Origin of the sequence: Acholeplasma granularum ATCC 19168, from assembly GCF_000526235.1 — a bacterium.
Lineage (GTDB): Bacteria > Bacillota_I > Bacilli_A > Acholeplasmatales > Acholeplasmataceae > Acholeplasma > Acholeplasma granularum.
In genome coordinates this window covers 57,672-115,342 of sequence record NZ_JAFR01000010.1, presented here as the reverse complement: position 1 = coordinate 115,342, position 57,671 = coordinate 57,672, and the positions used below count along the sequence as shown (strand labels likewise).

At 28.6% G+C, this 57,671-nt stretch carries 53 protein-coding genes and 2 tRNA genes (2 of these 55 cut by a window edge); 5 read left to right on the top strand and 50 right to left on the bottom strand.

The window, feature by feature from the left end; genetic code table 11:
• The 3 genes in view from mgs to argS are tightly spaced (at most 1 nt apart) and all read right to left on the bottom strand, a layout consistent with a single transcriptional unit that may run on beyond the window.
• Positions 1–812, bottom strand: the 5' portion of a protein-coding gene (mgs, locus tag G324_RS0104990) for an alpha-monoglucosyldiacylglycerol synthase (RefSeq protein ID WP_025725294.1). It extends 394 nt beyond the left edge of the window; the window shows 812 of its 1,206 coding nt (coding positions 1–812); it begins with the start codon at positions 810–812; its stop codon lies beyond the left edge, outside the window.
• Positions 809–1,852 (bottom strand): lysylphosphatidylglycerol synthase transmembrane domain-containing protein, encoded by a 1,044-nt coding sequence (locus tag G324_RS0104985; RefSeq protein WP_162146920.1) that lies wholly within the window; start codon positions 1,850–1,852, stop codon positions 809–811. Before G324_RS0104985 ends, mgs begins: the two co-directional genes overlap by 4 nt.
• A gap of 1 nt (position 1,853) precedes the next feature.
• Complete coding sequence (gene argS, locus G324_RS0104980) at positions 1,854–3,524, bottom strand: arginine--tRNA ligase (protein WP_025725292.1); 1,671 nt, start codon at positions 3,522–3,524, stop codon at positions 1,854–1,856.
• 142 nt (positions 3,525–3,666) lie between these two features.
• On the opposite strand from argS, the gene G324_RS0104975 reads away from it, so the two are divergent.
• Positions 3,667–3,924 (top strand): metal-sensing transcriptional repressor, encoded by a 258-nt coding sequence (locus G324_RS0104975; protein ID WP_025725291.1) that lies wholly within the window; start codon positions 3,667–3,669, stop codon positions 3,922–3,924.
• A gap of 137 nt (positions 3,925–4,061) precedes the next feature.
• Here the strand turns inward: G324_RS0104975 and G324_RS0104970 are convergent, their stop codons facing one another.
• From G324_RS0104970 to dinB, 7 genes are all read right to left on the bottom strand, one after another.
• Positions 4,062–4,979, bottom strand: coding sequence for an anti-sigma-I factor RsgI family protein (locus tag G324_RS0104970; RefSeq protein ID WP_025725290.1), 918 nt, complete (start codon positions 4,977–4,979; stop codon positions 4,062–4,064).
• A gap of 65 nt (positions 4,980–5,044) precedes the next feature.
• Positions 5,045–6,121: a hypothetical protein gene (locus tag G324_RS0104965; RefSeq protein ID WP_025725289.1), complete on the bottom strand. Its 1,077-nt coding sequence runs from the start codon at positions 6,119–6,121 to the stop codon at positions 5,045–5,047.
• A complete protein-coding gene (locus tag G324_RS0104960) occupies positions 6,118–6,633 on the bottom strand; it encodes an RNA polymerase sigma factor (RefSeq protein ID WP_162146919.1) in 516 nt (171 codons plus the stop codon). Before G324_RS0104960 ends, G324_RS0104965 begins: the two co-directional genes overlap by 4 nt.
• A gap of 115 nt (positions 6,634–6,748) precedes the next feature.
• Positions 6,749–7,399: a hypothetical protein gene (locus tag G324_RS0104955; protein ID WP_025725287.1), complete on the bottom strand. Its 651-nt coding sequence runs from the start codon at positions 7,397–7,399 to the stop codon at positions 6,749–6,751.
• A gap of 65 nt (positions 7,400–7,464) precedes the next feature.
• Positions 7,465–8,349, bottom strand: coding sequence for a deoxyribonuclease IV (locus G324_RS0104950; protein ID WP_025725286.1), 885 nt, complete (start codon positions 8,347–8,349; stop codon positions 7,465–7,467).
• Positions 8,309–9,577: a DEAD/DEAH box helicase gene (locus G324_RS0104945; RefSeq protein WP_162146918.1), complete on the bottom strand. Its 1,269-nt coding sequence runs from the start codon at positions 9,575–9,577 to the stop codon at positions 8,309–8,311. The genes G324_RS0104950 and G324_RS0104945 overlap by 41 nt, the downstream gene beginning before the upstream one ends.
• 23 nt (positions 9,578–9,600) lie before the next feature.
• Positions 9,601–10,710 carry a DNA polymerase IV gene (gene dinB / locus G324_RS0104940; RefSeq protein WP_162146917.1) on the bottom strand — a complete coding sequence of 370 codons (1,110 nt, stop codon included), beginning with the start codon at positions 10,708–10,710 and terminating at the stop codon, positions 9,601–9,603.
• 68 nt (positions 10,711–10,778) lie between these two features.
• On the opposite strand from dinB, the gene G324_RS0104935 reads away from it, so the two are divergent.
• The gene (locus G324_RS0104935; RefSeq protein WP_025725283.1) at positions 10,779–10,961 is read left to right on the top strand and encodes a hypothetical protein; all 183 of its coding nucleotides are present in this window, start codon (positions 10,779–10,781) and stop codon (positions 10,959–10,961) included.
• Positions 10,962–11,020: 59 nt separating this feature from the next.
• On the opposite strand, the gene recN is transcribed toward G324_RS0104935, so the two are convergent.
• The 25 genes from recN to G324_RS0104815 all read right to left on the bottom strand — a co-directional run bounded on the left by recN (position 11,021) and on the right by G324_RS0104815 (position 35,606).
• Positions 11,021–12,667, bottom strand: a complete 1,647-nt coding sequence (gene recN, locus G324_RS0104930) for a DNA repair protein RecN (RefSeq protein ID WP_025725282.1) — start codon at positions 12,665–12,667, stop codon at positions 11,021–11,023.
• 6 nt (positions 12,668–12,673) lie between these two features.
• Positions 12,674–13,372, bottom strand: a complete 699-nt coding sequence (locus G324_RS0104925; protein ID WP_025725281.1) for a TlyA family RNA methyltransferase — start codon at positions 13,370–13,372, stop codon at positions 12,674–12,676.
• Positions 13,369–13,554, bottom strand: a complete 186-nt coding sequence (xseB, locus tag G324_RS0104920) for an exodeoxyribonuclease VII small subunit (protein ID WP_162146916.1) — start codon at positions 13,552–13,554, stop codon at positions 13,369–13,371. Before xseB ends, G324_RS0104925 begins: the two co-directional genes overlap by 4 nt.
• A complete protein-coding gene (xseA, locus tag G324_RS0104915) occupies positions 13,547–14,890 on the bottom strand; it encodes an exodeoxyribonuclease VII large subunit (RefSeq protein ID WP_162146915.1) in 1,344 nt (447 codons plus the stop codon). Before xseA ends, xseB begins: the two co-directional genes overlap by 8 nt.
• 5 nt (positions 14,891–14,895) lie before the next feature.
• Positions 14,896–15,276, bottom strand: coding sequence for a transcription antitermination protein NusB (locus G324_RS0104910; protein WP_025725278.1), 381 nt, complete (start codon positions 15,274–15,276; stop codon positions 14,896–14,898).
• A gap of 96 nt (positions 15,277–15,372) precedes the next feature.
• The gene (locus G324_RS07330; RefSeq protein WP_035357417.1) at positions 15,373–16,440 is read right to left on the bottom strand and encodes an ABC transporter substrate-binding protein; all 1,068 of its coding nucleotides are present in this window, start codon (positions 16,438–16,440) and stop codon (positions 15,373–15,375) included.
• Positions 16,441–16,443: 3 nt separating this feature from the next.
• The gene (locus G324_RS07325; RefSeq protein ID WP_035357415.1) at positions 16,444–17,226 is read right to left on the bottom strand and encodes an ABC transporter permease; all 783 of its coding nucleotides are present in this window, start codon (positions 17,224–17,226) and stop codon (positions 16,444–16,446) included.
• Positions 17,216–18,082 carry an ABC transporter permease gene (locus G324_RS0104900; protein ID WP_025725277.1) on the bottom strand — a complete coding sequence of 289 codons (867 nt, stop codon included), beginning with the start codon at positions 18,080–18,082 and terminating at the stop codon, positions 17,216–17,218. The genes G324_RS07325 and G324_RS0104900 overlap by 11 nt, the downstream gene beginning before the upstream one ends.
• A complete protein-coding gene (locus tag G324_RS0104895) occupies positions 18,083–19,315 on the bottom strand; it encodes an ABC transporter ATP-binding protein (protein ID WP_025725276.1) in 1,233 nt (410 codons plus the stop codon). It abuts the gene before it with no gap.
• Between the two features lie 260 nt (positions 19,316–19,575).
• The gene (locus G324_RS0104890) at positions 19,576–19,764 is read right to left on the bottom strand and encodes a hypothetical protein (protein ID WP_025725275.1); all 189 of its coding nucleotides are present in this window, start codon (positions 19,762–19,764) and stop codon (positions 19,576–19,578) included.
• Positions 19,765–19,886: 122 nt separating this feature from the next.
• Entirely contained in the window at positions 19,887–20,855 is a 969-nt protein-coding gene (locus G324_RS0104885; RefSeq protein WP_025725274.1) for an NAD(P)/FAD-dependent oxidoreductase, read from the bottom strand.
• A gap of 146 nt (positions 20,856–21,001) precedes the next feature.
• Entirely contained in the window at positions 21,002–21,532 is a 531-nt protein-coding gene (locus G324_RS0104880; RefSeq protein ID WP_025725273.1) for a biotin transporter BioY, read from the bottom strand.
• A 4-nt stretch (positions 21,533–21,536) separates the two neighbouring features.
• A complete protein-coding gene (locus G324_RS0104875; RefSeq protein ID WP_025725272.1) occupies positions 21,537–22,052 on the bottom strand; it encodes a biotin--[acetyl-CoA-carboxylase] ligase in 516 nt (171 codons plus the stop codon).
• Between the two features lie 3 nt (positions 22,053–22,055).
• A complete protein-coding gene (gene fabZ / locus G324_RS0104870; protein WP_035357414.1) occupies positions 22,056–22,484 on the bottom strand; it encodes a 3-hydroxyacyl-ACP dehydratase FabZ in 429 nt (142 codons plus the stop codon).
• A gap of 2 nt (positions 22,485–22,486) precedes the next feature.
• Positions 22,487–23,725, bottom strand: a complete 1,239-nt coding sequence (fabF, locus tag G324_RS0104865) for a beta-ketoacyl-ACP synthase II (protein ID WP_025725270.1) — start codon at positions 23,723–23,725, stop codon at positions 22,487–22,489.
• 13 nt (positions 23,726–23,738) lie between these two features.
• Positions 23,739–24,485 carry a 3-oxoacyl-[acyl-carrier-protein] reductase gene (gene fabG / locus G324_RS0104860; protein ID WP_025725269.1) on the bottom strand — a complete coding sequence of 249 codons (747 nt, stop codon included), beginning with the start codon at positions 24,483–24,485 and terminating at the stop codon, positions 23,739–23,741.
• Entirely contained in the window at positions 24,482–25,405 is a 924-nt protein-coding gene (fabD, locus tag G324_RS0104855; RefSeq protein ID WP_162146914.1) for an ACP S-malonyltransferase, read from the bottom strand. The genes fabG and fabD overlap by 4 nt, the downstream gene beginning before the upstream one ends.
• 9 nt (positions 25,406–25,414) lie before the next feature.
• Positions 25,415–26,347, bottom strand: a complete 933-nt coding sequence (locus G324_RS0104850; RefSeq protein WP_051457534.1) for a beta-ketoacyl-ACP synthase III — start codon at positions 26,345–26,347, stop codon at positions 25,415–25,417.
• Positions 26,328–27,161, bottom strand: coding sequence for an acetyl-CoA carboxylase carboxyltransferase subunit alpha (locus G324_RS0104845; protein ID WP_025725266.1), 834 nt, complete (start codon positions 27,159–27,161; stop codon positions 26,328–26,330). The genes G324_RS0104850 and G324_RS0104845 overlap by 20 nt, the downstream gene beginning before the upstream one ends.
• Complete coding sequence (gene accD / locus G324_RS0104840) at positions 27,158–28,036, bottom strand: acetyl-CoA carboxylase, carboxyltransferase subunit beta (RefSeq protein ID WP_162146913.1); 879 nt, start codon at positions 28,034–28,036, stop codon at positions 27,158–27,160. Before accD ends, G324_RS0104845 begins: the two co-directional genes overlap by 4 nt.
• Entirely contained in the window at positions 28,017–29,396 is a 1,380-nt protein-coding gene (gene accC, locus G324_RS0104835; protein ID WP_162146912.1) for an acetyl-CoA carboxylase biotin carboxylase subunit, read from the bottom strand. Before accC ends, accD begins: the two co-directional genes overlap by 20 nt.
• Positions 29,396–29,845, bottom strand: coding sequence for an acetyl-CoA carboxylase biotin carboxyl carrier protein (gene accB, locus G324_RS0104830; protein WP_025725263.1), 450 nt, complete (start codon positions 29,843–29,845; stop codon positions 29,396–29,398). Before accB ends, accC begins: the two co-directional genes overlap by 1 nt.
• Before the next feature lie 274 nt (positions 29,846–30,119).
• A complete protein-coding gene (locus tag G324_RS0104825; protein WP_025725262.1) occupies positions 30,120–30,785 on the bottom strand; it encodes a hypothetical protein in 666 nt (221 codons plus the stop codon).
• A 123-nt stretch (positions 30,786–30,908) separates the two neighbouring features.
• On the bottom strand, positions 30,909–35,435 hold the full coding sequence (locus G324_RS0104820; RefSeq protein WP_025725261.1) for a hypothetical protein: 4,527 nt from the start codon (positions 35,433–35,435) through the stop codon (positions 30,909–30,911).
• A gap of 96 nt (positions 35,436–35,531) precedes the next feature.
• Positions 35,532–35,606, bottom strand: a tRNA-Val gene (locus tag G324_RS0104815).
• Positions 35,607–35,848: 242 nt separating this feature from the next.
• Here G324_RS0104815 and G324_RS0104810 point away from each other — a divergent pair.
• Positions 35,849–37,726: a heavy metal translocating P-type ATPase gene (locus tag G324_RS0104810; RefSeq protein WP_051457533.1), complete on the top strand. Its 1,878-nt coding sequence runs from the start codon at positions 35,849–35,851 to the stop codon at positions 37,724–37,726.
• 53 nt (positions 37,727–37,779) lie between these two features.
• On the opposite strand, the gene G324_RS0104805 is transcribed toward G324_RS0104810, so the two are convergent.
• Both G324_RS0104805 and G324_RS07720 read right to left on the bottom strand, forming a co-directional pair.
• A complete protein-coding gene (locus tag G324_RS0104805; protein WP_025725259.1) occupies positions 37,780–38,904 on the bottom strand; it encodes a GNAT family N-acetyltransferase in 1,125 nt (374 codons plus the stop codon).
• Between the two features lie 60 nt (positions 38,905–38,964).
• A complete protein-coding gene (locus G324_RS07720) occupies positions 38,965–39,501 on the bottom strand; it encodes a DUF4234 domain-containing protein (protein ID WP_025725258.1) in 537 nt (178 codons plus the stop codon).
• A gap of 172 nt (positions 39,502–39,673) precedes the next feature.
• Between G324_RS07720 and G324_RS0104795 the strand changes: the two genes are divergently transcribed.
• Both G324_RS0104795 and G324_RS0104790 read left to right on the top strand, forming a co-directional pair.
• Positions 39,674–41,161, top strand: a complete 1,488-nt coding sequence (locus tag G324_RS0104795; protein WP_025725257.1) for a glycoside hydrolase family 13 protein — start codon at positions 39,674–39,676, stop codon at positions 41,159–41,161.
• Between the two features lie 109 nt (positions 41,162–41,270).
• Entirely contained in the window at positions 41,271–42,440 is a 1,170-nt protein-coding gene (locus tag G324_RS0104790) for a BaiN/RdsA family NAD(P)/FAD-dependent oxidoreductase (RefSeq protein ID WP_025725256.1), read from the top strand.
• 635 nt (positions 42,441–43,075) lie between these two features.
• On the opposite strand, the gene G324_RS0104785 is transcribed toward G324_RS0104790, so the two are convergent.
• The 13 genes from G324_RS0104785 to G324_RS0104725 all read right to left on the bottom strand — a co-directional run.
• On the bottom strand, positions 43,076–43,528 hold the full coding sequence (locus G324_RS0104785) for a hypothetical protein (protein ID WP_025725255.1): 453 nt from the start codon (positions 43,526–43,528) through the stop codon (positions 43,076–43,078).
• A 133-nt stretch (positions 43,529–43,661) separates the two neighbouring features.
• The gene (locus G324_RS0104780) at positions 43,662–44,492 is read right to left on the bottom strand and encodes a ribonuclease III domain-containing protein (protein WP_025725254.1); all 831 of its coding nucleotides are present in this window, start codon (positions 44,490–44,492) and stop codon (positions 43,662–43,664) included.
• A gap of 829 nt (positions 44,493–45,321) precedes the next feature.
• Positions 45,322–45,410: transfer RNA gene (locus G324_RS0104775), tRNA-Ser, on the bottom strand.
• Positions 45,411–45,421: 11 nt separating this feature from the next.
• Positions 45,422–47,134, bottom strand: coding sequence for a phosphoenolpyruvate--protein phosphotransferase (gene ptsP, locus G324_RS0104770; protein ID WP_025725253.1), 1,713 nt, complete (start codon positions 47,132–47,134; stop codon positions 45,422–45,424).
• 6 nt (positions 47,135–47,140) lie between these two features.
• Entirely contained in the window at positions 47,141–50,407 is a 3,267-nt protein-coding gene (locus G324_RS0104765; protein ID WP_025725252.1) for an ATP-binding protein, read from the bottom strand.
• Positions 50,385–51,020: a DUF4194 domain-containing protein gene (locus G324_RS0104760; protein ID WP_025725251.1), complete on the bottom strand. Its 636-nt coding sequence runs from the start codon at positions 51,018–51,020 to the stop codon at positions 50,385–50,387. Before G324_RS0104760 ends, G324_RS0104765 begins: the two co-directional genes overlap by 23 nt.
• Positions 51,020–52,393 carry a Wadjet anti-phage system protein JetA family protein gene (locus G324_RS0104755; RefSeq protein WP_025725250.1) on the bottom strand — a complete coding sequence of 458 codons (1,374 nt, stop codon included), beginning with the start codon at positions 52,391–52,393 and terminating at the stop codon, positions 51,020–51,022. Before G324_RS0104755 ends, G324_RS0104760 begins: the two co-directional genes overlap by 1 nt.
• Before the next feature lie 147 nt (positions 52,394–52,540).
• Entirely contained in the window at positions 52,541–54,154 is a 1,614-nt protein-coding gene (locus G324_RS0104750; RefSeq protein ID WP_025725249.1) for a DEAD/DEAH box helicase, read from the bottom strand.
• Between the two features lie 100 nt (positions 54,155–54,254).
• Positions 54,255–54,764, bottom strand: a complete 510-nt coding sequence (locus G324_RS0104745) for a hypothetical protein (RefSeq protein ID WP_162146911.1) — start codon at positions 54,762–54,764, stop codon at positions 54,255–54,257.
• A gap of 84 nt (positions 54,765–54,848) precedes the next feature.
• Positions 54,849–55,295, bottom strand: a complete 447-nt coding sequence (locus G324_RS0104740; protein WP_025725247.1) for a PTS sugar transporter subunit IIA — start codon at positions 55,293–55,295, stop codon at positions 54,849–54,851.
• A gap of 93 nt (positions 55,296–55,388) precedes the next feature.
• A complete protein-coding gene (locus tag G324_RS0104735) occupies positions 55,389–55,622 on the bottom strand; it encodes a heavy-metal-associated domain-containing protein (RefSeq protein ID WP_025725246.1) in 234 nt (77 codons plus the stop codon).
• Positions 55,623–55,691: 69 nt separating this feature from the next.
• The gene (locus G324_RS0104730) at positions 55,692–57,542 is read right to left on the bottom strand and encodes a heavy metal translocating P-type ATPase (protein WP_162146910.1); all 1,851 of its coding nucleotides are present in this window, start codon (positions 57,540–57,542) and stop codon (positions 55,692–55,694) included.
• Positions 57,543–57,550: 8 nt separating this feature from the next.
• Positions 57,551–57,671: the 3' end of a hypothetical protein gene (locus tag G324_RS0104725; protein ID WP_025725244.1), read on the bottom strand. Its footprint extends 182 nt past the window's final position; 121 of the gene's 303 nt are visible here — the last part of the coding sequence; its start codon lies off the right edge, out of view — the gene reads right to left on this strand; the stop codon is at positions 57,551–57,553.

Sequence of the window (57,671 nt, the reverse complement as noted above, 5' to 3'; positions counted from 1 at the left end):
TAATCCTTAGCATGATTATTTTCAATAATTTTGTCTAAAGCTGCTTTATCAGGTCCATCACCAATTATAATAAATTTAGATTTTTGATATGCTTTGTGAAATTCAATAAATGCATCAACTAAATCCTTTATTGACTTTTCTTTTGCAATTCTTGCTACAATGATTGCAATAAATTCATCTTCTTTGATACCTAATTTATCCTTAAGGTTTTTAACCATCTCTGATGTATAAGTTTCTTTATAGAAAGGCTTTAAATCAATTCCTGACGGTATAATAGTGAATCTCCCATCATGTTTAAGCCTTATCATTTTATCATAAATTTTTTTAGTTGGAACAACTGTCATGTCACATTTTTTAGTATAATGATTATTTATTAATCCAGCTAAGACCTTTGTTGTATTTGGTACAAAATATGTAAGAGTTTTAGATACATAATGCGTGTAATCTTGATAACTTGTATGTAGCGTATATACACTTGGTATCTTATATTTTTTAACAGCAGCAAGCCCTAATATTCCCATAGAAAACTCCGTATGAATATGAATCATATCCAAATTTAGAGTTTTAATCTTTTTTAGATGTCTACGTACCCAAGGTACTAATCTAAATCCCTTAAGAGATTTTCTTGGAATAATAATTCCAGGCAGACGAATCACATATGGATCATTTTCAATTTTCTGTTTAGGAGCTTTAGGCGTAATAATGTATACTTCATGCCCAAGTGCTTCTAAACCCTCTTTTAAGTTCACAACAGAAGTTACAACACCGCTAATTAGTGGTAAATACGCTTCTGTAAAAATTCCTATCTTCAATCGGTATTCACTCTCCTAGTTTTTAAAATTATAAATGATATCAATCCAAGTAGCATTCCAAAATAATATGTAACAAAACGCCACATTAACATAACTGAAACAATTTCAATACTACTTAATAGTCCTGCCATAAGTAAGCTAAAAGCAATTTCAGTACCACCACTTGCTCCTGGTAATGGAATAAACATCATCGTAGTAACAGCCAGGTTACTTATGAAGAAAATATAAAAATATTGGTAAATTTCTAATTCTTTTCCAAGTGCCAATACAATAAAAATAGTTGTTGAATATAGTAAAGTAAGGCTTACTAATTTAGTTAAAGAACTTAAAACAAATACACGTTTTTTAGTGAATAAAAATTTTACACCATTTTGAAACTCACCGACAAACTTTTCAGTTTTTATTCTAAGTTTGTATGATGTCTTTTTAAATATTTTAAACTTTTCAAAGAATATGAAAATCATCTCAAATAATTTATATGCACTCTTAACATAAGCTAATAAGAATAGTCCTACTAGTATAATTGAATTTATTGAATAACCAATGATGATATATATAATATTATTTTGCATTGCATTAAAAATATCATTGAAAAATACAATAATTCCAACAGTTGATATAAGAACCGATGTTAATTGAAATAATATAAAATTGACAATTAAAACAGAGGTTGCCTCATTTGATGGTACACCATGTTTTCTATAATAATAGATTTGAAATGGTTGTGCACCACTTGAAAATGGGGTAATACCATTAAAGAACGGCTCAACACCATTTATAAAAAACCCAGTTAATTTACTTATGTTTTTGTTTAGTGCGCGCAATACGATATAATTTGATAAAGTTAGTGTTAGAAAACTTAAAATGCTTAATAAAATTGCAATCAACACATAATTAAGCGATAAGGTTTTTATGGTCGTAAAAATCTGCTCTATATCATTTAAACTTCCAACAATTGTAAGTAATATAAGTAATATTACAAATACTACAATAGCATTTAACCAAAGATTTTTGGTTTTATTTTGTTTGTTATTTTCCATATTACATAGCTTCTAAATGTTTCATACCTAACAGTCTTAATCCTTCTATTAAAACATTTAAGATGGATTCAATTAATAGTAAATTCGTATTTCTTAAAACATCATTTGAGTCATTAATTTTTACTTTAGCATAAAAACCATTGAATTCCTGGCTTAATCCTAATAAATATTTAGCTATCACTGAAGGTGAAGATTCATTTGCTGCTTTTTGTACAATATTCGGAAATTGATCTAATGTTTTTATGATTCCAAAATAATTTGAATCATTATATATTTTATAGTCTACTTCGTTAAAATCTAATTCACCTTGTTTTAGAATTGAAAAAATTCTAACAATTGAATATAGTAAGTATGGTCCTGTTTGACCTTCAAACTTTAACATATTATCTAAATTAAATTCTATATCTAATGTTCGATCGTTTTTTAAATCATTAAAGATTATTGCACCTATACCAATTACTTTAGCAACATTATCTTTATCATCTAATGATGGATTTTTTTCTTCTATCGCAGATTTGGCTTTTAAAACAGCTTCATTAAGAACATAATTTAATTTTGTAGTTTTTCCTTTTCTAGTAGACATTTTCTTTCCATCTTGTAAGACTAAACCAAAATTAACATGTTCTATATCAAAATCATAACCCATTAATTGAGTTACTTTCTTAAGGTTATCAAAGTGAAGTTTTTGTTCATTACCTACAACATAGATGACTTTTTTAAAATCATAGGTTTTTAATCTATAAAATAAAGCTGCTAAATCTCTAGTTGTGTATAATGTAGCACCATCACTTCTTTTAATTAAGACAGGTGGCTGATCTTCACTAATTCGTACAACCATTGCACCTTGATCTTCAACTAACAAGTTTTTTTCTTCTAATTCCTTGACAACATCATCCATCTTATCATTATAGAAAGCTTCTCCATTATAACTATCGAATGTTACATCAAGTAAATCATACATTTCTTTAAACTCTTTTAGTGACTCATTTTTAAAGTAAGTCCATAGTTCAATATATTCAGGATCATTTTGTTCTAATTTTAAAAATGCATCTCTAGCTTCTTGACTTAAAGATGGATCTTTTTCAGCTTCTTCGTGAAATCTAACATAAAGTCTTTGTAACTCATCAATAGGATTTGATTGAATAAGTTCTTTATTACCCCATTTTTTATAAGCAACAATCATACTACCAAATTGTGTGCCCCAATCACCTAAATGGTTTACACCAACAACATTGTATCCTAATTTTTTATAAATTAGTTTAAGCGAGTTACCAATGACTGTGGAACGTAAATGCCCAACAGAAAAACTTTTAGCAATATTAGGTGAAGAATAATCTATTACAATGGTTTCATTGTTATCATTTCTTGAACCAAAATTAGATTTTTCTTTATGTATTTTATCAAGTACACGCTTAGAAAAGGGTGCACGTTTAATATATATGTTTAAAAACCCTGCAATAAATTCTACCCTATCAATATAATCACTTTTTATTAATACATTTGAAAATAGTTCATATATTTCATTTAGTTTTTTACCTAAGGTTTTTTGATATCCAAATAAAGGAATTGCTAAATCAGAGTCACCTCTTTTAGGCATTTCTAATACAACGTTTTCTATATTTAAATCATTTTTTAATAAGTGTCTTAAATCCGTTTTAATTGTCTCAATCATATTATCAACTCCATCTATCATATTATACCAAAAATAATATATTTTCACACAATATGATAATAACTAATATTTGATTATTATAACACCTTATGATAAAATAAAGTAACCCCCACCATGGGGATAAATTGTGAGGTAAAGACATATGCATGATCATAATAATATTTTAAGAATTTTAAAAACTGCTCAAGGACAGGTTGAATCTGTTATTAAAATGACAGAAGCTGACCGTTACTGTTTAGATATATCTACCCAAATTTCTGCATCTATTGCACTTTTAAAGAAAGCTCAAAAAGAATTGTTATCCAATCATTTAAACACTTGTGTATTAGAATCTATTCAAACCGGAAATCCTAAGGAAAAAATTGAAGAAATTAATCTTTTATTAAAAAAATTACTTTAATCATTATGTATAAATATAAAAACCAAATCAAACTTATGGGGATTTAAGTTGATTTGGTTTTTTTGCACTACATCAAATGTAGTGTGATGTTTAATTAGCGTATCAAAGGGGAGAGTCAACGCTAGGTTTATATATTATTATTTTCTGCCTCTATATTGATTTCTCAAGGATTCATTTAAATCCTTTATAGCATCTTTAATTGATCTTGAAGATTCAATAAATTGATCTTTTATCGATGTCATTTCTATTTTGAATTCAGATTCAAGAGCTTCTAGCATTTCAACTTTACCTGATAAAGTCACTTCTAATTCGCCAATTACTGCTTCATCAGTCTCGTTTTCAATTTGGTTTTCCAAATCTAATATTTCAGCTTTAAGTACTTCAATTTGAGGTAAATACTCTGATTTAAGAGTTTCTTTTTGTGTTAGGAATTCATCACGCACTTCTAAAACAATTTGTTTTTGCTCTTCAAACGCATTTTTAATAACACTTTGTAGCTCATTTACATTCATTTCAATGGCTTGTTCAAGAGTAAGTGTATCATCTGCAATAACCGCTTTATTAGCTAAGTTTAAGAATCCTGGACTAACTCCATAATTTCTTGCTTCTACTAAAAATTCAGGAACATAATTGTTTTCAGATTTATCCACAGCTAATCCCTTTACATTATGTTTGTTAAGTGATCCATTAACGTGTTCTTTGATGCGATTACGCATGATTTCACCCATATTATTATCTTCTGAGATCGCACTAACAGTTACAATTGTTTCTTCATTTTCCGGATTAATATATCCTAGTTCAATAGATGTATTAATGATTATTTCAATTGCATCCTCCAAATTTTTACTAACCAAATTAATATCAACTAGTAATACTTCAGCATCTTCGTTTAGTGGATTTGCATAGACCACTTTATTTTTTGGCGTGATAATTAATTCAATACTTGGATTAATATCCAGTGTAATATAACTATCAAGAGCTCTTGTTGTGTTTTGACATGCAATAACACCTAATAAAATTGTAGTTAGAAATATAAAACTAAATATTTTTTTCATAAGTAATTCCTCCTTACACCTAATATACAATTCAGGTGCTCGTTTTATTGGTAATTATTTATATTTTATATTTTGTTGTTTTGTCTTTTATGATTATTTCTATTTTGATTGATCATAAATGGTTTACCATTATCAGGTTTTACTAAAATAGCATATCCATTTTCTCCGAACTGATTTGTAATTCGAATAATTAAACTACCTGATTCTTCTAAAGTATTTTCATTAATTGCATATTTTACTTTTAATATAGGTGACTTTGATTCTTGAGATTTTGTGAATGTATATGTGGTCACTGATAAATCTTTTTCTAATACTATAGTAACTTCTTTTTCACGACTAATATCCTTAATAATAAAATCTATCTTTTCAGTTAATATGTCATTAACAAATATTTCATAGTTAAATTTAGTGTTATCTTTTGTAGTCATATGTGTTAATTTAATATAGTTTTGATTGTTTTTATTAATTTGCATATTTAAAGTATTTTTCTCATTTTTTTCACTACGACCATTAAATAGATATTCATTATCATCTACTTTGATAGTACCTTCTAAATTTAAAGTATTGTTTCCATTAGTATAGATATTTTGATAATTCAATTCATAAACTGTTTCTTCATTAAGAAAATCAATGGATTTAAATTTTATTTTTTGATTATTTTTTTGATTATCCTTAAACTGTTTTTCTTTATTAAAATTGGTATCACTTACATACAGTTTTTCAATCATTGTTAAGTATTTATTCATATTATCTAGTCTGTCATTAATAATAGGCAAACTATTTAACTCATTTGTTTTTTTAATTGAAGAAAGATTTTGGCTCATATCATACAGATCTATATTTTCTAATAATGATGTACTTGATATTGAACTAAACATTAATGCATTATCAATATTTTCAAATTGAGGTTCTGAATCTATTTCATTTTGCGGTACTAATAAAAACATCAGTAAAACTAATATAAGTGAAAAACCAACAACTGCTGATAACATAAGTTTTGGTCTTATTGATTTTCTAGGTAAAGTATAGCTTTCTTTTTCAGGTATATTTTTAATGTTTGAAATAATGTTTGCACCTAAATCTTTTATCTCTACTTCAAGTGATTTAGTTTTAATCAGTTCTATTAATTCTTTTTTCTTCATAGAACATCACCTACTTTGTTTTTTAACTTTTTAATTGCTTTATTATAAATCCATATAACAGTCCCAAGGGGCTTTTTAAGTATTGCAGCAATTTCTCTGAATTTTAAATCATTGATAATTTTTAATGTTACAACTTCTTTTTCTGTATCATCCAGTAAATTAAGTATCTTAAATATATCTTCATCATCTGGTTGTTGTTCTTCAATATATGGTATAGTATTTAAAAATTCATCATCCTTAGTTATCTTTTTTTCTCTATTATAATAATTTATTGCTAGATTTCTAGCAATTTTTGATAAGTATGCATAAGGATTAGCACCTGTTTTATATTGATCAATTTTTTCAAGAAACTTTATATATGTTTCTTGCATTAAATCTTCTGCTTGATCTTTATTATGGACTATATTTATGATTGCGTAAAATACTTGGTTTTTTGTCAAGTTGTAAAATGTATCAAATTCATCATATTTTTTTTGTCTAAGCGCCTCAATAATGTCATGTATTGGATCCATAACTTCCCCTCATCTAATATACAAATGGTTTGTAGTATTTATTGGTCTATTCATATTATATATTAAAAAACACTCCAAAATTACTGAAGTGTCTTTCATTTTATGTTGTTACATATTATTGAATTAAGTTTGAAACTTTTTCGTTTTCAAAAACTCTTTGATAAAAATTCATTAATTGAAGCGGAATGTTAGCTTCAGTTAATACAGCATAATCAACAACCTCACCATTTAATACAACAAGTACAAATGGTAGTGTGTTTGCAACAATATTTGTATCTGTATAATGTTCATTGAGTTTTTCTAATGTTTTAGTAAACTCTGTTACATTATTTTCAAAATAGTATAAGGTAACTTGATTTTCTAATTCGTTAATTAAATTTGATGCAGGAATTTGAGGTTCAACTTTAGTAGAACCGTATAATCTTGCATAAACGTTTGCAATATGTGAACTGCCATTTTCTAATTCAGGTGAACCAAAATAAATGATTGATAATTGGTCTTCTTTATTAGTTTTAGAATATAAACCTTTACTTATTCCTAAAAATCCATCTTCTAATCTATTAACTAAAACAAAGTTATTTGATTTAGGTAGTTTATTTTGAAAATCTTGTTCAGTAGCTTTTACAAAATATGAATCATAGAATACATCTTTACTTGATGGTTGTAGTGCGATTAGTAATACAGAGATTGATAATACGATTGCAGCCATTACAACCCATGTTAACCAATGTATTTTCGTCTCAAATGCACGATATTTTTTTGCCATATATAAATACTCCTTTAGTTTTCGCAAATATAATTATAACATGAATAAGTACATTATTCAATAAACTATTTAATTAGGTTATCTTTTAGTTTAGGATCAAAGTTTTTATCTTTAATCATTTGTATTTCTAATTTATATGGTGGATTATCCTCAACATATGGTGTTTCTAATATTTTGGGGATATTTTTAAAAGCCTCATGATAAATTATATGCATCAGTGCATCGTAACCAATATAGCCAAAACCAATATTTTCGTGACGGTCTTTTCTAGCACCTTGTTCATTTTTTGAATCATTAACGTGGACAACAGATATGTAGTTAATTCCTATAATTTCATCAAACTTTTTAAGTGTGTTTTCAAAATCATTAATAATATCATATCCCGAGTCATGAACGTGGCATGTATCAAAACATACACTTACTCGAGATTTATCTATAACCTTTGAAATAATATCTCTAATTTCTTCAAACGTTCTACCAACTTCATTGCCTTTTCCAGCCATCGTCTCAAGAGCTATTTTAACCTTAAGTTCTTTGGTGTTTTCAATGATTTCGTTTAACCCTTCTGCAATCCAATTAACCGCTTCAACACGGTCTAATCCAACTGCAGAACCTGGATGTAAAACCATTTGATTGATACCCATTTGGCTTGTACGTATAACTTCTTTTGTTAAAAATTCAACAGCAAACGCACGTTTTACAGGATCTGGATTAGCAAGATTAATAATATAGGGTGCATGTACAACAACATGATTAATGTCAATATTACTTTCTTTCATTAGTGCATGCGCTTCTTTTATTAACATGGTATCAATTGGTTTTCTTATTGTATTTTGTGGGGCACCAGTATATACCATCATTGTATTTGCTTTATAAGAAAGTGCTTCTTTTACACTTCCTAAAAACATATCATTCCCCTTTAGACTGACGTGACTTCCTAAGATCAGCATCACGATACCTACCCTTCTTAATTTTTTTGATAGCTGCTTTTACTTTCGCTGCATGTTTTTTCTTATAACCAGGTGTTACCTTTTTAGGTCTACCAATTTTTTTAATTGCATTTGCAATTTTTTTATCATATGTTTTAGATTTCTTCTTAGGTTTTTTAAATCCATCAGGTGTTAATGTAACAGTAACAAATTCAACACCTTTATTTTTAAGTTTATCTACTTTATTTTGATCAAATTCATCATATAATGTATAAACTTCTCCAGAATCTCCCATCCGTCCAGTACGACCAGATCGGTGTAGGAAAAACTCTAATTTATAAGGAAGATCATAGTGTATTATGTGACTTGCTTTAAAGTCTATTCCTCTAGCAAGTAAATCACTTGAGACAACATATTGGTATTTTAAATTATGAATATCTTCTAAAATACGTTTACGTTGTTTAACGCCTAATGCTGATTGGAAGGATATGACATTATATCCTTTATCATGAAGATATTCATAAACAGTTTTTATGTCCTCATTTTTACTTACAAAGATTAATCCTAGATACGGATTAATTCTTTTCATGACATCATTTAAACTTTCTAGTCTATTATCTCTTACTTTTAATAAGTATTGATCAATGTTTAATACTGTATCTTTTGTCGTATCTATAAACGTGTAATTACCAAAGTATTTAGATATAAATGGTTCCATTTGTTTAGTCATACTTGCAGAAAACAGTAAAAATTTATCTATTTTTTGGTTTGTTAATACAGGGTCTATTAAATTCATAAAATCTTCATCAAACATCATGTCTGCTTCATCTAAAATAAAATATTTTGTATGTTTAATATTTAAAGCATTTTTATGAATCACTAAGTCTATTAATTTTGAAGGTGTTGTAATTACAATATTAGGATGACTATTACCAAGTCTTTTAGCTTCTCTATCCATATCCATTGAACCGTAATAAGCTTTATATGATACTTCACCATCTGTATTTACTAACATTTGTTCAACTTGTAAAACAAGTTCATTAGTAGGAAGTAAAATAATTGCTTCTACTTCATTTGGATTTCTTTTTATATTTTCTAATATCGGAAAAAGATAAGCATGTGTTTTACCTGTACCTGTAGGTGCAAGCCCTACAAAATGCTTTGGTTCATAAAACTTATCGATTACTGCTTCTTGAATTGGGGAGAGCGATTCATAATTTAATTTTTCAAGCATTTGTTTAATATTCATATTTTTTCACCTATATGATTATATCATGATTTACCTATAAACTTTTCATAAGTGAATAGATTAAATGGTATTTTTTCATTTTCTTTGTCAATTAAGTTATTTAAGTGTGCCCCAGCTAAGCGATATGTTCCCTCTTCAAATTCACTTTCAAATAAACTCTGTAAATGATCTTTAATAATTACTGGGTCATTTGTATAATCATTTATTGTAACCGATCTGGTTATTGTTTGAAAATTAGATGTTTTTAATTTAAATCCGATGGTTTTAGTTAACATTTGATGTTTATTAAGACGCACTAGACACTCATCTAATTGTTTATTGATTTCTTCTAATAAGAAGGTTGGTTCTTCTATATTTGTATGAAATGTTGTTTCTGCAGAAATAGATTTTGGAACTTTATATTTATCAGGCTCTATGATATTTGTACTATTTCCTAAGATATACTCTCTATATGTGTAATAACTATTTTCTTTCATTACTTTAAGTATTTTATCTAGATTAGATAAGTCCATAAAATCCTTTATAGTATGTATACCTAACATTTTAAGTTTAGGATATGTTTGACGTCCAATGCCATGAATGTTTGAGATATCCATTGGATAAAGTATTTTTTCAACATCACGTTTACGTAAAATTGTTATACCCATAGGTTTTTTAATATCACTTGCCATTTTGGCTAAATATAATGTTGGCGCAATACCAATACTTGTTGGTAGAAGATATTGGTCTACAAGTTTTTTTTGTAGTTCTTTGGCAATCTTTAAAGGGTGTGTGTTTTGGGCAAGATGGGTCACATCTAAATATGCTTCATCAATAGATGCTTGTAAAACCAAAGGACTATATTCATCTAAAACATTCATAAATTTATGTGACATCTCTTTATATAATTTAAAATCTACAGGAACAATGATTAGTCTAGGATATAAATTAAGTGCTTCAATTACGCTCATTCCAGCATGTATTCCATATTTTCTAGCTTTATAACTTGCTGTTGATATTACACCTTTAGCACCTGATGATTGCCCACCAACAACAAAGACCCTTTTTTTCAAATGGGGTTCTTTTATCATTGCACACGTGGCATAAAATGCATTTAGATCGATATGAAATATCACTTTATAAGTTTTTTTCAAGTTACTTCTTCCTTTAATTACTATTATATAGTATAATATTTAAAGATAAAAAGATTTGGAGTGGTAATATGGCAAAAAAGAAAAACATATCTAAAAAAACAAGCGCTGTAGTCGAAAAAAAGGAATCTGCAATCTTTAAAGATCCAAGTGAGTCTCTTTGGGGTAAGATTATTATAGGTATCATTATTTTTGGAACAATTTTTGTCATCTTAATTGGTGCAATCATTGCAGTAGTAAACTTTTTTAGTTAATTGAAACGCTTTAAAACAAAATGAACTTAAAATATTTTTAAGTTCATTTTTTTATTATACTACATATTTAATAAGGTTTTTGCCTGCTCAATTGCAAAGTGACTCATCTCAGCATCACTTAACATCGATGCAATTGATAATATTCTTGCATCTTTATCTAAAACTTCAATTAATGTTTGCATACGATCATTTACTTTAGTTTTATATATTCTGTAATGATGATCTGCCTTTGCTGCTACCTGAGGAAGATGCGTTATTACAAGCATTTGTATATCTTTAGCATGGGATTTCATTTTGTTTGCTACCTTTGTGGCAGTTTTTCCTGAAATACCGATATCAATTTCATCAAATACCAGCAAACTTAATAAGTTATTTTTTGCATAAATTGATTTTAAAGAAAACATAAATCTAGCTTTTTCACCACCACTTGCTACTTTAGCAAGTGCTTTTAATGGTTCACCTTCATTTAATGAAATTAGAAATTCCACACTATCTAAACCATTTTCTTTAAGTTGCATACCCTCAGTTATTTGATCAAATTCAATTTTAAACTGTGCTTTTTCTAAATCGAGTTCATGTAATGATTCTGTAATTAATTTTTCTAATTTTTTGGATAATTTAACACGTTCTTGATGTAGTTTTGTACCTATTTTAAATACTTCTTTATAAAGTAGTAGATTTTTTTCATGTGCTTTTTTTAAATATCCATCATAATCACTGCTTAATTCAAGTTCATCTTTTAATGATTCCAAATATGTAACTAAATCATCATTTGATTTTCCATATTTGGTTTCAATTTTGGATAATTCATATAATCTTTCTTGATAGTTATTAAATAAATCACTATCAAAATCAAGTAATTCTAAAAAGTTAGTAATAAGTTTTCTTGATTCTTCTAAGTTATAATAACTTTCTTCTAATATTTTAGCTACATCTTCATATGATTTATCAAATGATTTGATTGATTGAATGGCTTTATATGCATCATATAAAGCATCTGTTTGAAACGCTTGACCTTCAAATGTTTGATAAGCTATATTTAAAGATTGCATGATTTTATCATAATTTTTTAACTTAGAGACATTTTCTTCTAATAAGTCTTTTTCACCTTTTTTTAAGTTAAATGACTCTAATTCATTAATTTGAAATTTTAAAAAATCTAGTCTTTCTTGTGTTTCTTTCTTTTTATTTTTTAATGATTCAAAATGTTTAATACCATCTAAGTATAGACTTCTTTTTAACATATATTCATTAATTAGATTTTGGGTTAGTTCATTATCCATTTGATCAATAAAGTTTACATAAGTTTCTTTATCTAGTAATTGGAATGTATCGTTTTGTCCATGAATAAGGCCAATATGTGAAGTAATTTCTTTTAGTTTAGAAACTGTAATAATTTCATCATTAAGTTTTACAACATGTTTACCAGATAAATCAATTTCGCGAAGTAAGGTAATTGTATTTGGCAATTCAAGTAAATTCATTTGATGTGTATTTAGTTTGAATGTGCCTTTAACAATCGCTTTTTTGGCTCCTGTTCTAATAAACTCACTGTCTGATCTTTTTCCAAACAATAAAGAAAGGGATTCTAAAAGTATAGATTTACCACTACCGGTTTCTCCTGTAAGCGCAGTTAGGCCATGTTCAAAAATGATATCTAAATCGTCTATTAATGCAAAATTTTTAACCTCTAAATGTTGTAACATTAATAACTACCCCTTTGTAATATAAAATATATATTCTTGGTTACCTTCTTTACCTTTAATAATACTTTTTGTAAATCCTTTTATTTTATAATTTAGATAATTGATATGTTTTGTTGTGTTTTCTATGATTTGATTGATAATTTTTTCAGATTTTAATATACCTTTTTTTAAATGTTTGATTTCACCTTCAAATTGAGGCTTTAAAAGAAATATGATTTGACTTGTTTGAGTGCTAAGGTGTGTTAATATTGGTAATACTGATGTAAATGAAACATCAATAACTATTAAATCATTTGAAGGCACATTTACATCCAGAATATTGGTTTCTTCAAAAGATGTAACTCTTTTGTCTTCTTTAAGTTTTTCATCTAACTGATTTTTACCTACATCATAAGCATAGACGTGATTTGCTCCTCTACTAAGTACACTTTGAGTAAATCCACCTGTTGATGCACCTACGTCAATGACTGTAAAATTAGTAACGGATAAATTAAATAAATCAAGAGCATCATCTAATTTTTCACCAGCTCTTGATACAAAAATATCTTTTTTTGTTAATTTTATATCCATTGATGAATCTACAATAAAACCAGGTTTAATAATTTGATTTCCGTTAACTGTTACAAATCCACGTTTAATTAGATCACTTAATTTTGACCTTGTATATTCTGGATATTTAGTTGTTAAATAAACATCTAATCTCACTCTTTTACTTCTACAATCAAACTTTCTGCAGTTTTTATCATATCATATAGATTTTTTGAAAGTTCTAGTCCTTCTTTATATTTTGAGATGGATTGTTCTAATGAGATGTCTTTACTTTCTAGTTCTTTTACGACAGTTTCTAACTTTTTGATTGTTTCTTCAAATGATAATTTTTCACTCATCTTTCTTACCTTCCTTGCTTATTACTTTGACATTAGTCATACCATCTTTAAATTGAATGGATAGATGGTCATCAATACTTATTTGATTGATACTTGTGATAACTTTATTATCTTTAGTTGTTAGTGCATAGCCACGTTCCATTACTCTTAATGGATTTAACGAGTCTAATTTATCGTTTAGTGACTGCGTTTTTAAAATTTTATAAGTTACATTTACCTTATAATTTTTAAGCAGTTGATTATAATATAAGTTTATTTTGTCTTTATAATTATCTATTTTTGTTTGTGGGTGTTGTAATTTATTTGTTAATATATTTAACTGATATGTTTTATCACTAATGTTTTTATGATATTGATTTTCGATTCGTAATTTTAAGTTATCAACACTTCTTTTTTCTTGCTCCAGTTTAGACTTAGGACTAGATACATGTAATCTTTCTTCTAAATTCATTAATGTTTGATGAATGTTTTTAATACGTTCATTCATATAGTATTCCATTAAACTAGTTTTGTCTTTTATTTCTTTTATTAGATCACTTGTGTTTGGTGTTGCTAACTCAGCTGCAGCTGTTGGTGTTGGTGCACGCAAGTCTGATACGTAGTCTGCTAATGTCGTATCCGTTTCATGTCCTATTGCTGTAATAATAGGAATTTTAGATTGATGTATAGCAACTACAACTTCAGGCTCATTAAAACTCCATAAGTCTTCAATAGATCCACCACCACGTCCTAAAATAATTACATCCACTTCATTATCATTATTTACTTTTTGAATTGTTTTAACAATGTCATTTTTTGAGTCTTCACCTTGTACAAGTATTGGGTATAAAATAATTTTAGTTAATAAATATCGACGTTCTACGGTTGTTTTTATATCTTGAATAACTGCGCCAGTTTTGGAAGTTAAAACCGCAATTTTTGTAGGATATTTAGGAATTGGTTTTTTTAATGATTCGTCAAAATAACCTAGTTCTGCAAACATTTTCTTATTTTGTTCAAATTTTAAGAATAAATCACCAATACCATCTAAAGTCATAGAAAAAAGAGAAATACTATATGTACCTCTTGCTTTATATAGTGACATATAACCTTCAACTAATACTTTATCACCAGATTTTGGTTTAAAGTTGATTGTTTGGGCATATGTTTTAAACATCATAGCTGAGATGGTTGCATTTTCATCTTTTAAAGAAAAATATAAATGACCGGATGTATGATGTGTAAAATTTGAAATTTCCCCTTTTAAAAATATTTTTTTTAAATGGGGATCATTTTCTAATTTGACTTTTAAGTATTCAGTTAGTGCAGATACGGTTAAATATTTAACTTCTTGCATATATCCTACTTTATCTTTTTATAGATGGAATCAATTAATTTGTTTGTGAATTTATGTTGTTTTTCATCATCTAAATCACTATATTCTTTGGTCAATTCGATTGCAGTATTCATAATGATTTCTGGTGCAGTCTCTTTTTTTAGTAATTCATATACTGTCAAACGAATAATTGATAAATCAACAAAATTTAAGCGGTCAATTGTATAATTTTGGATAGTAGATGATATTAAGTTATCTATTGTAGCAAGTTCGCTTATAACAGATGTAATATAAACCTGCTCTGATTCTGGTAACATTAAATAATCTAAAAAATTTAGATGTTCGTTTAGTGCATATTGATACATAATCTCCATGCGCTTTTGAATGAGTTGTGTTTGCTTTTCCATGTATATTTTTACCTCATATGTATTTTATCATAAAATGATGTTAAAAAAATAGGGGATTGAAGTTTGAAGCTTCATAACCCCTATTTTTATTATCTTTTAATTACTTAATATAACTAATTCCCATGCATCATCAATTAAACGTTTTAATTCTGAATTATGACGATAAATTTCAAAATTTGTATATGGTACTGAAAATGCATATCCAATTCTATCATTATCCCAGTTAAACTCTGTATCTTCTATTAGTGCATCATGTACAGCTTGACTAATTGGTGAATAACCCATTTCTGTAGCATTATCTAGTAAAGATTCGTATGTTGTCATAAAGTTTATAAAATCATATGCCCAGTCTTCATGTTTAGTGTTTTCCGGTATAACAAAACCATCTATCCAAACATTTGTCCATTCAGGAACATAAAATGAATAATTATCTGTTTCTTGTAGGATATATACTGCATCCCCTGAGTAGACCATTGCTACATCATATGGTGTTTGATTATTTATCGCTTCACTTAATATTTCATCAGATTTAATAACTGCATTTGATTTTGAATAAGCATTAATTAACCAATCTTTAGCAACATTTACTTCTGCTGATGTAGCATCATTTACATTATGATCATGCGCATATAATGCAGCCATAAATGCATCTCTTGATGAGTCATAAATCATTTTAGAATATGATTCATTATTTAATATCCCCCAACCTTCTGTTTCAAGATCTGTTAATAATTGAGGTTTCGTATTATTATAAATTAATCCAATTGTTCCCCAGAAATATGGCATAGCATATTCTAAAATATCAAATCCATCTGTTTTAAGTTGTGTCATTGCTATATCTAAGCTATTTGAAAAATCTGCTTGATCAAAATCAATTCTATCCCAGTCAAGTTTTTTTAAATATCCTTCTACTGCAAGTTCTTCAACTGCATAATCTGATGGGATGATTAAATCATATGAGTTAACTTTAGCATTTGTTAGTAGTACCTCGTTTGAATCAAAATAACGTAGTGCTACTTTAACACCATATTCTTTTTCAAAAGCATCAACTAAATCTTCAGAGATATACTCTTTAGGCATGTAGATGACTAATGCATTACCTGTACATGCGCTTAGCATGAAAAGTGCTACTAAAATAAACATAAAACTAAATATTTTTTTCATTCATTATTCCTCTTGTTTTCTATTTTTTAATTTAACATAATCTAAAACTACTTTAATTCCTATAATAAATATAATAATTGTAGATAATGCGTTAATATTTGGTCTAATACCATGAGACTGTGAATACATATAAGTAGATATATTATTTACAAGTTCACCACTTGCAAATTTAGAGATGATATAATCATCAAATGACATTGTAAAGGCTATTGCAGCACCTGCAATAATTGAGCCTCTAAGCTGTGGAAATACAACTTTCCATAAAGCTTTTCCTGGTGTAGCACCCAGATCATAAGCTGCATCAACTAAGTTTGTATCTAGACTACGTACTTTAGGATATATTGCCAGTAATGCATATGGCGTTGAAAATGATATATGTGCTAATATCATTGTAAATAATCCACGCTCAATACTAAATGCTAATAAAAATACAAAGAATGCTACAGCTGTTAAAATATCTGGAGATAAAATTGGAATGTTGTTGGCAGATAGTGCTATTTCTCTAAATAAACGATTTTGCTTAGAAAGTGCAATTGCCCCTAATGTTCCAAGTATAACAGCAACAAAAGTTGTTATACCAGCAACCAATAATGTGTTCATAATTGGTTCTCTTAAATCTCTTGCAGTAAATAGATCAACATACCAATTAAATGTGAAACCTGAAAATACAATAAGTGATCTGGATTCATTAAATGAGAATATAACCATTGAAACTAAAGGTATCATCACAACAATAAGTATCAATGCTACATAAAGATCTGCAAAAATCTTTCCCTTAGTCTTCATTTGCTAATACCCCCTCATATTTATCTAGCTTTTTAATGAGATATACAAAGATAAGTAAAATAACAGCTAAAACTAAAGCAATTGCTGCTCCATATCCAAATTTACCACTCTTAAATGCTAAATCAATTAAGTCTCCAATCATTTTACGTTTGCCATCACCTAAGTATCTAGTTATTACAAGTGTTGTTGATGCTGGTAAGAAAACCATCATAAATCCTGTCAGTACACTAGATAGTGACATAGGAATGACAACTCTTGTAATCGTTTGATATTTATTAGCACCTAAATCTTCTGCTGATTCAAATAAATTTTTATCTAGTTTTGCCATATGTGTGTAAATTGGTAATAACATGAAGGGTAAATAAAGATAAACCATACCAGTTATAATTGCTAAATCTGTACCTAGTAAGTATCGTGAATCATTAAAAAATGTATTACCAATCATTTCAAATATTGAACGTACTGCATATGCCAGTAAAAGAGAATTGATAAACATGTTTGATGTGATAAGTGATACTAATATTTTTTGAGTTACAAGTTTTCTTCTACTTAATATAAATGCTAAAGGATAAGCAATTAATAAACATATTAATGCTGAAATAAGCGATAAGTACACACTTTCTAACATAGATGATAAAAATGTAGGTTGCACAAAAAATTCGATAAAATTATCAAAGGTGAATCTAATGGATACTAAGTTATTCGCATCTGTAGTAAAAGCATATAGAAGCATTAAACCTATCGGTATGAGTACTAATATGACAATCATTAGATAAAATGGAATACCCAAGTAAAACTCATAATTCAATTTTTTATTTGATTTAGTAGGAAGTTGTTTTTTTGGAAAATTAATCATTTACCATACCTCCATGACATGAATATCTTCTGGAAACCAATCTAAATCTACTTCCATACCTTCTGGTTTAAAATCAGTTGTATGTACAGTGTATACTCTGTTTTTAGTCTTAACATCTATTTCAAAATGTACACCTTTAAAGACTACACTATCAACAATACCACTAATTTTACCTTGTCCATGTTCAACAATATCTAAATCCTCTGGACGAAGTACAATATCAACTTCTTGATCTGTATCAAAACCTTTATCTACACATTCAAATTCATAACCATCAAAACTAACTAAATAGTCTTTTTTCATAATGCCAGTAACTATATTAGACTCACCTATAAAGTTAGCTACAAAACGGTTAACAGGTTCATTATAAATATCAATTGGACTACCTACTTGTTGTATTTCACCTTTATTCATAACCACTATCTTATCACTCATTGTAAGTGCTTCTTCTTGGTCATGGGTTACAAATATGAATGTAATTCCTGCACTTTTTTGAATTTCTTTAAGTTCATATTGCATTTCTTGACGTAGTTTTAAGTCAAGTGCTGCAAGTGGTTCATCTAGTAACAATACTTTAGGTTCATTAATAAGTGCTCGTGCAATTGCCACTCTTTGCATTTGCCCACCACTTAATTTAGATATAGAACGATCTTCATAACCATCTAGACCAACCATTTTTAAGTATTTTTCAACTTTTTCTTCAATAATAAATTCATACTTCTTTTTAGAAATGAACTGTGCTTGAATTTCTTTTACTTTTTCATCTAACTCACTTTTTAGATCTTTTTTATCTAATTTAAATTGGACTTTAAGTTTTGGATCATTGGAACGATTATGATTTAAATCATATTCTAATTTTTCTACATCTTTTTTAAAGGTTTGTTTTAATGCATCTATTTGGGCTTTTAAATTTGCATTTTGATCTTTAACACGTAATCCAAAAGCTACGTTTTCAAATACGTTTAAATGAGGAAATAATGCATATCTTTGAAATACAGTGTTTGTAGGTCTTTTATATGCAGGAAGTTTTAGGATATCTTCACCATCAAATAATACCTCGCCCCCTGTTGGCTCAATAAATCCACCAATAATTCTTAGTGTTGTAGTTTTACCACATCCACTAGGACCCAGTAAGGTAACAAATTCATTACTTTTAATTTCTAAATCAATTCCTCTTAATACAACTTGGTTATTAAACTCTTTTGTTACATCTTTTAATTGTATAAACGCCATATTCATTACCTTTCTTTCTAAGTTTACTCATTGTAAAAATCTAAGTTTTGAAACCTCATAAAGTTTACTTATTATAAACAAGGAGTTAAACTACAATAAACTAATCGCATATATTATATATATTTTTTTAAGGATGTCAACAAATAAAACTTATTTGTTAAAAAAAGGTTTATTCCATAAAATATAAAAAACCCAGCATAATTAAAATGCCAGGTTTTTATGTGTTATTTTAGAACTTTAATATTGAGTCACAAAATTTATTAGCATGCATCTGGTGCATAATCTGAATGTATTCTTACTGTACCGTCTGCTAATACATCAGTAGTTCTTATTTGAATGTCGTCTAAGTCCAACCATTTGAGTTGTTCTTCTTTTAATGGTGTACGAACCCTATCTGTAATAATATATTTTTTAGGTTTATGAAGTTCTAAGTATGCTTTAATAGTCATAAGTTATTCCTCCCTTTTATTTTATTATACCTCTGGTATCTAGCTTATAATTTTATTATGCTCATTTGTGGTAATATTTACTTTTTTATAATATTAATAAAAAATACAGCCGTTTGACTGTATTATTCTTTTATTAATGTAGATGAATGTTCAAATTTTCTTGTTTTTTCTGGATATAGTAAGGTTGTAATTGATTGTATAGCAGTTGCAGCTTCACCTTGTCCTGTAGAAATTAGTTTTACTTTACCAGGATAGTTTATGCCATTTCCAGCTGCATATATACCCTTTTGATTTGTTTCCATGGTGTAATCAACATTAATCAGTCCTTTTTCACCTTCAATTTCCCATTCTGTTAGTCTTGACTTAGTTAAAACAAATCCATAATTAACAATTATATAGTCAGCCTCAATAATTAATTTTTCATGAGTTTTTGCATGTTTTAGTACTAATTTAGATGCTAAATTAGATTCTCCAATAAGATCTTCTACAATATAAGGAGTCAATATTTTACCTTTTGTTTTGAATTCATCTACTGTAGATTGTAGTGCTCTAAATTCATCTCGACGATGAATTAATGTCACATTATTTGTATATTCACTAATATCAGTTGCCCAATCAAGTGCAGAATCGCCTCCACCTAATACAACGATGTTTTTGTTTTTAAATTTACTTAAATCATTTATAAAATATAAAACATTATCATAATGATTTTCAACTTTTAATTTTTGTGGAACAAATCCACCACCACCATGAGCGATTAAAATAAATTTTGTCTCAATTTTTTTGGTTGATGTTGTCACAATAAAATGATCATCATTTCTTTTAATATCAATTGCTTCTTCATTGTAATAAATAGGTATTTCATTTTTAAATCGTTCATACTGCAATACTAATCCATCAATGTAGTCTTTAGCTTTAACTTTTGGAAAACCAGGTATATCATAAATAAACTTATCTTTATATACGGCTGTTAATTGTCCACCTACTTCACCACTTGATTCAATGATTGCAGATTTTAAATTTCTTAGTCCTGCCAAAAACGCAGCATACAAACCAGTTGGTCCTGCCCCAATTATTAATACTTCTAGCATATAATTCTTCACTCCTTATTATCTTTATAGATTATAGCAAACTTTTATACATATTCAGTATTGAATGCTTTATTTAGTTTATTATGTGTAATATGTGTATTATCTATTGAAAATTCACATATAAAAAAATAAAAATAGGAACTAAATTAGTTCCCATTTAAATGTTTTTGGATAATTTCTAATGGCATAAAATAATATATGATATATGCGATTATTAATTTTATGATATCCCAAATATAATATGGTACAAAAAATATTATCGCAGGTATTAGGTCCATTTTTAATACAAACATAAACATTAAAATACCTATTATATATACGACTATAAAACCAAATATCAACAAAATGATACCATCTTTGAATGCGTTTTTTGATTTTGATTTGAATATTGATACAGCAGGTGCTGTAATTAAAAATGAAATTAAAAATCCTCCAGTAGGTGCTAGAAAACTTTGTGGTCCACCACCTGATGTGAAAACTGGTACACCAATAAATCCAACAGCTAAATATACAAATACAGCTAAAAATGCATCAAGTGGATTTAGTAATAAACCAACTAATACTATCATCAGTGTTTGAAGTGTGAAGTTTACTGGAGGTACGGGTATATTTATAAATGTTGTAACAACAATAAGTGCTGAAAACATAGAAATGATTATGAGGCGCTTAACTGTCATAATATTAAAAGTAACTTTCTAACAGATTTGTAATTAGTTTTGACATAATACCACTCACATTTTGAACTTTTTTTGTTTCTAGAAAGATTGAAGTTGCTTTAAAGTTTTGGAATATAATTTGGTTTACATTCAAACCAATACCAATAATCACATAATCAAATTTATTTCCAGATCCTTTTGTTTCCATTAATATACCACATAACTTTTTATCGTTCACATAAACATCATTTGGTTCTTTAAAATAAACATCCATACCTAATGATCCAAGTGTTGAAAAAATTGCACTTTTAACCCACTCTTTAATTATAATTATTTGATCCATTTGTATATCTTTTAACATAAAAGATAGTAGTAGGTTTTTAGCATTAGCACTTAGCCATTTACGTTCAAACTGTCCTCTACCTTTAGTTTGATAATCTGTTCTAATAAATGTAAAAGAAGGTAGTTTTTCATAATTTTCTTTTAAATAATCATTTGTTGAAGGAATTTTTTTAAATTCTATTAATTTAATTTTTGCCATAAATTAGCCAATCGCGAAACTTATATCAGCTTCACATACCAATTCATCATTAACCCAAGCTTTTGCACTTCCAACACCAAATGCACCACGTATTCTAGTTAGAACTGTTTCAACTTTTAATGTATCTCCCGGAAGTACTTGTTTTCTCCATTTAACATTATTTGCACCAGTAAAAAAACCTATTTTGCCTTTAAATTCTGGAATACTTAATAATGCAATAGCACCCACTTGAGCCATTGTTTCTAAAATTAACACACCTGGCATTACAGGATACTTAGGAAAATGCCCTTTGAAGTAATATTCATCTTCTTTTACATATTTAATACCTACACATTTTTCCTTTTCTACAAGTTCTAGTACTTCATCTACCATTAAAAAAGGATCTCTATGAGGTAATATTTCTTTGATTTGTTCTTGATTTAATAAAGCCATTTTTATACTCCATATTTTTTATATAAAACAACTGCATTTTGACCACCAAAACCAACGTTGATATTCATTGCATATTCTATATTTCTATTAACCGATTTGTTTATTGTATAGTTTAAATCACATTCAGGATCTATATTTTGATAGTTTATTGTTGGTGGTATTTGTCCAGTTTGAAGTGCTTTAATACAAAAGATACTTTCAACAGCTCCAGTAGCTCCTAGCATATGTCCAGTAGCGCCTTTAGTTGAACTCACATTTAAATTGTATGCATGTTCTTTAAAAGCTTTTTTAATACCTAATGTTTCTATTTTATCATTTAGTAATGTTGATGTTCCATGTGCATTGATATAATCTACCACATCAGGTTTTACTTTAGCATCTTCTAATGTTAACTCAATAGCTTTAGTAAGTCCTTCAGCATCATTATCAGGGGCCGTCATATGAAATGCATCGGATGTAGAACCATATCCTACAACTTCAGCATATATATTGGCACCACGTTTTATGGCACTTTCTAAAGTCTCTAAAACTAAAACACCAGAACCTTCACCCATTACAAAACCATTTCTTTCTTTATCAAATGGTCTGGATGCTAATTTAGGGTCAGTTTCTGTAGATAAAGCTTTTAATGCAGCAAATCCACCAATACCTGTTTCATTAATACTAGCTTCCGCACCACCTGCAAAAGCAAAATCCAAGTATCCATCACGAATATTTTTAAAGGCTTCACCAATAGCATTTGTTGCAGCACTACAAGCTGTAACAATTGGTATATTAGGGCCCTTAACTTTAAATTTAATTGAAATCATACCGCCAACCATGTTTACAATTGAATTAGGTATAAAAAATGGAGATATTCTATCAACACCACGAAGTGCTTTTGTTGAAATATCTTCTTCCATAGTATTTAATCCACCAATACCGGATGTTACATATATACCAAAACGGTATGGATCATAATTCTCTGGTGTTAATCCACTGTCTTTATAAGCTTGAATTGCAGCAATTGTTCCTAATACCATGACACGGTCACTACGTTTAATTTCTTTTTTGTCTAAATAATCTTCAAAGTTAATATTCTTTAATTCACCTGCTATTTTAACTTTACTATTGTTTGTATCAAAAAGAGTGATATTATCAATACCATTTTCACCCTTAATAATTGCATCAAACGATTCATCAACAGTATTTCCTACAGGATTTATAGTTCCCATTCCCGTAACGACGACTCTTCTTTTCATAATTTCACCTTCTTTAAATTGTTAATCCACCATCAACATCAATTACAACTCCAGTAATATAGCTAGCTTCTTCAGAAGCTAAAAACGCAACAACATTTGCGATATCTTCAGGTTGACCATAACTGCCTAAAGCTATATATTTTAGCATTTCAGCACGTACTTGTTCAGGTAGATTTTTAGTCATTTGAGTCTCAATAAAACCTGGTGCTATTGCATTTACTGTGACTTTTCTGGATGCTAATTCTTTAGCTAAAGTTTTAGTTATACCAATGACACCTGCTTTAGCTGCAGCATAGTTAACTTGACCTACATTACCATATTCACCAATAACTGATGCAATGTTTATAATTCTACCATATCCTGACTTTAAAAGTGGTCTGGCACTATGTTTAGATATATTAAATACACCTTTTAGGTTTGTATTAATTACTCTATCAAATTGGTTTTCATTCATTCTTAAAATAAGTGCATCATCTGTAATACCAGCATTGTTAACAACTATATTTAAAGTTCCAAATTCTTTTAATACTTCATCAATTAAATTGCTTGATGATTCAAAGTTTGATACATCAGCATGTAATGCTTTAGTTTTTACATTATATTTTTGAGCTAATTCTAAAGCAACCTGATTAGCTTCTTCAGGACCAACAAAATAGTTAATAACAATATCAACCCCCATTGATGCTAATTTTGTAGCAATTGCTTTTCCAATTCCTGTAGACCCACCTGTTATAAGTGCAACTTTATTTTTTAGACTCATTTTATTATCTCCTTTAAATTAGCTAAATCTGTAAATTTTGAAACATTATATACTTGGCTTTCTGGTGTAATTTTTTTTAATAATCCAGTTAAAACCTGTCCTGGACCAACTTCTATAAATCTTGTAAAACCATCTTTAAGCATATTTTCAATAGTTTGTTTAAAATAAACGGGACTAGAAATTTGATTTTCAATTTCTTCTAAAACTTCATTTTTATTCAATACTTTTGCATCTGTATTTTTATATGTTATGCTTTTGGGTTCATCTATTTCAAATTCTTTTGCATAAGCTTTTAATTTTATTCCAGCTTCTTTCATGTAGGGTGAATGAAATGCACCAGATACATTTAACATCATTGCACGTCTAGCACCTTTTTCTTTTGCAAGTGTAACTGCTTTTTCAACTGCAAGTCTAGATCCTGAAATAACTAATTGACCATCTGAATTATAGTTTGCTGCAACTACAATGTCAGTATTTGTAGATACCTCTTTACATATTTTTTCTACATCAGAATCGCTTAGTGAAAGTATTGCAGCCATACTTCCTGGATTATTTATAGATGCTTCTTGCATAAGTTCTGCTCTTTTTTTAATTAACTTTAATATGGCATCTTCATCATAAAAATTAGATGCATAAAGTGCTGAGAATTCACCTAAGGAAAAACCTGTATACCCATCAACTTTGAGACCTAACTCTTTTAAATAATCATGAATAAGTATTTCAACTGCAACCATTAAAGGTTGAGTGTATAACGTATCATTAATTTTTTTATCATCTTTAAGTAATGCTTCTAGATCCATTTGTAATATTTTTGACATTTTTTTTAGTCGTGTTCTTAGGTTCGGTACACTTTCTATAAAATCAATGCCCATATTGACATATTGTGCACCTTGACCTGAAAATAAAATTGCCGTCTTCATATTTTCACCTTATATATTGATGATTGCTGCGCCCCATGTAAAGCCACCACCAAAACCAATTAGCAGTGCTTTTTGAGACTTTTTATTATGAGTCTTATGCTCATCTAATAAGAATGGAATACTTGCTGCAGATGTATTACCATACTCTTCTAAGTTCATTAAAAATCTTTCAATAGGTAATTCCATGTCTTTAGCAACACTTTGAATGATTCTATAGTTTGCTTGATGAGGAATTATTACATCAATATCATTAATAGTTAAGTTAGCTTTTTCTAAAACTTTAGAAATTGCTTTAGGCATAATATCTACTGCAAATTTATAAACTTCACGACCAGCCATTTTAACCTTTGGATCAATCCATAGTATGCCTGTATCATCACCACGTGAACCATTATAGAAAAAGACTTCATCTTTTTCATTATCGCTAGCTTCAATGATTGCTGCACCGGCAGCATCGCCAAATAATATGGCTGTTTGTCTATCTTCCCAATCTATAATAGAAGACATATGCTCAGATCCAATAACAAGTGCTGATTTATAGTTATTTGTTGCGATCATACTAGAAGCAATTTCAAGTGCATAAACAAAACCACTACATGCTGCATTAATATCAAATGCAACTATATTTTTATCATTTAATCCAAGTTTTGCTTGAATTAAATTTGCAATTGAAGGTGTTTTTACATGTGAAGTAATACTTGCAACAACAATTAAATCTATTTTGTTTTTATCATATCCACTTTTTGTAATAGCATCTAATGCTGCATGATAAGCCATATCAAATGATGTTTCATTTTCAGCGATATGTCGCCTTTTGATACCAGTTCTTGTTCTAATCCATTCATCGTTTGTATCCATAATCTTACTAAAATCATCATTAGTCATGATTTTACTTGGTGCATATCCACCAGTTGCTTTAATTTTAATTGCCATTTTTTTCATTATTATTTACACTTTCCTCATAGATACCCATCTTCATAAACTTTTCATATCTTTTTTCTAGTAAGATGTCTAATGGGGTTTTAATTAATTTTTTTAAGTTTTTTTGTAACGATGTTTTTAAATTTGTAAATCCGATTTCAGATTCATAGTTTAAACCTTTACCTTCTAAAATAATCTCATCTATAATCTCTAATTTTTTTAGATCATCAGCTGTTAATTTCATCATAGAAGCTGCTTCTTTAGCGCGTGAACTATCCTTAAATAAAATTGATGCAAAACCTTCAGGTGATAGAATTGAATAAATTGAGTTTTCAAACATAAGTATTTGATCACCAACACCAATAGCAAGTGCACCACCTGAACCTCCTTCACCTAAGACAACTACAATAATAGGTGTTTTTAATATCATCAGTTCTTTTAAGTTTAGTGCAATTGCACCAGCTTGACCACGTTCTTCTGCTCCAAGTCCAGGGTATGCGCCAGGTGTATCAATAATAGTTATGATTGGACGCTTAAATTTCTCTGCTTGTTTCATCAATCTGAGTGCTTTTCTATATCCCTCAGGGTGTGGCATTCCAAAATTATGTTTTAATTTAGAGTTTGTATCCGTACCCTTTTCTTCAGCAATAATTGTTACTGGAATACCATTAAATGTTGCAATACCACCAATCATAGCTGCATCATCACCATATAGCCTATCACCGTGTAATTCAATAAAGTCAGGAAACATACTTTTAATTAATAAACTTGCTGTTGGTCTATCATTACTTCTAGCAAGTTTTACCTTTTCCCATAGTTTTTCAATATCTATCATAATGAAGTCCTCACCTGGTGTATTTTTAGTAGATATGACAATGTTTTTCTCATATTTGATCGATCAATAACTAAATCAACTTGACCTTTACTTAATTGAAAGACATCTGTTTGAAAACCTAAAGGTAGGTCTTGACCGATTGTTTGTTTAATTACTCTTGCACCAGCAAAACCAATTAAACTTGAACGTTCAGCAATATTTATATCACCCAAGCTTGCAAATGATGCAGCTACACCACCAGTTGTTGGATTGGTCATAACAGAAATATATACTAAAGATTTTTCATCAAGTTTATTTAATGCGGCTGATGTTTTTGCCATTTGCATCAATGATAAAATACCTTCTTGCATACGCGCACCACCCGATGCACTAAAAATAACTAAAGGTAGATTATTTTTTGCAGCATAGGTTATTAATCGAGTAATTTTTTCACCTGCAGCTGATCCCATTGAACCCATCATAAAAAATGAGTCAAGAACGCCAATTGCCAATTTTATGCCGTCTATTTTAGCAGTTCCTGCTAAAAAAGCTTCACTTAGTTTTGACATTTTTTGACCCTTAATAAGCTTATCTTCATACTCCGGTATACCTAATGGGTTTATAGATTTAACATTTTCAAACAGTTCATCAAATGAATTTTCATCGACTGTATATTCTAACCTTTTAATAGCAGAAATTCTAAAATGATAGTTACAATATGGACATACCTGAAAATTAGATTCTAAATCTTTATTATATATTGCCGAATTACACTGTTCACATTGAGTAAATACTCCATCTGGAATATCTACAGGTTTTGTTTCAATAGGTCTTTTTTTAATAATTTCATGAAATTTACTTAATCTTTTTTTTCTTTCATCCAATAAATGATTCATTATATTCACCTTGAATTAATCCATTGAATTTTGCAACAAATCCCGTATCATAATTTCCTTTAATAAAGTCTGTTGCATGCATGATTGCGTAATGATACTCAATATTTGTTTTGATACCATCAATAACTAATTGTTCAAGTGCAATACGCATTTTACGCATTGCTTCTTTTCTATTTGGTGCAAAAACTATTAATTTACCTAGCATTGAATCATAAAAAGGTGATACGACATATTCCGGATATATATGAGAATCAAATCGAACATTAAACCCACCCGGAAGTAATATATTTTTAATTCTACCTGGTGTAGGCATAAAGTTATTAAGTGGATCTTCCGCATTGATTCTACATTCAATTGCATGACCTAATATTTTTATATCTTTTTGTTTAAAACTTAATTCTTTACCATAAGCTATTTTAATTTGCTCTTTTACAAGATCAATTCCTGTAATCATTTCTGTTACGGGATGTTCAACTTGAATTCTAGTATTCATTTCAATAAAGTAAAAGTTTTTTCTAGCATCCACTAAAAATTCAATTGTTCCTGCATTTTCATAGTTCACATGTTTTGCTAACTTAACTGCAGCCTGACCCATTTTTTTTCTTAATTCATCATTTAAAATGGATGAAGGTGCTTCTTCAATTAACTTTTGATTACGTCTTTGCATTGAGCAATCACGTTCAAATAAATGAACAACATTACCTTTAGAATCAGCTATAATTTGAATTTCAATATGACGTGGATTTTCAATGAACTTTTCAACATAAACTGATTTATCACCAAATGATGATTCTGCCTCCATAGATGTCATATCAAATGCTTTTTTAAATTCACTATCATTGTGACAAACGCTTATACCACGCCCACCACCACCAGAACTTGCTTTAATCATGACAGGATATCCAATTTGTTTTGCTATTTTTAATCCAACATCTTTATTTTCAACAACGCCATCAGATCCTTCAACAACGGGTACTCCTACTGATTTAGCAATAGCTCTTGCTGTTGCTTTATCACCAAGTTTACTAACAACCTTAGATGATGGTCCAATAAATTTAATACCTGTTGACTCAACCATCTCAATAAATTTAGCATTTTCTGATAAAAAACCATAACCCGGATGAATCGCATTACATCCTGTTGCGATAGCTGCACTTAATACTGATTGCATGTTTAAATAACTATCTTTACTACGTGCGGGACCAATACAGACTGCTTCATCAGCTAACTTAGTATGTAAACTATCACTATCTGCTGTAGAATATATTGCAACCACAGGAATTCCTAATTCCTTACATGCGCGAATAATTCTTACTGCAATCTCACCACGATTTGCTACTAATACCTTATTTTGTGCCATTATTCCACCACACTGAATAAGACATCATCAAAACCAACAACATCGCCATTTTTAAAATTCACTTTAGTAATTTTACCATCAACTAAAGATGTAATTTCATTCATTATTTTCATCGCCTCAACTATACAGACAACTTGTCCTTTTTTAACAGTATCACCAACCTTAACAAATGGTTCACTATCTGGTGATGCAGCACTATAAAAAGTACCCACAAGTGGTGATTTAATTAATAAATCATTTGAGGTTATATGTGTTTCAATACTTGGTTTAGTATCTTTAATTTCTATATTTTCTTTGTTTTGATTGTGTACGGTTTGGTTTATTACTTCAACTTTTTCATCTTTATTCTTAGAAAGTCTTAATTTAACATGTTCAGTTTCCAGGTCTAATACAGTTAAAGTTGATGATTCAAAATCTTTAATTATACTTTTTATTTCGTTTAGTTTCATATTATCTTTCTCTATTTTCCTTATTTACTTACATTTTTTTATTAATTTTAAATGCTTACATAATAAAGTTAAATGTATGATTATACATTGAAATATTTAATATAATGTAAGTTATTTTTTAACGTTTGATTTATCTTGAACTTCAAACTTATTAACATTCTATCACTTTTATGACTTTTGTCAATTGATTTGAAGTTCAAAACATCACCGATTAAAAAATAAAAGCACATTGCAATTTAACAATGTGCTTAGACTTTTAATTTAGTTGATAAAATTAATTTATATATGGTCTGTCTTTATCAACTTCAGGTTTGACTTTATCCGTTGTTGGTAATTCTTTTTCAATTTTTTTATCTTTTACTTTAACTTTTGGATTATTTAATTCACTGGAATACTGACGATATTTACCATACCCTTTTGATCCATCATATATTAAGTATGCGCCACCTGTTACAGAAATTATTAAAAGTAAAATGGCAATTGATTCTTCATTAAAATCTTTAAGCCCTACAATAAATGCGCCTAATGCTAAGATTAAAACGTGCATCCAAAACTTAATTTGTTCTGTCTTTTCATCTAAGAATACTGTTGAGTAAAAGAATACAACTCCACGAGTAATAAAGATAAATGCTAATGTATATTTATAAACCGTACTCCAAAATGAATCTATATTATTTCCAGATTTAATCGCCTCATATCCTACATAAATCATTAAAATACCTAACAAGAAGTCAAATATAATCTCAATGATATTCATTGTTCTTAATACTTCTTTTTTAAGTGACTTAACTAGTGGAACGACTCTAAATAGTGAAAATACAACAATTATGATACCTGTTACTAAAAATACAAGTGGTTTTTGAAAATACATAGTGAGTCCGACTGTAATTAATATAGCGGCTAATATCCATTTAAATAACCATCCATAGGAAGCTTTCATAAATCAATCCCCTACCTTTCATATATTATTATACATCAAAGTATTACTTTTTCTATTATATAAACAAAGAATCCTAAAATTAAATATCTTAGGATTCTTTGATTTTTTAGGTGTATTAACTTATTATGGGAAGAATAATTGATTAACTTCTTGTCTATTATTAACCTCTACAAATGGAACACCTTGTGACTTACTGATTATAAAATCTTTAAATATTGTTAAGCCAATATTTTCAGTTAATGGATCATATGGTTCAGTATAATCTATATAGCCATTAAACTCTGTTTCTGTAACACCTGATGTTGAGACTAAAGTCATAAATGTTGCGAAATCAAGTGTTAATGCATCATCTACACTATTAATATTAAATGCAATGAAACCATCAACTAGGTTAACTAATTCATCTTTTTGAATATCAATTGATGGATCTTCAGTACCTTCATGTGATTCTACTGTATCAATATTTGCTTGATTTATTGCATCAGAAATAATTCTATCTACAATCAGTGAGTTAGCAGTTAATGCATCTTTTACCTTAACAAGGTCAGTTGCATTAGAGTCAATTAACCCAACGTTCATATCTGTAAATCCTAATGCATTTAATGCTGCGATTAAGTTTTGTAATTCAGTTTGAGTAATATCATCACCAGTATATGCATGAACTTGTAGTGCAGCATTTGGAATGGTAACCGGACTAGGTAAGGATGATGCTAATACATTTGTAAGTTTTCTATAGACAATTATAGAATTTATTGTAGCTATATCGTCTAATACATCCAATTCAATTGAACTACCAATACCTGAAATAATTGCACTTAATGATTCATCATCTGCATCTTCTTGAATATCCGAGTTATTCTTAAGTGCAATAACATTTAAAGTATCTAGTAAATTAGTTATTTCTAGTTTTTTTATAACCTCTTTTGGTATATCTACAAATGCATCTTGTCTGACTTCTAATAAGCCTACAGCATCAACAATTCCTTCAGACATGAACTTTTGCATAATTAATGAATCTTTGCTATGCATCGATTTCATTTGTCCTATAGTTAGAGTTGATTGCGTAGTACTTAAGGTAGATACTAAATTCATAACTGGTGCATCGTTTGCATCATTACCATCATTATATGTTGTATCTAGTACTGCGATTGCATTTAGGAAGTTTTCTAGTTCTAATTGTGTTAAATCATTTGGAGCTAAACTATCATATGCATCATCTAATATTCTAGCTGGTGTGACGTATGTAATTAAGCTATCACTCATTAGTGTACGTACAATTGATGAATCTGCACTTACCATATCAATCATATTTTGAATAGTTAGTGTATCGGTATTAATTAAGGACATACTATCTAAAATAATGTCTTCCGGATCACTTAAATTACTTAATGATAATACAAGTTTTTGCATTTCTTGGTAACTAATTAAGTCTGTTTGTTTAACACCTAAGTGATAGTGATAAGCAACATCTTGTAAGTTTAAATTATTTGAAACAATCATATCGTTTTGAAGTAAATTTTCACTAAATAAAGCTCTTATAACAATAGAGTCACCATTTTGTACAACAGTATTAGTTTGAGCATAAGTAAGTGTTGTAGGATTTAATGTATCCATTAAGTCTTGTACAGACATAGAAGGTATCGTATCTAATGCATTTAAAATTTTAAATATTTCTGTTATTTCTGTTATTGATAATATTTCTGGGTATGTTGCGTTCATTGCAAGCGGATGAGGATTACCAATACCTGTTTTAATACCATAAGTTATAAATCCTTGCATGAGATAAGAGTTTTGATAACTTAAAGCAGTTAAATTTGAAACCGTGTAGCTACTTAATAAATTAGAGGTATCTCCACCAATTAAATCACCTAAACTAAGATTTAGATCTACTAATAATTCACCTAATGCTTGTAGTTCTTCTTGTTTTAAATCTTGATTTGTATGATCAGTATATGCAACATCTGGTATATCAAAAATATTAGCATCTTTAATGTATGTTGTAAGGAGTCTAGTCATAACCTTAGATTCGACTAATATAACTGAATGAATTTGTTCACCTGTTATACTGTTTAAATCCATCGATTCTCCTGGTTGTGGCATATCAATATCCATTATAACAAGAGATTCTAATATTTTGTTTAATTCCAATCTTTGAGTCCATTCATAATATGGTGAGTGAGTGTCATTGTCAACCGCTGATTCTGGAATCTCAATTAAATCAATACCTTTAATTAAATCATCGATTGTTTTATATATAATGTCTGATGATAAAAGGGTCGTTCTGTTTTCACTTGAATTTGCATATGCTTTAATAACTGGGAAAAAATCATTCATATTTTCAAAACCTTCAAGCAAATCAGTCAATTCCATGTTTTGAGCTTCCATTTCTATTAGTAATCCATCAAGTACACTAAATAGAGCTGATAGTTCTGTTTTTTTAATCCAACCATTATATGGTCCGGATGTTTCGTATGAAACATCTGGTATTTCAAACATTGGAATGGATTTGAAATTGTAATCTAAGAAAGAATACATGATTTTAGATGATAGGAGTAAATCTTTTTGAGATTCTACTCTTACATAACTAATTAAGGATGGTAATAATTCATTTAACATATTTTCATTACCAGCAATCATATTATTTAATGAAAATCCTTCGTCATATAAAGCAAATAAAACATCTAAAACAACATCAATTTCAGTTTTTAAACTAAAATCATCTAGTACGGTTGCACGGTTTAGTGGTTCTGCAAGAGCTGCTGGTTCAGTTAAATATTTAGATATTAAAACATCGCTCATGCTTTCAGTTAAAGCACTTATTGTAGTTCCTTCTAAGAACTTATCAATTGTATCTTTAAATAAGAGTTGACCATTTGTATCAGATAATAATCTATCTATAATTTCTACAGGTTTAGCACTCGCATCTAATTCTGCGCCTATATGTAGATTACCAATTGCCTCATAAACTTCAGCAATCCAAATTAGCTCACGTCTTAAATCATCTTGAGTAGCGAAGTTTTGTTCGATAATTAACTTAATTTCATTAAATTCTGTTTCACTAAATAAACTATCATTACCTGTTATCTGATTAACAGCCAATCCCATAATAGGTTCCATAAATACATCAATAACTGATAGATCAGCAATTCCTTCAACAACTTCTTTAAACCACACATGATATTCAGGATCATTATTTAATACATTAGTAAGTTTACCTAAATCACTTAATAACTCAGTTAATGTTAAATCTTTTGTACCATTTCCATCTAGATCAATACCAGGAAATTGGTAGAAAACATCATCAAAAAGTGTCACTAGTTGTTCTAGTGTTGTTGTAACAAATTCACCTTCATAAGTCTTAATTTTATTCCTAACATTGTTTAATAGTTGAACTTTATCAGCAGGAGATTCTAACCAATTAATTTGATTCACAACATTCTCATCATACATACCAATACTTATAATTGGATCTGCTAATTTTAATATATCTAATGATACAATTTTTTGAAGTGCGCCAATAAATAAATTTTGTTCTTCTTCATTAAAATCAGCAATTAAACTATAATCATTAATTGTTTCTTGCCATTTTGAATAGTCTTGAATTGTGAGTAAATCTTTTATAACAGTATAAAGACTGTTTATATCATTTGCTAAATCAATTTCAGAATTATCAATAATTGCAATCAACTCATCCACTTCTTCATTTGTTAAAAAGTCAAAAGATTCATCCTCAGATATAACCAATAATGAAAACTTCATTAATGGTTTTACTGAAGAATTAATTAATTGAGATTCTGCAAATAAACTAAATGCTCCTTCATACTTAGTGATTTCAGCTAAAGTTATCTCAGGTTGACTATTTTCACCTAATACAAAAGGAAGAGCCATTTTACCTGCTTCTGCAATCCAAGATAGTTCGGTACGCCATATAATAACTTCTTCATCATTAACTTTAGATCTAAATGCCAAGTCAAAGACAAAATCAGCTAACCCAACATTGTTTATCATAGATGCTTGGTTAACATATTTTACAAAATTATAATCGTTTGCTTTAGATATTGTAATGGCTAATTCTTGATACTCAGGATCTTCTATTTCTACACCTTGTCCTACAACTGTATTAATTAATATTAATACTGGAAATATTAATACAAAACCAGAAAAAACACCTCTAAATACGCCAACAAGTCCACCCAATAATTTATTCTTAGGTTTATCTTTTACGATAGGTTTAATAAATATTGCCCAAGGAATCCCAAAAATTATCCATTTAAATAAAAATCTTAAAATTGTAAATGCTAAAACAAATATACTTATTTTAATGCTTAAATCCATAATAGCAAGTAAAAGCGGTAGTGCTCCTGCATCTACGATTTGGTCCATATACTGGTTTAAATCACCACTAATCATTGGAATCATTGAAGCATATTGTCTAACCATTGCCTCAGTTATCCAGTCATTTGTTTGAATTAATCCTATACCCCAAAATAATAATAATACCATAATAACTTCACCAATAAAAAACCAAGATGTTTTAACTAAACCCCTTCTTCTACCAGAAAAAAGATGTACTAAAACAAAAAGTCCAATAACAGTTATTTGAAATATTAAAAATATCATAGGTATTAAATTTAAATCAAAACCACTCATTTAAAGATCCCCCTTTACATTGTTATCTTAATTCACCTTAATTATATATTAAAATAAAAAAACAAGTCATTAACTAGCATATTAAAATAAAAAAAATGGTGCACAGTACAAGGATTGAACTTGTGACCCCCTGCACGTCAAGCAGGTGCTCTCCCGCTGAGCTAACTGTGCATCCATAAATTGACGCAAAACTATTTTAACATATATAAATATGATTATCAATTGTAAGTGGTAGTTTATTTAACAACATGTTTAAAATATATATATTATATAACTTGATATTTATAATTATTTTAAATAGCACTTTTTAATATATAATTATTATAAATAAGACCTTTTTTTATATAAATAACTTGCTAATAAATTTGAATGGTGGTAGATTATTACTATCAAATTACAGAAAGAGGCATCTTATGAAAAAGTTATTTAACAAATTAAATATTGAGTTTACTGTAGTAACTATCTCAGTGATATTAATTATCACATCCCTCATACTACATCAAACGATATTACCAGATGTAGATGGTAAGACACCTACTATCCTTGTTATCATGTATGGTATTTCATTTTTACTTGGAGGTTTTTTTAAAGCAAAAGAAGGTGTTGAAGAAACAATTGCAAATAAAGCATTAAATGTTGAAATACTAATGATAATTGCAGCTTTAGCAGCATTTATTATAGGTAATCCAGCTGAAGCAGCACTTCTAATTATGATTTTTGCGGTATCTGGTTTATTAGAAACATTTGCACATAACAAATCCCAAAAAGAATTAACATCATTACTAAACATTTCTCCAGATTTAGCAACACTTTATAACGATGGCATAGAAACTCAAGTTTCCGTTAAAGACCTTAAAAAAGGTGATGTAGTTATTGTTAAAGTTGGTGATGCAGTACCAGTTGATGGTGTTATTACTCGCGGACAAACTGCAATCAATCAAGCGGCTATTACAGGTGAATCAATGCCAGTTAATAAAGATTTAGGTGATCAAGTTTTTGCAGGTACTTATAATCTTAATTCACCTATTTTAATAAAAATTACTGTATCACCTGAAGAGTTCGTTGTTAACAAAATAATTGATTTAGTTACAGCAGCTCAAGAAAATCAAGGTAAACAACAAACTAGAATTGAAAAAATAGAAAAATGGTATGTGTATTTTGTACTACTTCTAGCATTAGGATTTATGATTATTCCACCTTTACTTAATATTTGGAATTTTAATGATGCGTTCTATAGAGGTACTGTTGTTTTAGTTGTTGGTTCTCCTTGTGCTTTAGTTGCTAGTGTTGCGCCAACAATGTTATCTACCTTATCTAATGCTGCAAGACATAGAATACTCATTAAAGGTGGACAACATTTAGAGGCTTTAAGTAAAATTAATGTCGTTGTATTTGATAAGACTGGAACTATTACTGAAGGAAAACCTGTTGTTGAAAGTGTTTATATTGATGCTTCCTTAAATAAAAAAGAAATTTTAGATATCGTCTATTCTATGGAGAAACTATCAAATCATCCATTAGCAAATGCAATAACTACACACCTTCAGAATGAATCAACATATCAAGCAATAAAGGTAGATGAAATTCCAGGAATGGGAATGTCTTATACTGTTGATAGTACGTATACATATCAAGTAGGTAAATTCAGTTATAAAGATACTTATCTTGTTGAATCAAAAATGTTAGAACATCAAAATCTTGGACATTCAATTGTTCAAATTATTCTTAATAATGATTTAATTGGTTTTATTTCTCTAATGGATAAACTTCGCCCAGATGTAAGAAAAATGATTGATAATTTAATTGATCAAAATATTATGCCCGTTTTACTTACAGGTGATAATGAGCAAACAGCTAAGGCAATAGCAAAAGCTGTTGGTATTGAACATGTCATTGCTGGTGCTTTACCTAATGAAAAAAGTGAACATGTCAAAAAACTACAAACTAAGTATGGTAAAGTAATGATGGTTGGTGATGGGATTAACGATGCTCCAGCATTAGCTATTGCAGATATTGGTGCAGCTATGGGTACTGGCACAGATGTTTCACTTGAGACAGCAGATGTAATTTTTATGAATAACAACTTAAATAATATTGATCGATTATTTAGAATATCTAAAGCTAATCAGGTTATTGTCTACCAAAATATGACCTTTTCAATTGCCATTATCCTAACATTATTATCCTTTAATATCTTTGGATTAGTTAATTTACCATTTGGAGTCGTTGCTCACGAAGGGTCTACAATTCTTGTAATTCTAAATGGATTAAGAATGTTATTAAAAAAATAATAATTTTTGATTAATAAAAAACCTACAAATTTATAATCTGTAGGTTTTTTTACTTAATTAATATCTTTAATCAAACATCTTCTTCGTTTGTATAATGTTGGGTTATAATCTTTCCATTGTGATTGAATTTTGACATTATTTTCAAGTTCTGGTCCTGTTAATGCTTGAACAACACCATATTTAATACCATTTTTAATACCGTCTTCCATTATCAAGGTGATAACTCCTTTTCCTTGATGTTCAGGATCAACAGCAATAAAATAAAAATCAATGGTATTAAATTTCTTCAAACTTCTTAAAAGTCGTATAAATCCAAATGGGAAAAGTTTACCATTATTCTTCTTATTTGCAAGTGCAAGACTAGGCATCATAAGACCTAGTGCGATTACTTTTTTTTCTTTATCTAAAACAAACCAAAGAAAATCTAGTTTCACAAGCGATTTTACTTGTTTAATATAATATTCCATTACAGACTTTGAGAGTGGATAAAATCCGTATAGTTCACTAAATGCTTCATTATATACATCAAATGCATCATATACATATTTATCAAGTTCTTTTATTTTTTTAATTTTTACTAATTCATAGCCAAAGCGGCGCCTTACAATTTCAGCACCCCTTTGAACTTTTTCTGGTAACTCTTTTGGCCAAGGAATTATGGATTCTATCCAATCGACATCTTTAATAAAACCTATTTTTTCTAAATGTTCAAGGTAATAAGGTGGATTCCATATAGTAATGAACATATTTAAATATTCGAAGCCCTCAACTAATAACCCCATACGATCCATATCAGTAAATCCAATTGGACCAATAATTTGATTCATGCCTTTAGAGTGACCCCATGTTTCAATAGTTTTAATTAGTTTTTCGGTAACTTTTATATCATCTATCATATCTATTCTAGAAAATCTAACAATTTTCGTTTCAAACTCTTTATTATATTTATGATTGATAATTCCTGCAATTCGACCAACTATTTTTTTATTACGATAAGCTAAAAATCTAATACTTTCACAGTATTCATGTGCTGGATTTTTAACTTTATCAAATACATTTAATTCATCAAATGATAGTGCTGGAACAAACGCTTCAACATCTTTGAAAAGTTTATTTGGAAATTCCGTAAATGCTTTAGCCTCTTTTTTAGATTCAACTACTTTAATAACTATATCCATGTGTACCTCTTATAAATCTTTATTTATTCAAATCACAATATCTTATATATTAATTTTATACTAGATTGTATTTATCACTTTACTTCTTAATTCTTTGTATTCATCATTATTAATCTTACCAGATGTTAGTAATTTATCAATTTCTTGTAAACGTTGCTCTAAACTTTTATTTACACCATTTCTAGGTGTTTCATATATTCCTGACTTATTACCGTTATATATCGCATTAACTATATTTTGTTGGTTAATATATTTTGAATATGCAATTAATGTTAAGATACCAAAAGTCAACCATCCAAAAAGCAATGATAATACAAAAAATAAAGTGGTAATGTTATTAATTTTACCATTTGTTTCAATGTATGATTTTCTTCTTTCAATCAACATGACCTGCCATATGATGCTATATATACCAAACGTAATGATAGAAAATAGTATATATTTTAGTAATCCACTTGTACGTTTTCCATCATTATTACATGCTATATTTGTTTCTTTTGCAAAAGCATGAATTATATACAATGGATATATTCCAAGCGTAATTACAGAAAAAAAGATATAAACCAATAGTCCCCTATTTGTAGATAAATTATTCATTTTAATTCCCCTTCTTTTTTCGCTTTAATGCGTTAATTCAATTATAACATTAATTTTTTTTATTTTGTCCACTCTAATTCAATAAAATGAAACCGCTTACCTAATCATGCTGCACATATAATTGGTTGTTTATTATAAATCGAATATATAATAAATATATGAGGTGATCTACATGGATAAAAATAAGTTTATTAAACGTTTAAAAGATTGGCGTAATGGTGCAATCGTTTATCAAGTATTGGTTGACAGATTTAGTCCTTCTAATAATTTAGAAGGTAAAAAAGATCTATATAAATATCCAAAAAAACTACATACATGGGATACATTACCTAAACCAGGTAATTTCATCGAAGAACATAGATATTGGAGTCATGAACTTGATTTTTGGGGTGGTGATTTAAATAGTCTAAATGGAAAACTAAATTATATAAAAAATTTAGGTGTTAACGTACTGTATTTAAATCCAATTTGTGAATCTTTATCTAACCATAAGTATGATGCTACAAACTACTTAGAAATCTCTAAAGAATTTGGCACGAATCAAGATCTAGTTGAGTTAATTAAACATGTTCATGATTTAGATATGAAAATCATGTTAGATGGTGTTTTTAATCATGTCGGTATAAATAATCCTATGTTTCAAAAAGCATTAACAAATTCTGGTTTTAGACACTTCTTTGATTTTAATGATAGCTATCCTAGAGGTGTTAGACTTTGGGCTGATGCTCCAAGCCTACCAGAACTTAATTTAGAACATCCTGAGGTAAAAGATTATATTTATCGAAATAAAGATTCCGTCATTCGTTCTTATATTAGACAAGGTATTGATGGTTGGCGATTAGATGTTGCATTTGATATTGGTTTTGAAATATTAAATGATTTGAGAAACCATGCACGATTAGAAAAAAATGATGTAATGATAGTAGGCGAGATTTGGAACTATCCAGAAAAATGGTTAAACTCTATTGATGGTGTGATGAATTTTACTTTCAGAGAAATCATTTTAAGACTTTTACGTGGTGAGATTACTTCAAATACTGCACTTAAAATGATTTCAACTACAATAACTGATGCTAGAATTGAACCGATTTTAAAATCTTGGAATGTGATTGATAATCATGATGTTCCAAGATTAAAAAACCTTTTAGAGTCTTATAAACTACAACAACTTGCTCAATTATTACAATTTACTTTACCTGGTTCACCTAATTTATATTATGGAACTGAACTAGGTATGGATGGTGGTCAAGATCCTTTAAATAGAGCGCCGATGAACTGGGAACTTTTAAATGAAGAAAATAAAACATTAATTTGGACGAAGACATTAATAGATTTACATAACAAACATATTGCATTAAAAATAGGAGACTTCATACCTATTGAGGCTAATCAATTGTTTGCTTTTATGAGAGTAACTGATGACATTAAGGATTCTTGTATTATTGTAATAAACCCTACAAATAATTTTGTAAAGGAAACCGTAATGTTAAGGGATTCAAGATTAATGAATTACAGTGGTTTTGATATTATTCTTGGTAATATAGAACCTTTTACTTTACTTGCTGGATTAATTGAGTTCAGTCTTGAACCTTATGGATTTGTTGTCTTTAAACCAAGAACTAAAGTAGATAAAAGTTATACACCATATAAACGAGTATAGTTAACTTAAGTTAGTTATTTGAAGGTTTTTTTGATAATAAAATTACATTGTTTTGTAGTTCTTCTTTCACATGGTAAAATGGTTTTATATATTTATTAAGGAAAACTATATGAATCCAATTATTATTATAGGTGGTGGACCAGCTGGTATGATGGCTGCTATATCTGCAAAACTACACCACAAAAATTATGATGTTATACTCATTGAGCGTAATAAAGACTTAGGAACAAAAATGAAACTAACTGGTGGTGGTAGATGTAATGTAACTGCTAATATGCCAGTTGATGAAGTTATAGAATATATACCAAAAAATGGTAGATTTTTATATTCCACATTAAATACTTTTGGTCCTACTGATATTATTGATTTTTTTGAGCAAATGAACTGCAAGCTTAAAGAGGAAGATCATTTTAGGATGTTTCCACAATCAAACAAAGCTCAAGATATCGTTGATACTTTAAAAAACAAAATAAGATCATTAAATATTCAAGTGCGGTTAAACAGTTTTGTTACCGATGTTGATGTTGAACACAAAAAAATCGTAATAAATGATGAGTCTTTTAAGTACCAGCATTTAATTATTGCTACTGGCGGTATTACATTACCACAAACAGGTAGTGATGGTACAGGACATCGCTTAGCCAAAAAGTTTGGACATTCCATAACTAAACTACTTCCAGCTGAGGTACCTTTGGTATCTAATGATACATTTATTCATGATAAAACCTTACAAGGATTATCATTTAAGGATGTAAGTCTATCCGTATATGATGGCAAAAAAATTAAAAAAACTATTACTCATGATTTATTAATTACTCATTTTGGATTATCAGGTCCAGCAGCACTTCGTGGATCATTTTATGTTTTAAATTTGTTAGAAAAATCCGATGAACCTATTAATTTATCAATCGATTTTATACCTAAACTACGTTTAGAAGAATTGGAAAAAGCTAATCAAATTGATGAAGTTTTTAAAGACCATAATGTTCCTAAAAGATTAGTTGATTATTGTAAAGATAAAGCTGGCATAAATTATTTAAAGATGTTAAAAGATTTTTCAATGACATGTTATACAACAAGAGGTTTCCCAGCTGCCTTTGTTACAAATGGTGGTGTAGCAGTCAAAGAGGTAGATCCTAAAACTATGGTCTCAAAAATAAATCCATATATATCTTTTTGTGGAGAAGTTTTAGACATAAATGCTTTTACAGGTGGGTTTAATATCACTTCTGCATTTTCTACAGGATTTACTGCTGGTAAAAATGTAAATTTATTTTAATATTTGATATATTTTTTTAATATAACAATTACAATTGACAACATATAGGAATAAAAAAAGAATGATTGTATGTGTAAGATGTTAGTAGATAAAAAACTACTAACATCTTTTTTACAATACAATACATCCTATTTTTATATCTATTATTAGAATAATTGTCAATGTAATTATTATTATATCATTTTTCTATATATCATTTAACACTTCTTAGGACTTAATGAAGTCCAATATATTCTTCTTAATTCATAACAGATTAAACTCTTACGAAAGAAAAAAATAACTAACTTTCTTATCAAGATTAATTATGATTAAAGTTAATTTGATAATTATGTAAACATCTATCAAATTGTTAAATAGTATCAATTTAATTACTTATATTTAAACAAGACTAACACCAAAAAATGGCTTGATAAAAGTAAAATGTTTACAAATCACATTCATAAAGTGACTCATAAACTTAAACCTTCTAGAAATAGGGATTTTAATAAAGAAAAAAGGGATTACTCCCTATTTTTCTATTATATTAAGTCGATACTATTGTATCAACAATATTGTTCTAGTATGCGTTAGGGCGACTATTTTGATACAATTTCGTACCCCTGTAAAAATTTTTAACCTAATTTTCAATAGTAAAGTTAATAGGTTTCTTTAATAATACCAGTAACTCTCACATTCTTTTTTACTTCCATCCAAAACTTTGAATTCTGATTCCCTACATATTTATAAACATATTTTTTTGATTTCGTTTCGATCAAGACCTTATTAAATTTTAAACCAATTGCAGTATAAATACCACCTCTATGTGGGTACTCTGTTTTAAGTTCAATAATTTTTATATCTTCAAAATCCAAAATAGTAGTTTTAAATATCTTATTAACTATTATTTTATCAGTGATCTTAATGAACATTGACAAATTAATTATAGCAATAATTAACAATAAAAAACTAATTAATGAAAATATACTTAATAAAATAATCTTATCCTCATATTTTCCTGAATACAAAAAGAAAATAAATAAAGCAAAGAATAAAAAAATGACAAAAAAAATAAAATAAAATTTACTAGCATATTTATTAGTTAATTTCATTCTTGTCCCCCCCTCTAGTTTTTCAATTTAAATATTAACTGATACCATTTTTTTGTTTATATGTTCTTTGTATTAATTATATCATATCAACAATTAACTAGTGTTTATATATTCAATCTAAAACTTAGCTCAACTATAGAACAAATTCATCTGGTAAACCAAAGTAATCACAAAGAACAAGATAAGCAGCATATCTCTTTGCTACTTTTTTTGATGTTGCATAAGCAGTTTGTTTAACAGCCCAGCTTCTAATATAACAAGTACACTCCCACATCATTCTTCCATCATCCACCAAGACCTGTTCTTCTGATTGATAGTATTCAGGAATAGAGCATCTACCTTTTTCTGCCAGTTCTTTTAGGGTAGTTACTGCATTCTCTAATTGAAATTTTGATGGTCTTGGCTCCTCAGTATCAACATCTGCTAGAAAGTTATCTATCTGAAGCATAAACTCAACCACATTTTGAAGTTCATCTTGATTCCAATCACTGTCTATTGCAACCGCACCAAGTATTGCTTCAAAAAGGTCTGCCTTAACCTTGATTAGATTTTCTTTGAACTTAGGATTTTCTAGATCTGTATCCCCTAAATACATATACTTAAAAAAACCTAGTTTATCAATTGATTTTGCGAGTGTTTCGTTAGATACAATTTGTTTCTTTATTTCTGTAAAATCTGCTTCATTCTTATGAGCAATAATACAGTACTCATTAAGATCATTCTCTTTATCATAGAAGTTAGATTGAGATTTTAAAAAACCAAATCTATCTGAGATAACTTTTACTACACAATAATCTAGAACTTTATCACCTAAAAATTCTAGTACTTCATTATTTTCACCACCATATTGTGATGAGTAAGAACTACGGGTAAAAGCTTGTAAAAGCAAGTCAGTATTATCAAACCAGTAGTCAATCTTTTTTTGAACATCATCTAAGTGTTCACGTAAATCTTGCATTTTCATTTTGATTTCCTCCAATTATTTTATTTGTCCGAGAGGAAACAAAAAAGACCAATGCCGATAAGAGTTACCCACTTCTAGCAGTAAGTATATTAACCTCAATAGCTTTAGTCTTAATTTGATCAAAATAATATTTGTAAGTTTATCTATCTAAACTCTACCACTCGCATAGAGGAGTCAAGATAAATACAGTTACTAAAATACTTTGAGTAAACTAATACTTCCATCGGACAATTATATTTTATCACTTGTTTAAATTTTTGTCTATAAATGAGAAAAGAGAAGTTTTTACAAGATTGCTTTTAAACTATTCATTTAATATGTTCCAGATAAGATTTCATATCACTTATATTAAACACAGATTATTCATCTTTATACAAATTTTATATATTTATTTAATTGTATATGTCTGAGAATTATTAATACTAAAGAAACTATTAATCCAGTAGATAAGATTATAAAGTGTGTTACAAAATATGTTCTTTGAACAAAACCATTAAAGTAAATTGTTAGAAATAATCCAACACTGGTTACAATAAGTAAAGCATAAAGTAGTAATAAAAATATACAAAATAAAATAATTTAGTTTTCTTGTTTTCATTCCTATTCTTTTATTATATTATTTATAAGTTCTGTATTCCCGTAAAATCTTACTAACTCTTTCGTTTTTTTGACTTTCGTGTTTTTATTAATCTTAAAAAATAGTATACCTATGAATCACTTTTATAAAATGAATTATCTTATAATATTTTACAAAGAAAAAAGGGATTATCTCCCTATTTTCAAAATTTATTAAGTTAATACAATTGTATCAACACTGTCAAAAATTTTATGGCGGAACAAGAGGGATTTGAACCCTCGCGGCTTTAACACCCTACACGCTTTCCAAGCGTGCCTCTTCAGCCTCTTGAGTATTGTTCCATTTTAGGAACTTATAAATTAAGTTCCTTTAAATAATTTAAAATAAGCGCTTCAACTTGACTGTTATGATCAAGCATTAATGATGTTTCTATGATGGTTTCTAAAATGTCTAATGAAGATTTTCTTATAATGTATTTAATTTCAGGTATTAAGTTTGCATGCATACTTAAATTTCTGATTCCTAAGCCAATTAATAGTAAACTTTGTGCCTTATGACTAGCCATTTCACCACATACGCTAACTATTATACCAAATTCGTTAGCCTTGTCAACGATATACTTTAATGTTTTAAGCAATATTGGATGATACGGTTGATAAAGATGTACAACTTTATCATTCATTCTATCAGCAGCAAATAAGTATTGTATTAAATCGTTTGTACCAATACTAATAAAGTCTAAATGTGGCAAGAACTTTTCTATGCCAAATGCTGTTGATGGTACTTCTACCATGATACCAATTTTTGGCATAAAAACTTCTATTCCTTCGTTTTTTAGTTTATCTATTGTAACATTTAAAATTCTTTTTGCTTCTAAAAGTTCCTCTAAATTAGAAATCATTGGAAACATTATTTTAATATTATTATGTATATTTGCTTTTAAAATTGCGCGAAGTTGAGTTTCTAATAAAGAAGGATAGGATAAACTATAACGTATGGCTCTATTACCTAAAAATGGATTTAATTCTTTTCTCATGTTTAGGTAACTTAAATTTTTGTCTCCACCAATATCTAATGTTCTAATTACAACCTCATGCTTATTAAATTTTTCCGAACTATAAAGATAAAATTCTTTAAGTTCATTTTCTGTTGGAAAGGTCTTAGAATGCATATATTGATTTTCAGTTCTCAGTAAACCAATACCTTCAGAACTAAAGTACATAGCTGCTTCAACATCTTCTTTTAAGCCAACATTTGCAGCTACATGAATGACTGTGCCATCCTTTGTAGTTGCCACTTCATCCTTTGTTTGTTTATAGATATTTTTTTTCTTTTTTTCTGTTTCTAATTTTTCTTTGTAGACTTCAATAGTTTGATCGTCAGGAGATAAAATTAATGTGCCATTTTCTCCATCAATGATAGCTATTGTGCCATCAGTTAATTCTGATACAGTAATCCCTGTTATGGCAGGTATACCTAAATTTCTTGCAAGTATCGCTGAATGACTTGTTTTAGATCCAACCTCAATTAGAATTCCCTTAATATGTTTAGTGTCTAAATGAAGTGTTTGAGATGGTAGTAAGTCATCTGCTGTTAGTATAATATCTTCAGTAAATATTTCTGTTGTTAAAACATCATCATTTAGTATTCTTAACATACGTTTAATAATATCTTTTAAATCTGGAATACGAGCCTGAATATATGGATTGTTAGATAGTTCAAATAAGTCGATCATCTCTGACATTGTTTGTTTAAATGCGAATGATGCCTCTAAATTAAAATCCATAATTTTTGTTTTAGCATTATTAAAGACTTCCGGGTCATTTAGCATTGCTTGTTGTGCACTAAAAATTTGGGCATGCTCAGTACCAATTCTTTGACTTGCCTGTTCCACTAACCCCTCAAGTTCAAAATTAGCATCTTTAATCGCTTCAGTTAGTCTTAGAAGTTCGTAATCCTTATTAGTTGCATAACGACTACTTGAAACGTTTAAAGTCTCATTTAGATGATGTATTTTTGCAATTGCTATGCCAGATGAAACCGGAATTCCTTTAATTTTTTTCATAAATAGTTAAATAACCTCACGTTTAAATGCTTCAACAATTGCAAAATCATTATCTTTTACAATTGCAAGTGATGTTGTTACATAGTTAATAATATTACTTACTCTTTGAGGTGGTACTGCAATAAATAATTGAATGCTTAATGAATTATAGAACTTCATCATTGCATCAATTCTTGATTCATCCATGTTATTAAATGCCTCATCAAATAAAACCATACATCCAGAATCAATACGTTTATTTTTACTTAAGAGTTGTTGGAAACTTGCTGCAATAACAATGTAGAATGGAACTTGAGTTTCCCCACCAGATTTTTCTTTACTAACTTTACTAAAGTAAGATTTATTACCATTTTCACTTGTAACCTCTATATCATAACTCATGTAATATCTATAGTCTAAAAACTGTAGTGCAAATTTATCATTTTCAGGATCAAAAGATGCAATTTTATTAAACAGTTCCATCAAGACTATTTCTTTACGTTTGCTTAGGTTTTCTGTAAATAATGAATGCGTTGCTACAGCATCTGAATCCATTATAATATCATAATATGTTCTAAATTCAGGGTTATCAGATGGTCTTGTAATGATTTCATAACTATCTGTACCAAATCTTTTACCGCTTAATGCTAGATTTAGTTCAGATATTTGAATTTGTGCAGCTTCAATACCTGCACGTAATTTACCAACAAATTCTTCTCTAAATCCTACTTCTGAAGCTTTTCTTAAGTCAATTGCTTCTTGTTCGTATTTCATGAGGTTATTGTCTTTAATGAGTACATATTCTTTTTCAAACTCAATTAATTCACTTAAATCTGGTGCCGCACCAAAATGATAATTTGTTATGTACTGACGCATTAAATTTATAACATCTGATTCTGCACGAGCATTTTGAGATTGTATTTGTATAGTAGATTGTGCTAAATCTCTAGAAATTAAATCATAATTTAATTGGAATCTTTCTTTTAAAGCAGCAAATTGTGTATAAGCTACAGGTAAAAGTGTTGGATATTTTTGACTCCACTGTTTTTGCTCTTTTAAATATTCATTTAAGTCATCTCTAGAACTATCAATTTGTTCTAGAATTCGTGTTTTTTCACTTCGTGCGTCAGCCATTTGATCAGCTAATCTTTCATAATCTAAACGAAGTTGTCTTTTCTTATTACGTTCTGCTTCAAGTTGCATTTCAAGTTCGGTAATCTTTGGATTACTTTGTAAACTTTGTACTTTACTTTCTAGTTCAATATAAGCTTTTCTTGTATCTTTAATAGATTCAAAGTATCTAACTTGATTAGATGCGACAATATGATTTAATTTAGATTGATTAAGTATTCTTAAAGCAAACTGATTTTTTTCTAATTCTTTTGTAATTTTATCTAAATCGGATTTAAGTTCATTAACTAACTTTGTATCCATTTCAACTTGGATTGCAGTTGATGATTGTCCAATATAAGGTACATCATATAGTCTTGGATTGATTTGTCTTGCTGTATGGTTTGAATATGTCATTGCACTTCTGGTAATTGAACGTGAATGATTTCTTAATTCATTTAAGTTTTCTACAGTAACAACTAAACCCATAGTCATGTTTACATAGTTTTTAGCATGTGGGTGATCAGTTGTGACTTTAGATGCCAAACTATTTGGTAGCGAGGTTGTATATTCGCCTATTTTTGCAGTATTAACTAAACCTACTCCATAGATTTGAAACTCATTTTTAACCCTATCATATACTTCAAGAGCATCATTGAAGTAAAGTGGATCAATAATCAAGTCAAATCGTCTAGTGTTTAAATACCCCTCAACTGCATCACGCCAAGATTCATCTTTAATTTCAATTAAATCTGAAAATGGTCGTACACGAACTTCTTTTTTATAATAATTTGAAAGTTCTTCATTAATGAGATCCATAAGTTGTTGAACGTTTCTTGGATATGTTTTAATGTTTTTTCTTAGGGCTTGAAGTCTTGATTCAGCAATTCTTAAATCATTTAAGATTTCATTTCTTCTTTTTTCTAAGTTGGCTTTTTCTAATTGAAGTGCATTTAAATAGCCACTTGCAGCACTAGCAGCACCTTCTATGTAACTTGTAAGCTCTAATGTATTTGAGTTTTCTTCATGAGATGTATAGTATTTTAAAAAGGCTGAAATATTCGTGTTCGGATTTAATTGAACAAAATCTTGGAAGAGAGATACCTCTCTATTTAGGGTTTGTTTTAAATCACTTACTATTTCTTTTTGTTCGTTGTATTGGTTACCCTTATTATTAAGTTGCTCTTTTAAATTACTTAAGGTACGCGTCACATCATCATTTTGTCTAGATGTTTCTAATTCTAAAATTGATTCATCATTTGAATGAATCTTGCTGTCTAATTCATCTTTTTGACGTTTTAATACTTCGTATTTACTATTTACTTTATCGAGTAAATCCTCTGAATGATTTAAAAATGCCTCTCTTTTTTCAATAAACGACATTTGATCAATTAATTCATTAATTTTAATTTGTTCTAAATTTTGATTAAGGGATTCACCTAGTGTAATAATTTTATCTAATTTTTCTAACTTTTCACGATCAAGACGGATTTGACCTTCAACACGTTTGAGTTGTGTGACATTATTTTTTAGACTTTGGATATCAATTGGTTCATCATCAAGTAAAAACTCAAAAACAAACGATTGTAAATCGATTGGTCTAAATGCTAGTGCTTTAGGTAAAATCTTAGCATATTTTTTAGCATCTATACCAAAGTATCTAGCAAGCGCATCTCTATATTGTCTTTGTGTATCAAATGGCTGGAATTCATACCCTAAAGTTTTTAAATAAGCTTTCATCGAACGATAATCTCTAGGAGTTTTTTTATCCATAAAAATACCATCATGAATATTTAAATTGTTTAGCATATAAAAACGTTCTTTAAGTGTGCCCATTTTTGGTAATTCTAATAAAGATCCAATAATACCATATTCATCAGTTTGTTCATCGTAAAATTCTAAAGCAACATGTGAAACAACATCACCTGAACGAATAAATTCTTTATTTTCAGCACCAATACGGCCTCTAACATAACCTTCTAGGGTACGTTTTGCATCATCTGTAGCAGCAATATTGAATTTAGCTCCAGATTTTCCACCAACTAGCAAATATTGGAGTGCATCAAGTAATGTTGATTTTCCTGAACCGTTTTCGCCTGAGATTAATGTGTTACCATCAATTTTGATTGTTTGGTCGGAAAATAAGTGCCAATTGATTAGTTTAATCTTCGAAAGTTTCTTCAATGTCACTACCCCCTTGTGTGTATTGATCAATTTGATCAAGTAGTTCTTTAATTGTATCTGTTCTTACAACAAATAAAATTGTAGGATATATTTTAATTCTTGCATCATCATTTAATTTACGATCCATATAATCTATAATGTTATAATTTCTTAATAGTTGTAGACTCGGTTTTAAGGTTTCTTTAGTCATTCTCTTATTATCAAGGTATCCTACCTTAGTTAATTCATCATGGATTTCAGATAAATAGATTTCAACATTCTCATCTAGTGTCACAACATCCATTTTAGCTTGATATAACATGCGGATAATTAATAGTAGTACGCTTTCTGCTTTTTTGAGCCTGAAATGATTAAAGTTGGAAATATTTTTAATGTAGACTACTTCTTCATGACGTTCAATAATGAGTTCAAAATCTGACAAACTAAAGTATGCATCAAATAATTCTTTATATGCCAAAATAAATCTGTAGTCATTGGCATCAGCTATTTTTTTTCTAGTTATGAAGTTGACTTGAAGAAGTTTGTTGACGATTCTAGAAAAAACTAATTTTTCTGATTCTTTTAATACTACAAACTCTTCACTTAATTTTTTAATTGCTTGGTTTTTATTCATTATCGTCTACTTCCTTTTAAGAATATTTCAAATTCTGTGAATTTAATTTCATTAATACGTGTCTCATAATTTAGTAATCTAACATCATATATCATGCCAATTGATTTGCTAAATAAGAATATTAAAATGAGTTTAACAAAGTCATCATCAGATTCTAAATTAATTTGACTTGCTAATATTTTTGAATCTCCATCCAATAAATAAGTGACGTAATTATTAATTTCTTTTTTAGAAAATATATTCGCTTTTAATAGCGATGCCATTTTTCTTTCTTTTATTTCATCAGAAATTTCTTGGTCATAATTAACTTCTTCAGGCACTGCATCAATTCTTGGTCGTCTTAAACTTTGAAGCGAGTTTTCATCTAAGTTACGTGCTCTAAATAAATTAAATATTTGACTATAATCAATCTTTTTAGGACTTAATATAAGTTTAAATAGACGGTTCATTAATCCTTCTAGGTCCTCAGATGTATTTGTTAAGAACATAATTTTTGATGCTGCAGCATTAATATATAATTCATTTTTAGCATCAATTGATTCTATTAAATATTCAATCGCATCAACTGAATTTTTGATGTACCTAATACGCTCTTCTACATAGTTAAATGCATCATTAAAGTCATGTTTACGTCTTTTTTCAAGTGCTTGGTTTGCAAGAGTGTCTAAATATGCATCATGTTGGTAAATTTCATTTATACTTTCTAAAATACGACGTTTATATCTTGGTAGTGAGTCTGTAGTTTTTAAGTGATAATATGCACTATCAAAAAAGTTAGTCTTATAATCGACTAATAAACGTTCTAACACACTTTGAAGATCATCTTTTTTCTGTCTTTTTACTAAATCAAAATAGTATCTATAAATATTAGCTTTTAATGTTTTTAGTTTTCTTAAAACATCCTCAACTTTTTTGTAGGCTTGTTCAATAATTGTAAGTCCATCATGAATATCAAAAGATGTTAATAGTGAATATACTGTATATATTTCACCGGTATATTCTGTTTCTTCACCGTCTTTAATTCGTTTTAAAACATCTATTATTTTTATTGCATAGTCAAATAAGTTAAGTGATGTTTTATAATCACCTAGTTCTTCTTCGCCTAACCATCCATTTTGTTTTAATACGTTTATGACTGCAACTGATTTTTGACGAGATGTTGAACTTTCTATATCATCAATATGAAAATCAGATTTTAATTCATCAAAATAATCAATTAATTTATCAATAACAAAACCACGTTCACCTTGAAATGAATCTTCAATTGAGTTTGTAGCATCATATATAATAAATAGACAATCAACATATATATGTTTATTTGGAGAAGACAAGACATTAAAAAAAGTTTCGGGTATATTATCAAAAAGGTGCAAAACAATTATCCTCCTATTGTCTTATTCTAGTTTATTGTATCATTTATTCTTATAAATTGCATTATTTTGTTTATATTATATGTATATATAAATTCGTTAGACTATTTTTATTCTGATATAAAAAAAATAGCGAATTATCGCTATTTTCTAAATTTGATTTACTTTTACTTTTTTACCTTTATATACAATATCTTTTTTTGTATTGAGGCGTTTTAATGCTTCTTTATTTAAACCGAATACTGTTTCATTCTTGTGGTGTTTAATATCACCAATATTTTTAGAGTAAATTCCATATTCTTTTTCTAAGAATTTAAATAAAACTTGTGGGGTTAATCCGTCATTTTTACCTAAGTTAAGATTAAAGTCAACATATTTACCGCCACCTCTATTACTTGAGGATTTCGTATCATTTGATCTACTATCTCTATCTCTTCTAGATTGTTTTTCAGGAATTTCTTCAATAGTTTCATAGTTTTTCTTAACTGGAATGACTTGATTTAAGAAGTAATTTAATAAATGATCCTTAGTTGTTTCATCATTTAATAAATCTGCAATAAGTTCTAAATTGTTTGCTTGTTCTGTTTTTAGACTGTGCTTTAATTCTTGTTTAAATTGTTTTAATTGCTGTTTATAAACTTCATCTGCAGTTGGTGGATTTAATTTTTTAATTTCAGCTTTTGTATAGTTAGCTAAAATATCAATCATACGTTTTTTAGATGGTGTGACAAATGTATATGCTTTACCTTTTTTACCTGCACGCCCTGTTCTACCAATACGGTGAACATAGATTTCATCTTGTTGTGGTAAATCAAAGTTATAAATTACTTCTACATCATCCACATCAAGTCCACGAGCAGCTACGTCTGTTGCAATTAATAAAGATAGTTGTTTATTTCTAAAACGGCTCATTACATAGTTTCTTTGTGTTTGTTTTAAATCACCATGGAGTGCATCAGCAGTAAGCCCTGCTTCTTGAAGATTACTTGCAATACGATCAACACCAGCTTTAGTGTTTACAAATATAATTGCTGTTTGTGGTCTATCATAGTCAAGTAGACGTTTTAATAGTTCAATTTTATCTTTTTCTTTTACAAGATAGTATCCTTGCATAATACGATCAACAGTTAAACTTTTTGCTTCAACTTTGATAATTTCTGGATTTCTTTGATAGTTTTTTGCTATTTTTCTAATGAATGGTGGCATTGTTGCCGAAAATAGTACAGTTTGTCTTTCAGCGGGTGTTGTTTGTAAGATACGTTCAATATCTTCTTGGAAACCCATTTTTAACATTTCATCCGCTTCATCAAGTGTTAATGTTTTAATGAAACTTAAATCTACCGTACCACGATCAATATGGTCAATAATACGACCAGGTGTTGCAACAATAATGTGTGGTTTTTTAGCTAATTCTTTAAATTGTTTATCATAAGATTCTCCACCAACAATTGTAGTTACACGAAGTGATGGGTAAAATTTAACTAGTTTCAATATTTCTTTGTATACTTGTATGGTTAATTCTCTTGTTGGAGTTAGTATTAAGCCTTGTGTTTGTCTAAGATCGGTATCTGTATTTTCGACCATAGGTATCGCAAAAGCAAAGGTCTTTCCAGTACCTGTTTGAGCTTGTCCAATTAGGTCTAATCCTTCAATCATTTTAGGGATTGCTTGCTCTTGAATTGGTGTTGCCTCTTCAAAGCCTAATTGTTTTAAAGCTTCTTTTGTTGTTTCTAAAATTGGTAAATCATTAAATAGTTTTGACATTTATTATTCCTTATTTCTTTTCTTGTTTTATAAGCCTTAACAAGTATACCATTTTATTGATATTTTTGTTAACTATTTACAATGAAAGATGATTTTCACATCATCTTTCACAATCCTCTTCAATACAATATTTAATTCCTGAGTCTTTTTCATACATCATAACTAATGTTTTTTTGATTTCATTGATGTCTTTTTTACCAATTAATCTAAAGCCATGACTAAAGGTGATTGTTGGAGCAACACTTATTTTTTGTAAATGTGCGTGTTCTAACTGATTTAGAACAATTTTTTTACTTTTTTCATGTAATAAATTTGATTTTAAGTCGGCTAGGTTTAAATTAAAGTGATTTAATTTCGTATCAATACTAGATAATAGGTCACTATTTGAAAAATATATTTCAAAAATAGTTTTCAAATAATTACAACCTAGACCCTTACGTCTCCCATATTGAAATGCTTCATGGAACAAATAGTTTGATTCAGACTGAGGTAGTGATCTAAATAATACATCCACCTTCGATTTATGATAAAAACAGTTGATTGCCTCATCTAAATTGGTTAATGTTTCTAGTGTATCTTTATTAAAATCAAACCATAATTCTACTCTCATAATATAGCTCACCTGCCTCAAGAATTATTTTAACATAGCAAAATAAGAAAAGCCTTATAAACGGTAATTTATAAGGCTTTTTGGTTATTTAAGTGATTCTTCAATAATCTTAAATATGTTTTCAATATTTTCAGATTCGTTAAGTTTTAACTTTTTTTCTTCATCTAAATAAATATTAGCTATTTTACTTAGCAATACTAAATGTTCTTTTTGGAAACTGTTAGGCATTGCAATCGCATAGACTTCTTTTACTGGTTTATCATCAAGTGAGTTGTATGCCAGTGGTTCTTCTAGTCTAATATATAATAATGATGGGAATAAGACAGATGTATGTAACGCATGAGGTATTGCAAGACCATCACCTAGCCCTGTTGTAATTTCACTTTCACGTTTTTCAAGTGCTTTTTTAAAATCTGCACTAGAGGTTATACGCTCAAGTGATTTAAATTTTGTAGATATATAATCAAATAATTGATCTTTGTTTTCTACTTTTAAATTTGTAATAACATGTTCAATTTTAAATAAATTCATAAATACCCCGTATTAGTTTAATCTTCGAAAATTATATATTATATTATCTCACATGTCAACTGATATTTATGAAAGTGATATTTCATAATTAAATTATAAATCTTTAGTTTGTGATTTTATGACTTCATATCCAAGTTTTGATATGGATGATTCAATTTTGCTTATATCAATTTTCGAACTATCGAAATTTAGTTTAACTTTACTCGAATTAAACAAAACATTCACAGATTCTTTATCAACACCGTCTAGAGCTTTTACTGCATTGTTAATTTTTTGTAGACATGATGGACATGTAAGTTGTTCAAGTTGAATTGTAGTTTTTTTCATTTTTATTCTCTCCTTATTTTTTTACATATATAGTTTAATTCATTATTCTATATAAATCATTGATTTAAATCAATTTTTTTTATATCTTAATAATCTCATTGCATTTAAAATTACTACTAAGATACTTGCTTCATGTACTAACATACCAATACGCATATTTAACCAATCACCAATAAATAAACTTAATAGCAAGACTGCAACAACTCCAATTGCTATTGCTATATTTTGGATCATATTTCGTTTGATTTTTTTAGTTAATAAAAGAGCATGTGGTAATTTATTGATACCATCATTCATTAAGACAACATCAGATGTTTCAATTGCAACATCCGTACCACCACCCATTGCAATACCAATATTAGCAAGTGCCAAAGATGGACTATCGTTAATACCGTCACCAACAAATGTTACAATATGACCTTCTTTTTGAAGTTTCTTTATATATTCTGCCTTATCTTCAGGTAGCATATTTCCAATAGCTTTAGATAGTTCTAATTCATTTGCGACCATATCAACTGTACCTTGGTTATCACCTGATAATACGATTAGGTTTTTAATACCCATTTTTTTAACTTTTCTCAAATTTTTTAATAATTCTGGTCTGATTTTATCTTTAATACCGATAAGACTTACAATTTCATCATCAATGGCAGTAATAACTATCGAATGTCCTTGTTTTTCTAATCTTTTTATATCTTCACTAATCTTTGTAGATACATGTATGTTTTGATCATTTATTAGTTTTAAATTACCTAAAAACACTTTCTTTTTATCAAGGGTTGCAATGATACCACCACCCTTAACAACATCTGTTTTATGAATATTTATATTATCTTTAGTACCTAAATGGTTAATGATAGCTTTCGCAAGTGGATGATCTGATGTTTTTTCGATATTATAAATTATTGTGTCAATTTCTGAATCGTTATTATTATAATATATAGCTTCTGATACCTCGGGGTGACCAATCGTTAGTGTTCCTGTTTTATCAAATACAATTGTATCTGTTTTACTAAAATCACTTATGACTTCACTACCCTTTAATAAAATACCATTTCTTGCACCATTACCAATTCCTGATACATGTGATACTGGAACACCAATAACAAGTGCACCAGGGCAACCTAAGACAAGAATTGTAATTGCTAAAGCTACATCGAATGTAATTAGATATACAATAAGTGCAAATAGTAATACAAATGGTGTGTAATATTTAGAGAATTTATTAATAAATTTTTCTGCCTCAGATTTAGAATCTTGCGCTTCTTCAACCAAATGAATTATCTTACCAAAAGTTGTATCTTCACCAACTTTTTGTGCAATCATTTCTATTGTTCCATTTTCTAATATCGTACCCGCATATAAAAAGCTTTTAATATCTTTTTTTACTGGGTTTGCCTCTCCTGTAATACTTGCTTCATTAATATAACCACTACCTTTAATAACTTCACCATCAACAGGAACTTTAGCACCAGTTTTTACAAGTAATACATCACCAACTTCAACCTCATCAACATCAACTTCGTAAAACTCATTATCACTTTCTAATTTAAGTGCACTTTCTGGAGCCATTTCAGTAAGTTTCTTTATTGCTTGTCTTGTTTTAGTTAATGTTCTTTGTTCTAGATAAGCACCAAATAAAAATAAGAATGTAACGATTGCTGATTCTTCAAACTCTTTAATAATGAATGCACCAATAACTGCAATCGTTACAAGTAAATCAATACTTACAACTTTTACTCTTAATGCACTATATGCTTGAAGCGCTATTGGTAAAAGACCTATAACTGAGGCAATTATAAATGTTATTTCAAATACTAACTGATTACTAAATCCGTAGTGGGCAATAAAACCTGTAACAATCAGCAAAAAGCTTAATAACATGATTTTATTTTTTTGTTTAAATATAAATCTTTGCATAAAGATACCTACCTTTTATCATAACTATTATTTAATGTTTGAAGCATATTGTATACAGCCTCGTAACTTTCACATACATCATTTGGAACTAAATAATTATGAGTAATTTCTTTTAACTGATTAAATTCT

Excerpts from the sequence above, each read along its gene's own strand:
- G324_RS0104790 (WP_025725256.1), top strand. The coding sequence starts at position 41,271 with ATGAATCCAATTATTATTATAGGTGGTGGACCAGCTGGTATGATGGCT.
- fabF (WP_025725270.1), bottom strand. The coding sequence starts at position 23,725 with ATGAAAAGAAGAGTCGTCGTTACGGGAATGGGAACTATAAATCCTGTA.
- G324_RS0104970 (WP_025725290.1), bottom strand. The coding sequence starts at position 4,979 with ATGAAAAAAATATTTAGTTTTATATTTCTAACTACAATTTTATTAGGT.
- G324_RS0104745 (WP_162146911.1), bottom strand. The coding sequence starts at position 54,764 with ATGAGAGTAGAATTATGGTTTGATTTTAATAAAGATACACTAGAAACA.
- G324_RS0104820 (WP_025725261.1), bottom strand. The coding sequence starts at position 35,435 with ATGAGTGGTTTTGATTTAAATTTAATACCTATGATATTTTTAATATTT.
- G324_RS0104885 (WP_025725274.1), bottom strand. The coding sequence starts at position 20,855 with ATGCTAGAAGTATTAATAATTGGGGCAGGACCAACTGGTTTGTATGCT.
- G324_RS0104730 (WP_162146910.1), bottom strand. The coding sequence starts at position 57,542 with ATGCAAAGATTTATATTTAAACAAAAAAATAAAATCATGTTATTAAGC.
- accB (WP_025725263.1), bottom strand. The coding sequence starts at position 29,845 with ATGAAACTAAACGAAATAAAAAGTATAATTAAAGATTTTGAATCATCA.
- G324_RS0104880 (WP_025725273.1), bottom strand. The coding sequence starts at position 21,532 with ATGACAGTTAAGCGCCTCATAATCATTTCTATGTTTTCAGCACTTATT.
- G324_RS0104735 (WP_025725246.1), bottom strand. The coding sequence starts at position 55,622 with ATGAAAAAAACTACAATTCAACTTGAACAACTTACATGTCCATCATGT.
- G324_RS0104810 (WP_051457533.1), top strand. The coding sequence starts at position 35,849 with ATGAAAAAGTTATTTAACAAATTAAATATTGAGTTTACTGTAGTAACT.
- G324_RS0104785 (WP_025725255.1), bottom strand. The coding sequence starts at position 43,528 with ATGAAATTAACTAATAAATATGCTAGTAAATTTTATTTTATTTTTTTT.
- G324_RS0104760 (WP_025725251.1), bottom strand. The coding sequence starts at position 51,020 with ATGAATAAAAACCAAGCAATTAAAAAATTAAGTGAAGAGTTTGTAGTA.
- xseA (WP_162146915.1), bottom strand. The coding sequence starts at position 14,890 with ATGCAAGAAGTTAAATATTTAACCGTATCTGCACTAACTGAATACTTA.
- G324_RS0104900 (WP_025725277.1), bottom strand. The coding sequence starts at position 18,082 with ATGATTAATTTTCCAAAAAAACAACTTCCTACTAAATCAAATAAAAAA.
- G324_RS0104975 (WP_025725291.1), top strand. The coding sequence starts at position 3,667 with ATGCATGATCATAATAATATTTTAAGAATTTTAAAAACTGCTCAAGGA.
- G324_RS0104895 (WP_025725276.1), bottom strand. The coding sequence starts at position 19,315 with ATGGCGTTTATACAATTAAAAGATGTAACAAAAGAGTTTAATAACCAA.
- G324_RS0104955 (WP_025725287.1), bottom strand. The coding sequence starts at position 7,399 with ATGGCAAAAAAATATCGTGCATTTGAGACGAAAATACATTGGTTAACA.
- fabD (WP_162146914.1), bottom strand. The coding sequence starts at position 25,405 with ATGAAGACGGCAATTTTATTTTCAGGTCAAGGTGCACAATATGTCAAT.
- G324_RS0104740 (WP_025725247.1), bottom strand. The coding sequence starts at position 55,295 with ATGAATTTATTTAAAATTGAACATGTTATTACAAATTTAAAAGTAGAA.
- G324_RS0104850 (WP_051457534.1), bottom strand. The coding sequence starts at position 26,347 with ATGAAAAAAATGGCAATTAAAATTAAAGCAACTGGTGGATATGCACCA.
- argS (WP_025725292.1), bottom strand. The coding sequence starts at position 3,524 with ATGATTGAGACAATTAAAACGGATTTAAGACACTTATTAAAAAATGAT.
- G324_RS0104825 (WP_025725262.1), bottom strand. The coding sequence starts at position 30,785 with ATGAAAGCTTCCTATGGATGGTTATTTAAATGGATATTAGCCGCTATA.
- G324_RS0104845 (WP_025725266.1), bottom strand. The coding sequence starts at position 27,161 with ATGATAGATATTGAAAAACTATGGGAAAAGGTAAAACTTGCTAGAAGT.
- G324_RS0104875 (WP_025725272.1), bottom strand. The coding sequence starts at position 22,052 with ATGGCAAAAATTAAATTAATAGAATTTAAAAAAATTCCTTCAACAAAT.
- G324_RS0104910 (WP_025725278.1), bottom strand. The coding sequence starts at position 15,276 with ATGGAAAAGCAAACACAACTCATTCAAAAGCGCATGGAGATTATGTAT.
- G324_RS0104950 (WP_025725286.1), bottom strand. The coding sequence starts at position 8,349 with ATGCTGATCTTAGGAAGTCACGTCAGTCTAAAGGGGAATGATATGTTT.
- G324_RS0104890 (WP_025725275.1), bottom strand. The coding sequence starts at position 19,764 with ATGACTATTAAAGCATACTTAGAACTTCATAAACCTAAAAAATATATT.
- G324_RS0104805 (WP_025725259.1), bottom strand. The coding sequence starts at position 38,904 with ATGGATATAGTTATTAAAGTAGTTGAATCTAAAAAAGAGGCTAAAGCA.
- G324_RS0104780 (WP_025725254.1), bottom strand. The coding sequence starts at position 44,492 with ATGAAAATGCAAGATTTACGTGAACACTTAGATGATGTTCAAAAAAAG.
- G324_RS07330 (WP_035357417.1), bottom strand. The coding sequence starts at position 16,440 with ATGAAAAAAATATTTAGTTTTATGTTTATTTTAGTAGCACTTTTCATG.
- G324_RS07720 (WP_025725258.1), bottom strand. The coding sequence starts at position 39,501 with ATGAATAATTTATCTACAAATAGGGGACTATTGGTTTATATCTTTTTT.
- G324_RS0104960 (WP_162146919.1), bottom strand. The coding sequence starts at position 6,633 with ATGGATCCAATACATGACATTATTGAGGCGCTTAGACAAAAAAAATAT.
- G324_RS0104750 (WP_025725249.1), bottom strand. The coding sequence starts at position 54,154 with ATGTCAAAACTATTTAATGATTTACCAATTTTAGAAACAACAAAAGAA.
- G324_RS0104935 (WP_025725283.1), top strand. The coding sequence starts at position 10,779 with ATGGCAAAAAAGAAAAACATATCTAAAAAAACAAGCGCTGTAGTCGAA.
- recN (WP_025725282.1), bottom strand. The coding sequence starts at position 12,667 with ATGTTACAACATTTAGAGGTTAAAAATTTTGCATTAATAGACGATTTA.
- fabG (WP_025725269.1), bottom strand. The coding sequence starts at position 24,485 with ATGAGTCTAAAAAATAAAGTTGCACTTATAACAGGTGGGTCTACAGGA.
- G324_RS07325 (WP_035357415.1), bottom strand. The coding sequence starts at position 17,226 with ATGAAGACTAAGGGAAAGATTTTTGCAGATCTTTATGTAGCATTGATA.
- xseB (WP_162146916.1), bottom strand. The coding sequence starts at position 13,554 with ATGAGTGAAAAATTATCATTTGAAGAAACAATCAAAAAGTTAGAAACT.
- fabZ (WP_035357414.1), bottom strand. The coding sequence starts at position 22,484 with ATGGCTTTATTAAATCAAGAACAAATCAAAGAAATATTACCTCATAGA.
- G324_RS0104795 (WP_025725257.1), top strand. The coding sequence starts at position 39,674 with ATGGATAAAAATAAGTTTATTAAACGTTTAAAAGATTGGCGTAATGGT.
- accD (WP_162146913.1), bottom strand. The coding sequence starts at position 28,036 with ATGAATCATTTATTGGATGAAAGAAAAAAAAGATTAAGTAAATTTCAT.
- G324_RS0104965 (WP_025725289.1), bottom strand. The coding sequence starts at position 6,121 with ATGAAGAAAAAAGAATTAATAGAACTGATTAAAACTAAATCACTTGAA.
- accC (WP_162146912.1), bottom strand. The coding sequence starts at position 29,396 with ATGGCACAAAATAAGGTATTAGTAGCAAATCGTGGTGAGATTGCAGTA.
- G324_RS0104985 (WP_162146920.1), bottom strand. The coding sequence starts at position 1,852 with ATGGAAAATAACAAACAAAATAAAACCAAAAATCTTTGGTTAAATGCT.
- ptsP (WP_025725253.1), bottom strand. The coding sequence starts at position 47,134 with ATGAAAAAAATTAAAGGAATTCCGGTTTCATCTGGCATAGCAATTGCA.
- G324_RS0104945 (WP_162146918.1), bottom strand. The coding sequence starts at position 9,577 with ATGAATATTAAACAAATGCTTGAAAAATTAAATTATGAATCGCTCTCC.